Annotated in this window: 56 protein-coding genes (2 of these 56 cut by a window edge); 27 read left to right on the plus strand and 29 right to left on the minus strand. The window is 34.0% G+C overall.

The features are described from left to right. The 11 genes from IPM51_06235 to IPM51_06285 form a co-directional block, all read right to left on the minus strand. Positions 1-551, minus strand: the 5' portion of a protein-coding gene (locus IPM51_06235) for a flavin reductase family protein (GenBank protein ID MBK9283904.1). The gene continues 292 nt to the left of window position 1, outside the view; the window shows 551 of its 843 coding nt (coding positions 1-551); it begins with the start codon at positions 549-551; its stop codon lies beyond the left edge, outside the window. A gap of 242 nt (positions 552-793) precedes the next feature. Continuing rightward, entirely contained in the window at positions 794-1,594 is an 801-nt protein-coding gene (locus tag IPM51_06240; protein ID MBK9283905.1) for an inositol monophosphatase, read from the minus strand. Then, on the minus strand, positions 1,591-2,928 hold the full coding sequence (locus IPM51_06245) for a dihydroorotase (GenBank protein ID MBK9283906.1): 1,338 nt from the start codon (positions 2,926-2,928) through the stop codon (positions 1,591-1,593). Before IPM51_06245 ends, IPM51_06240 begins: the two co-directional genes overlap by 4 nt. Positions 2,929-2,939: 11 nt before the next feature. Beyond that, positions 2,940-4,421: a D-alanyl-D-alanine carboxypeptidase/D-alanyl-D-alanine-endopeptidase gene (gene dacB, locus IPM51_06250; protein ID MBK9283907.1), complete on the minus strand. Its 1,482-nt coding sequence runs from the start codon at positions 4,419-4,421 to the stop codon at positions 2,940-2,942. Then, entirely contained in the window at positions 4,421-6,427 is a 2,007-nt protein-coding gene (locus IPM51_06255) for a M13 family metallopeptidase (protein MBK9283908.1), read from the minus strand. The genes dacB and IPM51_06255 overlap by 1 nt, the downstream gene beginning before the upstream one ends. 100 nt (positions 6,428-6,527) lie before the next feature. Beyond that, the gene (locus IPM51_06260; protein ID MBK9283909.1) at positions 6,528-9,635 is read right to left on the minus strand and encodes a UvrD-helicase domain-containing protein; all 3,108 of its coding nucleotides are present in this window, start codon (positions 9,633-9,635) and stop codon (positions 6,528-6,530) included. A gap of 60 nt (positions 9,636-9,695) precedes the next feature. Next, positions 9,696-10,601 (minus strand): alpha/beta fold hydrolase, encoded by a 906-nt coding sequence (locus tag IPM51_06265; GenBank protein ID MBK9283910.1) that lies wholly within the window; start codon positions 10,599-10,601, stop codon positions 9,696-9,698. A gap of 39 nt (positions 10,602-10,640) precedes the next feature. After that, positions 10,641-11,411: a 3-hydroxybutyrate dehydrogenase gene (locus IPM51_06270; GenBank protein ID MBK9283911.1), complete on the minus strand. Its 771-nt coding sequence runs from the start codon at positions 11,409-11,411 to the stop codon at positions 10,641-10,643. 18 nt (positions 11,412-11,429) lie between these two features. Continuing rightward, the gene (locus IPM51_06275; GenBank protein ID MBK9283912.1) at positions 11,430-12,083 is read right to left on the minus strand and encodes a carbonic anhydrase; all 654 of its coding nucleotides are present in this window, start codon (positions 12,081-12,083) and stop codon (positions 11,430-11,432) included. Between the two features lie 12 nt (positions 12,084-12,095). Further along, on the minus strand, positions 12,096-13,643 hold the full coding sequence (locus IPM51_06280) for a SulP family inorganic anion transporter (GenBank protein ID MBK9283913.1): 1,548 nt from the start codon (positions 13,641-13,643) through the stop codon (positions 12,096-12,098). A gap of 58 nt (positions 13,644-13,701) precedes the next feature. Then, positions 13,702-14,001, minus strand: coding sequence for a hypothetical protein (locus tag IPM51_06285; GenBank protein MBK9283914.1), 300 nt, complete (start codon positions 13,999-14,001; stop codon positions 13,702-13,704). Between the two features lie 130 nt (positions 14,002-14,131). Here IPM51_06285 and IPM51_06290 point away from each other — a divergent pair, with 130 nt between their 5' ends. Beyond that, complete coding sequence (locus tag IPM51_06290; GenBank protein MBK9283915.1) at positions 14,132-15,355, plus strand: M20/M25/M40 family metallo-hydrolase; 1,224 nt, start codon at positions 14,132-14,134, stop codon at positions 15,353-15,355. Between the two features lie 12 nt (positions 15,356-15,367). Here the strand turns inward: IPM51_06290 and IPM51_06295 are convergent, their stop codons facing one another. Further along, complete coding sequence (locus tag IPM51_06295) at positions 15,368-15,625, minus strand: hypothetical protein (GenBank protein ID MBK9283916.1); 258 nt, start codon at positions 15,623-15,625, stop codon at positions 15,368-15,370. Positions 15,626-15,859: 234 nt separating this feature from the next. Between IPM51_06295 and IPM51_06300 the strand changes: the two genes are divergently transcribed. Both IPM51_06300 and IPM51_06305 read left to right on the plus strand, forming a co-directional pair. After that, positions 15,860-16,387, plus strand: a complete 528-nt coding sequence (locus IPM51_06300) for an adenine phosphoribosyltransferase (GenBank protein MBK9283917.1) — start codon at positions 15,860-15,862, stop codon at positions 16,385-16,387. Positions 16,388-16,398: 11 nt separating this feature from the next. Beyond that, complete coding sequence (locus IPM51_06305; protein ID MBK9283918.1) at positions 16,399-17,538, plus strand: acyl-CoA dehydrogenase family protein; 1,140 nt, start codon at positions 16,399-16,401, stop codon at positions 17,536-17,538. Positions 17,539-17,594: 56 nt separating this feature from the next. Here IPM51_06305 and IPM51_06310 read toward each other — a convergent pair whose 3' ends face one another. Both IPM51_06310 and clpP read right to left on the minus strand, forming a co-directional pair. Further along, positions 17,595-18,215: a hypothetical protein gene (locus IPM51_06310; GenBank protein ID MBK9283919.1), complete on the minus strand. Its 621-nt coding sequence runs from the start codon at positions 18,213-18,215 to the stop codon at positions 17,595-17,597. A 133-nt stretch (positions 18,216-18,348) separates the two neighbouring features. Beyond that, complete coding sequence (gene clpP, locus IPM51_06315) at positions 18,349-19,020, minus strand: ATP-dependent Clp endopeptidase proteolytic subunit ClpP (protein ID MBK9283920.1); 672 nt, start codon at positions 19,018-19,020, stop codon at positions 18,349-18,351. A gap of 179 nt (positions 19,021-19,199) precedes the next feature. Between clpP and IPM51_06320 the strand changes: the two genes are divergently transcribed. Genes IPM51_06320 through IPM51_06345 form a run of 6 tightly spaced genes read left to right on the plus strand, consistent with a single transcriptional unit; the run spans position 19,200 to position 23,445 of the window. After that, on the plus strand, positions 19,200-20,042 hold the full coding sequence (locus tag IPM51_06320) for an aminotransferase class IV (GenBank protein ID MBK9283921.1): 843 nt from the start codon (positions 19,200-19,202) through the stop codon (positions 20,040-20,042). Next, positions 20,043-20,435: a hypothetical protein gene (locus IPM51_06325; GenBank protein MBK9283922.1), complete on the plus strand. Its 393-nt coding sequence runs from the start codon at positions 20,043-20,045 to the stop codon at positions 20,433-20,435. Between the two features lie 32 nt (positions 20,436-20,467). Beyond that, on the plus strand, positions 20,468-21,793 hold the full coding sequence (locus IPM51_06330) for a YihY/virulence factor BrkB family protein (protein MBK9283923.1): 1,326 nt from the start codon (positions 20,468-20,470) through the stop codon (positions 21,791-21,793). Position 21,794: 1 nt separating this feature from the next. Next, positions 21,795-22,376 carry a hypothetical protein gene (locus IPM51_06335; protein MBK9283924.1) on the plus strand — a complete coding sequence of 194 codons (582 nt, stop codon included), beginning with the start codon at positions 21,795-21,797 and terminating at the stop codon, positions 22,374-22,376. A 6-nt stretch (positions 22,377-22,382) separates the two neighbouring features. After that, entirely contained in the window at positions 22,383-23,090 is a 708-nt protein-coding gene (dapB, locus tag IPM51_06340; GenBank protein MBK9283925.1) for a 4-hydroxy-tetrahydrodipicolinate reductase, read from the plus strand. Between the two features lie 7 nt (positions 23,091-23,097). Beyond that, the gene (locus tag IPM51_06345; GenBank protein ID MBK9283926.1) at positions 23,098-23,445 is read left to right on the plus strand and encodes a Rieske (2Fe-2S) protein; all 348 of its coding nucleotides are present in this window, start codon (positions 23,098-23,100) and stop codon (positions 23,443-23,445) included. Between the two features lie 3 nt (positions 23,446-23,448). On the opposite strand, the gene IPM51_06350 is transcribed toward IPM51_06345, so the two are convergent. The 5 genes from IPM51_06350 to IPM51_06370 form a co-directional block, all read right to left on the minus strand. Then, the gene (locus tag IPM51_06350) at positions 23,449-23,922 is read right to left on the minus strand and encodes a GAF domain-containing protein (GenBank protein MBK9283927.1); all 474 of its coding nucleotides are present in this window, start codon (positions 23,920-23,922) and stop codon (positions 23,449-23,451) included. Between the two features lies 1 nt (position 23,923). Then, entirely contained in the window at positions 23,924-24,685 is a 762-nt protein-coding gene (locus IPM51_06355; GenBank protein ID MBK9283928.1) for an MBL fold metallo-hydrolase, read from the minus strand. Between the two features lie 8 nt (positions 24,686-24,693). Beyond that, complete coding sequence (locus tag IPM51_06360; protein MBK9283929.1) at positions 24,694-25,059, minus strand: hypothetical protein; 366 nt, start codon at positions 25,057-25,059, stop codon at positions 24,694-24,696. 3 nt (positions 25,060-25,062) lie between these two features. Beyond that, positions 25,063-26,109, minus strand: a complete 1,047-nt coding sequence (locus IPM51_06365; protein MBK9283930.1) for a cytochrome-c peroxidase — start codon at positions 26,107-26,109, stop codon at positions 25,063-25,065. 99 nt (positions 26,110-26,208) lie between these two features. Continuing rightward, complete coding sequence (locus tag IPM51_06370) at positions 26,209-27,537, minus strand: citrate (Si)-synthase, eukaryotic (protein MBK9283931.1); 1,329 nt, start codon at positions 27,535-27,537, stop codon at positions 26,209-26,211. Between the two features lie 252 nt (positions 27,538-27,789). Here IPM51_06370 and IPM51_06375 point away from each other — a divergent pair, with 252 nt between their 5' ends. Next, positions 27,790-29,949, plus strand: a complete 2,160-nt coding sequence (locus IPM51_06375) for a T9SS type A sorting domain-containing protein (GenBank protein ID MBK9283932.1) — start codon at positions 27,790-27,792, stop codon at positions 29,947-29,949. A gap of 40 nt (positions 29,950-29,989) precedes the next feature. Here IPM51_06375 and eno read toward each other — a convergent pair whose 3' ends face one another. Then, positions 29,990-31,279, minus strand: a complete 1,290-nt coding sequence (gene eno, locus IPM51_06380) for a phosphopyruvate hydratase (GenBank protein ID MBK9283933.1) — start codon at positions 31,277-31,279, stop codon at positions 29,990-29,992. Positions 31,280-31,452: 173 nt separating this feature from the next. On the opposite strand from eno, the gene IPM51_06385 reads away from it, so the two are divergent. From IPM51_06385 to IPM51_06420, 8 genes are all read left to right on the plus strand, one after another. Further along, a complete protein-coding gene (locus IPM51_06385; GenBank protein ID MBK9283934.1) occupies positions 31,453-32,904 on the plus strand; it encodes a hypothetical protein in 1,452 nt (483 codons plus the stop codon). 175 nt (positions 32,905-33,079) lie between these two features. Next, positions 33,080-34,048, plus strand: a complete 969-nt coding sequence (locus IPM51_06390; GenBank protein MBK9283935.1) for a hypothetical protein — start codon at positions 33,080-33,082, stop codon at positions 34,046-34,048. Then, positions 34,032-34,538 carry a hypothetical protein gene (locus tag IPM51_06395; protein MBK9283936.1) on the plus strand — a complete coding sequence of 169 codons (507 nt, stop codon included), beginning with the start codon at positions 34,032-34,034 and terminating at the stop codon, positions 34,536-34,538. Before IPM51_06390 ends, IPM51_06395 begins: the two co-directional genes overlap by 17 nt. A 21-nt stretch (positions 34,539-34,559) precedes the next feature. Continuing rightward, positions 34,560-35,942 carry a hypothetical protein gene (locus IPM51_06400; protein MBK9283937.1) on the plus strand — a complete coding sequence of 461 codons (1,383 nt, stop codon included), beginning with the start codon at positions 34,560-34,562 and terminating at the stop codon, positions 35,940-35,942. A 15-nt stretch (positions 35,943-35,957) separates the two neighbouring features. Next, on the plus strand, positions 35,958-36,926 hold the full coding sequence (locus IPM51_06405; protein MBK9283938.1) for a hypothetical protein: 969 nt from the start codon (positions 35,958-35,960) through the stop codon (positions 36,924-36,926). A 2-nt stretch (positions 36,927-36,928) separates the two neighbouring features. Next, positions 36,929-37,387, plus strand: a complete 459-nt coding sequence (locus IPM51_06410) for a hypothetical protein (protein MBK9283939.1) — start codon at positions 36,929-36,931, stop codon at positions 37,385-37,387. Continuing rightward, positions 37,388-40,987: a gliding motility-associated C-terminal domain-containing protein gene (locus IPM51_06415; protein ID MBK9283940.1), complete on the plus strand. Its 3,600-nt coding sequence runs from the start codon at positions 37,388-37,390 to the stop codon at positions 40,985-40,987. Further along, positions 40,987-42,033 (plus strand): PorP/SprF family type IX secretion system membrane protein, encoded by a 1,047-nt coding sequence (locus IPM51_06420; GenBank protein ID MBK9283941.1) that lies wholly within the window; start codon positions 40,987-40,989, stop codon positions 42,031-42,033. Before IPM51_06415 ends, IPM51_06420 begins: the two co-directional genes overlap by 1 nt. Before the next feature lie 3 nt (positions 42,034-42,036). Here IPM51_06420 and IPM51_06425 read toward each other — a convergent pair whose 3' ends face one another. Together IPM51_06425 and pdhA are read right to left on the minus strand one after the other, a co-directional pair. Then, a complete protein-coding gene (locus IPM51_06425) occupies positions 42,037-43,638 on the minus strand; it encodes a pyruvate dehydrogenase complex dihydrolipoamide acetyltransferase (protein ID MBK9283942.1) in 1,602 nt (533 codons plus the stop codon). Between the two features lie 67 nt (positions 43,639-43,705). Beyond that, the gene (gene pdhA / locus IPM51_06430; GenBank protein MBK9283943.1) at positions 43,706-44,719 is read right to left on the minus strand and encodes a pyruvate dehydrogenase (acetyl-transferring) E1 component subunit alpha; all 1,014 of its coding nucleotides are present in this window, start codon (positions 44,717-44,719) and stop codon (positions 43,706-43,708) included. A gap of 111 nt (positions 44,720-44,830) precedes the next feature. Between pdhA and IPM51_06435 the strand changes: the two genes are divergently transcribed. Beyond that, on the plus strand, positions 44,831-45,880 hold the full coding sequence (locus IPM51_06435; protein ID MBK9283944.1) for a dipeptide epimerase: 1,050 nt from the start codon (positions 44,831-44,833) through the stop codon (positions 45,878-45,880). A gap of 5 nt (positions 45,881-45,885) precedes the next feature. Here the strand turns inward: IPM51_06435 and ftsH are convergent, their stop codons facing one another. Together ftsH and rsfS are read right to left on the minus strand one after the other, a co-directional pair. Beyond that, complete coding sequence (gene ftsH, locus IPM51_06440; protein MBK9283945.1) at positions 45,886-48,000, minus strand: ATP-dependent zinc metalloprotease FtsH; 2,115 nt, start codon at positions 47,998-48,000, stop codon at positions 45,886-45,888. A 20-nt stretch (positions 48,001-48,020) separates the two neighbouring features. Continuing rightward, a complete protein-coding gene (gene rsfS, locus IPM51_06445; protein ID MBK9283946.1) occupies positions 48,021-48,608 on the minus strand; it encodes a ribosome silencing factor in 588 nt (195 codons plus the stop codon). A gap of 75 nt (positions 48,609-48,683) precedes the next feature. Between rsfS and IPM51_06450 the strand changes: the two genes are divergently transcribed. Further along, positions 48,684-49,439, plus strand: a complete 756-nt coding sequence (locus IPM51_06450; GenBank protein MBK9283947.1) for a biotin--[acetyl-CoA-carboxylase] ligase — start codon at positions 48,684-48,686, stop codon at positions 49,437-49,439. Here the strand turns inward: IPM51_06450 and IPM51_06455 are convergent. Continuing rightward, on the minus strand, positions 49,436-50,335 hold the full coding sequence (locus tag IPM51_06455) for a TIGR01777 family protein (protein ID MBK9283948.1): 900 nt from the start codon (positions 50,333-50,335) through the stop codon (positions 49,436-49,438). The two genes, IPM51_06450 and IPM51_06455, sit on opposite strands and share 4 nt — an antisense overlap. 19 nt (positions 50,336-50,354) lie before the next feature. Between IPM51_06455 and IPM51_06460 the strand changes: the two genes are divergently transcribed. The 3 genes from IPM51_06460 to IPM51_06470 are packed head-to-tail and all read left to right on the plus strand — an operon-like array spanning position 50,355 to position 51,480. After that, positions 50,355-50,666 carry a (2Fe-2S) ferredoxin domain-containing protein gene (locus IPM51_06460; protein ID MBK9283949.1) on the plus strand — a complete coding sequence of 104 codons (312 nt, stop codon included), beginning with the start codon at positions 50,355-50,357 and terminating at the stop codon, positions 50,664-50,666. Further along, a complete protein-coding gene (locus IPM51_06465; GenBank protein MBK9283950.1) occupies positions 50,663-51,016 on the plus strand; it encodes a hypothetical protein in 354 nt (117 codons plus the stop codon). The genes IPM51_06460 and IPM51_06465 overlap by 4 nt, the downstream gene beginning before the upstream one ends. Then, on the plus strand, positions 51,013-51,480 hold the full coding sequence (locus tag IPM51_06470; protein MBK9283951.1) for a GNAT family N-acetyltransferase: 468 nt from the start codon (positions 51,013-51,015) through the stop codon (positions 51,478-51,480). The genes IPM51_06465 and IPM51_06470 overlap by 4 nt, the downstream gene beginning before the upstream one ends. Here the strand turns inward: IPM51_06470 and IPM51_06475 are convergent. Together IPM51_06475 and rbfA are read right to left on the minus strand one after the other, a co-directional pair. Then, complete coding sequence (locus IPM51_06475; protein ID MBK9283952.1) at positions 51,477-52,655, minus strand: ABC transporter permease; 1,179 nt, start codon at positions 52,653-52,655, stop codon at positions 51,477-51,479. The genes IPM51_06470 and IPM51_06475 overlap by 4 nt on opposite strands. A gap of 36 nt (positions 52,656-52,691) precedes the next feature. After that, positions 52,692-53,030: a 30S ribosome-binding factor RbfA gene (gene rbfA, locus IPM51_06480; GenBank protein MBK9283953.1), complete on the minus strand. Its 339-nt coding sequence runs from the start codon at positions 53,028-53,030 to the stop codon at positions 52,692-52,694. 75 nt (positions 53,031-53,105) lie between these two features. Between rbfA and IPM51_06485 the strand changes: the two genes are divergently transcribed. The 4 genes from IPM51_06485 to corA all read left to right on the plus strand — a co-directional run bounded on the left by IPM51_06485 (position 53,106) and on the right by corA (position 57,177). Then, complete coding sequence (locus IPM51_06485; protein MBK9283954.1) at positions 53,106-54,947, plus strand: ABC transporter ATP-binding protein; 1,842 nt, start codon at positions 53,106-53,108, stop codon at positions 54,945-54,947. A gap of 19 nt (positions 54,948-54,966) precedes the next feature. After that, the gene (locus IPM51_06490; GenBank protein MBK9283955.1) at positions 54,967-55,347 is read left to right on the plus strand and encodes a hypothetical protein; all 381 of its coding nucleotides are present in this window, start codon (positions 54,967-54,969) and stop codon (positions 55,345-55,347) included. A gap of 101 nt (positions 55,348-55,448) precedes the next feature. Further along, positions 55,449-56,150 (plus strand): 16S rRNA (cytidine(1402)-2'-O)-methyltransferase, encoded by a 702-nt coding sequence (gene rsmI / locus IPM51_06495; protein ID MBK9283956.1) that lies wholly within the window; start codon positions 55,449-55,451, stop codon positions 56,148-56,150. After that, entirely contained in the window at positions 56,137-57,177 is a 1,041-nt protein-coding gene (gene corA / locus IPM51_06500; GenBank protein ID MBK9283957.1) for a magnesium/cobalt transporter CorA, read from the plus strand. The genes rsmI and corA overlap by 14 nt, the downstream gene beginning before the upstream one ends. A 9-nt stretch (positions 57,178-57,186) precedes the next feature. Here corA and IPM51_06505 read toward each other — a convergent pair whose 3' ends face one another. After that, entirely contained in the window at positions 57,187-57,342 is a 156-nt protein-coding gene (locus tag IPM51_06505; protein MBK9283958.1) for a hypothetical protein, read from the minus strand. Between the two features lie 172 nt (positions 57,343-57,514). Next, a protein-coding gene (gene rplT / locus IPM51_06510; GenBank protein ID MBK9283959.1) for a 50S ribosomal protein L20 crosses the window boundary here: on the minus strand, positions 57,515-57,671 show its end. 188 nt of this gene lie beyond the right edge of the window; only the last 157 of its 345 coding nucleotides appear in the window; the start codon falls outside the window, past its right edge; its stop codon occupies positions 57,515-57,517.

Here is a 57,671-nt window from a genome sequence, read left to right on the forward strand (position 1 = left end):
GCTACCAAATCAAGCTTTCGAACATCTATATTATTTTCAGCATTCAATACAGATTCACTGATATGAATTTTGATGATTTCACAAATTACCAAATTACCGGCCCCACCGGATTTGCCCAGTTCTTTTATTTCCAAAACTCTACACTCCATTTGAATGGGGCTTTCAGCTACCCGAAAAGGCTTAATTAGTTCAGATGGAAGAGGAGTAAAACCTGCCTTAACAAATTCGTTAATTCCTTTGGGAAATGGGCTGCTAGCTAAACTGGATTGTTGAACAATATTATAAGTTACCACATTAATTACTACCTCAGGAACTTCCCTTAAGTTGAGCAATGTGTCTTTAGCTGCACCTGTTCTTCCGCTATATGCCGGTGAAAAAACAGCAATTGGAGGGTTAGAAGAGAAAATATTAAAAAAGCTGAATGGAGCCAAATTAGGTTCTCCAATTTCACTGATGGTACTTGCAAAACAAATAGGGCGGGGAGCAATGGCATTTTGTAAATATTTTTGCAAAACCGGAACGGTTAACTCTTTCGGATTCAGACTCAACATAGGAAGGACTAATTTACTAAAAATGAAGGTTTTTTTGCCTGATTGTTAATAAATGCTCTTATTGTGAATTTATACAATGCTAATTCAGCGTAATCAATTGTATAAAAAAATCAAAATATTCACATAAATATAGTAGCAAGAGCTCAAATATATCTTCTATCAAATTAATTGCAATACAGTTAGTTGAGTCTAATTAATTAAATTACTGGTGTAATTTTATAATTTTAAGCTAATTCTAGATTTTATAGCCCTGAGAAATTAAGAGACTTTAAAAACTCGCTGTATATTATATCGTTTGATGCAATGATTTCTTTATCAAAAAGCCAATTATTTCCCGCCTTAAAATCACTAACAATACCACCGGCTTCTTTTACAATTAATGCACCGGCTGCCACATCCCATGCATTCAAATTGTATTCATAAAATCCATCAAATCTTCCACAAGCCACGTAACATAAATCAACGGCGGCCGATCCCATTCTTCGGATTCCATGCGTATTTTCCATAAAATATTTTAAACTTTTTAAATAGGATTCCATTCTTGAAAAATTAAAAATGGGAAAACCGGTGGCAATTAAAGAGTTTTTTAAGTTGATATTTTCAGAAACCCGAATTTGAATTGAATTTAAAAAACTACCTCCGTCTTTAGTCGCGTAAAAACATTCGTCTTTATTTATTTCATAAACAACTCCTAAAATAATTTCGCCCTTAAATTCCAACGCAATACTTACTGCGTAGCAAGGAATGCCGTGAATGAAATTGGTAGTTCCATCCAGCGGATCAACTATCCAATTGTAATCCTGACGTGACGAAATGGAATTTTCTTCCACAATAAATCCTGCAGGAAAATGATCATTCAGTTCTTTAACAATTTTACTTTCAGCCCCTTTGTCGACGTAACTCACCAAATCGTTTAAACCTTTTATTTCAATATCTTCCTGCCTGAAGTTTTCATTGCGCTCATTTAAAATCCAATGTCCGGTATCTTTACAAGTGGCAATAACTTTGGCAAGTAATAGATTTAATTTTACCGAATCCATCATTTTGAATTAAATAATAAACGTTGTCCTATAAACTGATCGTTAATTTTATTATTGAACCAAGCCGGATGTCCGTTTACAAAAGTAGCATGTATACTGCTTTTAAATGTGTGGCCCTCAAAAGGACTCCATTTACATTTGTATAAAATATTATCTTTAGTTACACTGGTGTTTTTATTTAAATCAACTAAAGTTAAATCTGCGGCATAACCTTCACGAATGAATCCTCGGTTTTGAATGCGGAATAATACAGCCGGGTCGTGGCACATTTTTTTTGCAATATGTGTTAGACTTATTTTTTTCATATGATAAAAATCAAGCATGGCTAATAAACTGTGTTGAATCAAAGGACCGCCACTTGGAGCTTTAAGGTATGATTGCGATTTTTCTTCCACTGTATGAGGAGCATGGTCGGTAGCAACTACATCAATGGTATCGTTAAGCACTGCCTCAAATAATTTAGCTCTGTCCATTTCAGTTTTTACCGAAGGATTCCATTTTATAAAATTACCTTTAGTCTGATAATCCTCATCATTAAACCAAAGATGGTGTATACAAGCTTCCGCTGTTATTAATTTATCTTTTAATGGAATTTTATTCGTAAACAAACTCAATTCTTTAGCAGTTGAAATATGAAAGACATGCAAACGAGCATTGAATTTTTTGGCCAGTGATACCGCTAGTGAAGAAGATTTGTGACAAGCTTCTTCGCTTCGAATTACAGAATGAAAATAAGCCGGAATATCTTCGCCATATTTCTCAATAATTTCAGCATGTTTTAATTTAATCATCGGGTCATCTTCGCAATGTGTAACCAATAAAGCATTTACATTTTGAAAAATATTTTCAAGTGTTTGTATATTGTCCACCAACATGTTTCCGGTGGAAGAGCCCATGAATATTTTAACTCCTGCAATTTTAGAATAATCCGCTTTTTGCAGTTCATTAATATTGTCGTTTGTTGTACCTAATAAGAATGAATAATTAGCTACAGAACATTGCGAGGCGCGTAAATACTTTTTTTCAAGTTCTTCAACACTTGTGGCCGGTGGATTAGTATTGGGCTGTTCCATAAAACTAGTTACTCCGCCCGCAACGGCTGCCCTAGATTCGCTATGAATATCACCTTTATGTGTTAGGCCGGGCTCTCTGAAGTGTACCTGATCATCTATTACCCCAGGAAATAAATGTAAACCCTGCGCATCCACTTCAATAACTTTTTCTTTCAAGGAAATATTTCTGTCTATTTTGGAAATAAAACCATCTTTAATTAAAACATCGGAGTTGTAAATTTCTCCTTCGTTTACAATCGTTGCGTTTTTAATTAGCATGCTCATTTGCAGTAAAGTTACAACTCTGCCAACGCAATTAAAAACTTTTCGAGTTTTAATTTGGCTTCTTTAGCCGTACAATTATAATTATTGAATAAAACGGAGAATGCCAGCTCTTTTCCTGATTTTGAAGTTACATAACCGCAATAACCACGAGCGCGATTTATATATCCCGTTTTAGCTTTCATATTGTTTTCTATAAAGTTACCTTTTCCTAAACTGTGCATGCTTCCGCTTTTTCCGGCTACCGGAAGTGAATTAATGAAATATTTATAATTAACACTATCCTTTTTAATTTTTGTTAATGCTGCCGCTTGAAAATGGGTAGTAATATTATCAGCTCTAGATAAACCACTCCCATCGGTCATGAATAATTCGTCGGTATTCAAACCTTTGTCTTTCCAGTATTTTTTTACCAAATCCAAGCCGTTAGATAAACTGCCTTTTCCAATTGCTCTTAATAATGTTTCGCAATAATGATTGTTACTTCTCAGGTTTGTGAAAAATATTAACTTATCTAACGAGGGTGAAAAATGGGTATGTAATAATGCTCGTTTTGGGATGATGGTGTCGTTATTTTTATAAACCGATTCAATTTTATGTATATCACATTTAATTCCTGATCGGGTTAAAGAGGTAAATAACATTTCCGCACATAAAAGTGCTGGATCGGGGAGTGCAGCTTCCACATCATAATTTGCTTTTTTAGGTGGTATTTTTCCATTCACTTCTTTAATAAAGGAAAAGGGATCGCCCTGCACATAAGCCTCGTCATCATTGCCTTTAGCAATTACGTTGGAATTAATGGTGACCGTATTATTTAAATAGGCCGGAATGGTTTTTACGACATCAGCTTTACAACCCGATTCTTTTGTACAATAAATTATTTTGAATTTATTATCGGCATAAGATAATGCACAGGGTACAACACCAAAATAATTACTAATATCGGCCCAAATCCAATTGGAAGGGATAGAGCGATCAAAATAAGTAGCATCCCCAATAATCTTTCCTTTTACTTCTTTAACACCTTTATCAACTAATATTTTGGCCCATTTATCAGTTATCTGTGTTGTGTCTTTAGTAAAGTATTCAGATTGCAAACTTGGGTCTCCATGACCATAAATGATCAAATCACCGTGAATTACACCGGTTTTTTGGTCAAAATTTCCGGTATGATATATTTTGGTTGTAAATTTGTAATTATTACCTAATATACCAAGTGCCGCGCCGGTGGTAATTACTTTTAAAGTAGATGCGGGAATCAAAAACTGATGTGCGTTATGTTCAGCTACTACAGATTCATCTGCAGTATTTAATACGCAATATCCTATAGAAGCGTGTTTCAGACTTGCATCGCTATTCCAATCGTTTAAAACTTTGTCGATTTGACAAAATGAATGGACATGAGAAATTAAGTTAAGCGAAATAAAAAATAGAATATGTCTGCTCAGGACATTTTTTTTAAAATCAAATAATTTAATTGTTGTAAAATTCATTACCAGATTTCTACTCGGTCTTTTTCAGGCCTGTACATTTTATCTCCTTCTTTAACATTGAAGGCTTTGTAAAACTCACTCATGTTGGATAAAGGTGCAAAGGCTCTGAAAAATGCAGGAGAATGATAATCAACCGTAATTAAACGCTTTAGTTCTTCATCTCTACAAATTTGTTTCCAGCCTTGTGCCCAGGCAATAAAAAAGCGTTGCTCGCCGGTAAAGCCATCCATTACTTTAGATGGTTTTCCGTTTAATGATTTTTGATAAGCATGATAAGCCATAGTTAATCCGCCCAAATCCGCAATATTTTCTCCTTGGGTCATACTGCCATTAACATGAAGTGTATCAATAGCTATATACGAATCAAATTGTGTTATTATACCTTGTTTCTTATTTTTAAAGTTTTCAAAATCTTGCTCAGTCCACCACATTTTCATATTTCCATCTGCATCAAACTGTGATCCCTGATCATCAAATCCGTGAGATAATTCATGACCGATAATTGATCCCATTGTACCATAGTTAGCTGCATCTTCAGCCTCGGCATCAAAAAAGGGTGGCTGAAGTATGGCTGCCGGGAAAGTGATTTCATTTGTGGTAGGATTATAATAGGCATTAACCGTAACTGGTGTCATTTGCCATTTATAACGATCTACCGGTTTATTTAAATCGCTTATGTTGTCGATTGTCTTAAATTTATTTGCAGCACATACATTTTCCCAATAATTATTTGTGCCTATAGTTAAACTCGAATAATCATCCCATTTATCCGGATATCCGATTTTGCGAATCAGCAAATCCAGCTTTTTATGAGCCGCCTTTTTTGTTTCTGCACTCATCCAGGTTCTGGTGTCAATTCTGTCTCTATATGCTAAAATTAAGTTATCAATTAATTTATCCAATTTAGCTTTTGACGCAGGGGGGAAGTATTTTTTTACAAATTCACGAGATAAGGCATGACCAATTGAACGATCAACAACAGATTCTGCTCTTTCCCATCTTGGTTTCATTGCTTTTGCTCCACTTAAAACTTTACCATAAAAATTAAAATGGGTTTCTTCAAACTTAGAACTTAGAAAGGGAGCGGCGGCATTTAATAAATGAGCTTTGCTGTAATTTTTTAAATCTTCAATGGAAGTTGAACTTAATAATTCGTTCATCGCCTTCATATAATCAATCATGCCTACCAAACAAGTGTCGGGTTGTTTTGTTCCTAATGCCTTAAAATAATCTGTCCAATTAATGTTACCGGCTAATTCATTCATCATATTAGGAGTGTAAATGTTGTACATCCGCTCCACATTTCTCATTTCTAAACTAGTGAAAGCCTTTTCTGTTAGCTTTTTTTCAAAATCAAAAACACCTTGCGCCATTTTATTGGCTTGTTCACTATTTGTTCCGCTTAAAACAAAAAGTTCAGAGAGATAATTGATATACGCTTTTTGAATTTTTTCGAATTGAGGGTTATAATAAAAATCGCGATTATGTAATCCAAAACCATCTTGTCCTATTTCATATATATTTCGCTTACTATTTTTAGCATCTACACCAACTCCTCCGTTGAAAAACAAATTAATACCAATTAAGCCAAATGAATTTTTTAAGTTTACAATTCCTTTTAAATCTTTTATTTTTTCAATTTCATCTAATTGTGCTTGGATAGGAGTAATACCTAATTTTTCAGCTTTAACAGAATCCATAGCGGTACTATAAAAATCGTGAAGTTTTTGTTCGTCAGAATTAGCTTTTGCCGTTTTATTTAACAAAGCTGCATCCAGAATTTTCTTAATATTTTTTAGATTGTTATTATGAATTTCATTGAAACTTCCATATCTGGAGTCTGACTCGGGAAGTTTAAACGATTTTTGCCAACTGCCATTACAATACATGTAAAAATCATTTCCGGGATTTTCTTTTTTATCCATGTTCGATAATACAATTCCGGATTTTTGACCAAAACCGGACAATAATACAGAAGAAAGAAGAAAGGTTGCAATTTTTTTCATAATACAATTTAGCTATACTATAAAAATAAGAATAATGCGTAAGCTAAAAAACCTAAACTATATTAATTATCAATTATCACTAAAAATCACGTAAAATGGGTTAATCCAGACGAATTACTTGTCCGGTGTCAACAAAAGCAATAAGCTTTTTTATCTCTTGAAATCCCATTTTTAATAAGGCTTTTTCATAATTATTCATTTGTTCACGATGAATTTCAGCTTTAGAGTAACCCGATTTATAATCAATAATAACGGCACTTTTATTGTTAATTACAATTTTATCGGGACGTAAAATTTCACCGTTTTCCGAAAGAATCTCCTTTTCTACTTTATTTGTAAAAGGGGTATTGTAGTATTCAATTAAATCAGGGTGATTAATAATGGAGGTTATTTTTGTTATAATAGAATTTTGGTCTTTAGCACTTATTAAGCCTTTTGTTACCGCAAGTTGCACTTCAGTTTCGATTGCCTCAATAGATTGAATATTAGAAAGTATTTCATGAATTGCAATGCCGTATTGAATAAAGTCTTTTTCATAAAGAAAATCTCCACCGGTGCTTGATTTGATCTGAATGGTTTTTGAATCTGCATTAAAACGAATATTATTTAATTTAAATTCGGGTAAATTTGCTTTCTTTTTTGAGTTATACTTTAGGGATTGGCCGAATGTGCTAATATTTAAATCAGTCAGTTTTTCATCTTTAAACAAAAATTGTGATAACCATTGATCAACCGATTTGTGATTAACTTTCTCTTTTCTATAGGCCAAAATATGCAAACGATGAATGGCTCTGGTAAAAGCTACGTAGAGTAAATTTAAGTTATCCAAAATTTCTTCTTGTATTTCGTGTTCAAATGCGGCTGATAATCCGGCAGCCTCCATCTGTGTATTAACCTGCAAGATAGAAACCGGTAATTTAGAATTGGTATGACTTAGATCTACCCATACATCATCCTGCTCGTGAATTCTCCAGTTACAAAAAGGTATGATGACAACAGGAAATTCGAGTCCTTTCGCAGCATGTATGGTCATAATTTTAACCGCATTGCTACTTTCAGGAATAATAACCGAAGCCTTTTTTTGACGCACTTCCCACCAGGTTAAAAATGCAGATAAACTGTTTTTTCCATTTATTGTAAATTCTGTAACCTGATCAAGAAAAAAACGAATGTAAATGGAATTATCTTTAGAAAGTTGAAGTAATTCATTAATATAAATGCAGAGATCTAATAGATTGCTCAGTTCTAATTTTTCTTCCTGAAATTGAATGCCGATTTTATTTAATACTTTAAACAGATCTTTAGACTTGGCTAAATCTTCATATGAAAGGAAAAGGGTGTTTGCATCAATAATTTGTTCATCAAAAAGATATTGTAAAACAACTCCGGCACTAATTTTATCAGATTTGTCAATAAGATAGGAAAGAAAGCTTGTTAAAACATTAACTTGTCTGTTGTTTTTTAAAAGAAGAGATTCAGAAGAAACTACCGGAATTTGGTTTTCTGACAACACTTGCGCTACCCAACTTCCTGTTTCTTTTTTTCGGGTAATAATACAAATGTCTTTGGGTTGAAAGCCGTCAGCTAAAGCAGCCCTAACATTTTCGAGCACCTGCTTTAAATTTATTTCCTTGTGTTCAGCTGAGGCTAAAACTCCGGAATGAATTTGCACCAGGCCTGTCTCATTTGAATGGGTGATTTGGCTTTGTTTATAGTAAATACTTTTTGTATCCTCACCCCCTAAATTTTCTGATAAATCAGAAAATAAATTATTATTGAATTCGACAATAGTGCTGGTGCTTCGTCGGTTTGTATCCAAAAATGCAACCTGATAATTTCGAGATAAACTGTCTAGTCGTTCTTTTTCTGTTTTATTTTCATTTCCCTTTATTTTACCGGGCAAATCGATAAATTGTTTTACATTGGCGTTTCGCCATCTGTAAATACTTTGCTTACCATCACCTACCACTAAATTGTAATAACCTGATGCTAATGAATGATCGAGCAGGGGTAAGATGTTTTGCCATTGCAAAGAACTGGTGTCTTGAAATTCATCTAAAAGATAATGATGATACTTCTCTCCTAAACGTTCATAAATAAAAGGCGTTGGTTCATTTTTAATCAGTTCAAAAATCTTTTGATTAAATTCACTTATAAACACAATTTGTTCTTCCTCTTTTTTGGCACTGCTTAATTCTTCAATTTTTTTAATTAACCGAATTAGATGCATGTGCTTGTGCAACAAAATATTTAATTGATAACCGGTACAATTTTGAAGATAATAAGTTCGAAGTTCAACCACGGTTTGGGTAAACTGATCATTTAACTTGCCGGTTTGAATTAACCATTTTCCGGTTTCTATGGCTTCCAATAATGTTTTTTGCTGAAAGTCACTTTCACTTTCCTTTCCTTTTAAACATTTTTCAAAAATATTTAGTGGGGACTTGGATTTCCCTTTTAAATCATTTACAGTTAGATTATTTGTTTTAATTATTTGTTGCCCGGTAATTGCCATTTCTTTGATGTTTTTTCTAAACGCACCAATGGCTGTTTTAATTTGCTGATTAATACTGTTTAACTCATCATCACTTAGTGTATTTAGTTTTTCAATAAATTCTGATGCGTTTTCTTTGCCCAGTAATTTTACAAATTGTTTAAGACTTCTTTCCGGGTCCCAGGAAGCGTTATCATCTGCTTTTGCGAGTGCATATTCTTTTAATAAGGCGGTAACATTTTTGTCTTCACCAACTGTTGCAAATAAGTTTGAAATAATTTGATTGTAAAAAGAAGTTAGGTCGGTTTCAATATTGAAATTAATCGGTAAATCTAATTCATAGGCAAAGGTTTTCACAATTTTATGCGTAAAACTGTCTATTGTTCCAATAGATAATTCGGAATAGTTGTGAATAATTTGAGTGAGTAATAATTTGGCTCTTTCTCGCAGTTGTTCCTCTTTAATATTTAAATCGATAAGTAAACTTTGTCCGATATCGGGAAGTATGGCGTTTTTACTAATTTCAGTGAGGTAGTGAATAACGCGTTCTTTCATTTCTGCAGCTGCCTTGTTTGTAAATGTAACAGCAAGTATTCTTTTGAAATTATAGTTTATTTTTTTTTCATCAAGCATGGCCAGTCTTAGAAATTCTTTAACTAACGTAAATGTTTTTCCGCTACCGGCCCCTGATTTATAAACCAAAAAATTTTTCACAATAAAAAAACAAGTTAAGTTTTTTTAAAGAATTGTAAAAACTAATTATAAACAAGCGGATTAAATTCCTTTAACAAAATTAACCAATTCGGTAGCGAGGTTAGGATGGAGTGGATGCTCAGGATTGGTATAAAATGTCTTTTGCGCCTCTTTGTCCATGGTATCACATTGTTTTAAGGTGTGATTCATGTCTTTAATTATTTTTAACGACGCTTTTTTATTGGCATTTGAAAGTAATATAGCTTCTTGTTCGCCAACCTGTGTATCATTGCCTCCCTGGAGTATAAGTAGTGGAACCTTTATTTTTTTAATTTCTTCACTGGGATTATATTTAAACCAGGAGCGCATATAAGGTTGGATGCTGGGATTTAAAAACATGTAAAAAATAGGTGGTACGTTTTCAATGGTATCTCCTTTTTTTACACGATCTATCATATCAAAGGCATTTTTTTTAATGGCATCCGGCGCTGCTTTCAATTGATCTTTAATAATTTCATCAGCGGCTCTACCCGGACCAGCAATAGAAACGTATCCGTTTACTTTTTTATTATTTATGGCAGCTAGCATACCAATTAAAGAGCCCTCGCTATGTCCGACAATAATAATTTTTTTAAATCGTTTGTCTTTGGCTGCAAGATTAATCCAACTTTTTAAATCATTGATATAAGTTTCAAAAGTGATGTCGGAAATATCCGACATAGCCTCTTTACTTTCGGCTATGCCTCTCTTATCGTATCGTAAACTGGCTATTCCATGTATAGCCAATACGTCAGCGATATATTTTAATGAATTATTTTCCATATCATCCTGATTTCCGTTTCTATCCGTTGGCCCGGAACCTTGATGAATAATAACCAATGTTAGATTTTTCTTTTCCTGTGGTAATTTATAGGTGCCAAATATTTTTCCAGTAGATGTTTCTAAAACAATCTCTTCTTCTTGAGCGTGAAGATGAAAAGAAAGTATAAAAGGAGAAAGAGAGGAATTAGTTTCATTATTGATTTGTTATTGTGCATTCCAGCCTCCGTCAACCGGTAAAGCCACTCCTGTAATTGTACTGGCATGTTCAGAAGCCAGTAACAAAGCTGTTTGACCTAAAGTTTCCATAGAAATAAACTCTTTAACAGCTTGTTTATGCAACATAATTTTTTGCACTACTTCAGATTCAGGTATGCCATGTGTTTTTGCCTGATCGGCAATTTGTTTTTCAACCAAAGGAGTTTTTACATAACCCGGACAAATTGCGTTTGCAGTAATATTATAAGGCGCTCCTTCCAAAGCAATAGTTTTTGTAAATCCCACTATACCGTGTTTACTGGCAATGTATGCGCTCTTAAATTCGCTAGCTACCAAACCATGAGCGGAAGCTATATTTATAATTCGTCCGAATTTTTTTTCCTTCATGCTTTTCCAAACGGCTTTAGTTAAATGAAAGGCAGAAGTTAAGTTAATTCCAATAATTGCATCCCATTTTTCTTCCGGAAAATCTTCAACCGCTGAAACATGTTGTATGCCGGCATTATTAATTAAAATATCCACCGAGCCAAAATGCCGAATCGCTTCTTTCACCATATTTCTTAACTGCTCGGGTTGCAGCATGTTGGCATTGTTAAAAATAGTTTTAATACCAAATTCATTAGCTAAGGAAGCGGCAATTTCAGGTCCGTTAGTTTCCAAACCATTTAATACCAAATTATATTTTTTTGTTTTAGCAAATTCGCGGGCTATTCCCAAACCTATACCACTGCTACTGCCTGTTATTAAAACTGTTTTCATAAAGTACTATTAAACAAATTATTTAGTCACGTTTCTATTTGAAATATCATAACGATAAATAGGATCAATACTTTCTTTATTGTCGTGAATAACACATAAGTCTGTAATCATACCACTATTTATTCCATAAACCCATCCATGTAAGTGCACTTCTCTTTCTTCCCATTCTTTTTGAATGATGGATGTTTTGGCCAGATTTCTCACTTGCCTAATCACATTTAATTCAGTTAAACGATCAGCGCGGGCATCTAAATCTGCTATAGCCTCCAATTCGGCGGTGTTAGCAAAATATACATCTTTTATATTGGTTAACCATTGATCCACAATACCGTGTATATTTCCAGTCATAGATGCTTTAATACCCCCGCAACCATAATGACCACATACGATAATGTGTTTTACTTTTAAAAATTTAACGGCATATTCTAAAACACTCAGCATATTTAAATCGGTAAAGAGTGCAAGATTAGCAATATTTCTATGCACAAAAATTTCGCCGCTTTCGGTATTGGTGATTTCATTAGCAGGTACGCGACTGTCACTACAACCAATCCAAAGATATTCAGGTTTTTGCCCCAATGACAAATTTTTAAAGTATTTGGGGTCTTCAAACTTTTTTGTAACGGCAAATTTTTTGTTGCCTTCAATTAATTTTAAATATGAATCTTTCATTTTTTATAATTTTTAATGATGACTAATAACTTTTACTTCTTCAATTTCTTCTAAAACCACATCAATTCCATGAATATGGGCACTTTGTTTAAAAGAACTAATTAATTCCAATACATCTTTATCCACAAATGTTGCTCTGCCTCCGTCAATATTTACGTATGCTCCCGGAGGTATGTTTTTAAAGGTGTCAATAAATTTTCCTTTGTTTATAAACGTTACGTTTTGTGAAAGTTTAATAAATACATGTACCCTTCCATCAATAGTGTCTTTTATCATTTTAAAAGGTGATCTGTAATTTTGACGAAGTATAAAAATTACCGAAATAAAAATACCGGTAATAACCCCCTTTAATAAATCAGTGCTAAGCATCACAACTATAGTAATGATAAAAGGCAAAAACTGATCGTAGCCTTGCTTAAAAATATTGATGTACATAGAAGGTTTTGTTAAATTAAACCCAACATAAATTAACACTGCTGCCAAGCTAGATAAAGGAATCATGCCCAAAATTTTTGGAAGGAATAAAATGGCAACTAAAAAGAAAAGTCCATGAACAATTGCAGATAATTTTGATTTAGCACCCGAGGTAAGATTTACTGAACTTCTTACTATTACCGAAGTTACCGGAATTCCACCTATTAAACCACATACAATATTTCCTATTCCCTGAGCTATCAATTCTCGGTTGGGTGGAGAAATGCTATTTTCAGGGTCTAATTTATCCACGGCTTCTAGTGATAATAAACTTTCTAAACTGGCAATTAAAGCAATTACAAAAGCAATTTCATAAACTTTTGGATTATTTAGGGCCGTCCAATCCGGAAAAGTTAAGGTACCATAAAGCCCGGATAAACTTTCAATTTGAGGTAAAACAACAAGGTGTTCATCTTTTACTTCATATTGCTGCATATAAAGAGAAAAGAATAAATCCATGAGAACACTTATGACAACAGCTACCAAAGCGGCCGGTAAATGTTTTAAAATTGGGTTGTTTTGAATCCATTTTGATTTCCAAATAATTAGTATGACCAAGGAAATTATTCCTATTACTGTTGAGCCGGTTCCAATGTTGTCGGAAAGTTTTGTGAATTCTTCAAAAATATGGGAATCACTTCCTGCGGTAAACGCTTCATCACCTTCCGCTTCTACATCATACCCAAAAAAATGTGGTATTTGCTTTAGAATTAATATTATCCCAATAGCAGCTAACATTCCTTTGATTACAGCAGAAGGAAAATAATAACCTATAAACCCAGCTCTACTAATTCCTAAAATAACTTGCATTAAGCCTGCTAAGCAAACGGAAACTAAAAACAGCTCTAATGATCCTAATGTAGCAATACTTGCTATTATTATACTGGTTAAACCGGCAGCGGGACCCGAAACGGAAAGCCTGGAACCACTAATAATACCAACAATAACTCCTCCAACAATTCCTGAAATAATTCCAGAAAAAAGCGGTACGCCCTGTGCTAAAGCAATTCCCAAACACAGTGGAAGTGCGACTAGAAAAACCACTAGTCCGGCCTTGAGATCTGCTGCAATATTTTTTGAGTTCATATAATTTAATTAAACGTAAATAATTATTCCAGAAAAAGGAAATAAATCATGTGTTTAATTAAACTTCCGGAGGCGGTGTGACAATTTGAAAATAAATGTTTTGATTTTTGTATTCATCAAAAAAATTCAAATGTTGCTTTATTGAAATCAGATCTTGAAATTGAATTAAATTTCTACAGGTACTGTCAAATAATTTTAGAAAGTCATAATCCTCCACGTCAGAATCGCTTTTTTCTTCACTATCTTTTTCCGTTTTGAAGGACTCCACTTTTTCTTCCAAATCATAAAAATCGGGTATAAACTGCGCTACTGATAATAATATGCCGAAAACTGATAATATGATTAATATATTTTTCACCCTAGAAAAGAATTCTAAAAATACGGAAATTATCAATGCTTGTTATTATTTTGTTTAACTAATAGGGTATACTTGTAAATAGAATGTTAATATTGCATAAATAATGTTAATATTGCATAAATATAATTTTATGATAAAATACCTTTTATTAATACTGGTAATTACTAACAGTTATTTCGGCTATTCTCAAAAAGTAAATATAGATTTAGTTAAAAAGCACATTAGTTTTTTAGCGTCTGATGAATTAAATGGTAGGGGAACTGGGACACCCGATGAAAAAAAAGCCGCCAATTATATAGCCAGTTATTTTAAAGAAGTAGGAATAAAACCATTAAAAAACTCCTATTACAAAAATTTTACATTTAAAACTGCAAAAAGTTCGCACGATACATCAACGGCTAACAGTCCCTTACGAGAAGGAATGAATGTAGTAGGGTATTTAGATAATAAAGCCCCTTTAACTGTTGTTATAGGCGCTCATTACGATCACTTAGGAACAGGATTAGATCATAATAGTTTAGAGGCCAATCCGGAAGGAAAAATACATAACGGAGCTGATGATAACGCCAGCGGAACAGCCGGCGTATTAGAATTAGCCAGATATTTCAGTACGAACAAAAGTACCGAACCATTTAATTTTTTATTCATATGTTTTAGTGGTGAAGAATTGGGATTAATTGGTTCGAAAAGATATTTGGATAATCCGGATCTAGCACTTGCTTCTTTTAATTATATGATAAACATGGATATGATAGGCCGCTTAAACGAAGAAAATAAATTAATTGTTTATGGTGTTGGAACTTCACCGGTTTGGGTGAATTTATTGGATTCAATTCAGTCGGGTTTACATATTAAAAAGGATAGCGCAGGTATGGGACCTAGCGATCACGCCAGTTTCTATTTAAAAGAAATTCCGGCATTAGCCTTTTTTACCGGACAGCATTCCGATTACCATAAGCCCGGGGATGACATCAGCAAAATAAATTTTAAAGGGGAAGAGGAAGTATTAAACGTGGTGATTCAGGTTATTGAAAAAACCTATAACTACCCTAAAATGCAGTTCTTGAAAACACGGAATCCGGATATGGGTAAAAAATCTTTTAAAGTCACTATGGGTGTAATGCCTGATTACACTTTTGAAGGAGAAGGAATGCGTTTAGACGGCGTTTCTGATGGCAAACCAGCTCAAAAAGCAGGAATTCAGAAGGGAGATATCATCATTCAAATTGGAGAATACCCCATTAAAGATGTAATGGCCTATATGAAGGTATTGGGGAATTTTAATAAGGAAGATTTGGTAGATGTTATATTAATCAGAGATAATAAAAAGCAAACAGTTAAAGTTAAACTTTAACAAAATCCGGATCTATTGGGTTTTACGGATTATTTTTCTGCCTTCCAGAATTAAACTTTTATTCACATTTGACTTAAATGGCTCTTTCGCTTTTTCTATTTTACTTGGATAAAAGATCAATATCCATAAGGCTGTTAAACCTAAGAATACATAAATTAAATCAAGGGTATTGGCATGAAGACTAATAAAATTCACCAAGGGATTGGCATAAGCCCCAAAGCTGCACAATACGATAATGGTGAGCGTTAAAATGGTTTTAAAGTTTTTCATAAGCATTTAATTAATTGTTCTTAAAAGTATTCCATTACAAAGTTATTGAGCAAGGTTCTTAATTCATTATTTTTCGCTCATTTTTGCTCATGTACTACTAAGCCAATTTTATTTCACTCATTTAAATAGCAATTTTACTTGCTGAATTACAAAGCTGCAGCAAATACTAGAAATAAAGAGTCCGTAAAAATTTATGCACCATTCACTTAAAATAATTATGTTTGTAGCCCACAAATGGCATTAAAAGAAGATATTATTAAAACGATACGTGATGTGCCTGATTTTCCAAAACCCGGAATTTTATTTAAAGACATAACGCCATTATTTTATGATCAAAATCTTTGCAACGAAATTATTGCAGGAATTCAAAAAGAGCTAAAAGTGGTACCCGATGCAATAGCAGGTATAGAAAGCCGTGGTTTCTTATTTGGGATGTTATTGGCAAATAAATTAAATATTCCTTTTGTATTAATCCGAAAATCAGGTAAATTGCCGTATAAAACACTAAGTTTTGAATACAACCTTGAGTATGGTAGTAGTAAAATTGAAATGCATGAAGACGCTTTACAAAAAGATTGGAAAGTGCTTATACATGATGATTTGCTAGCCACCGGAGGCACTGCTGAAGCTGCAGCCAATTTGGTGAAAATGGCCGGAGCGCAAGTAGCAGGATTTAATTTTATTGTAGAACTTGGATTTTTAAATGGAATAGAAAAACTTAAAAAACACTCAAATAATATAACATGTCTAGTACAGTATTAGAAAATACAGGAATGAGTTTTCAGTTAAATGAAAATCAACAAATGATTGCCGAAATGATTCGCAAATTTGGTAAAGATCACATTTTACCTAAAATGATGGAATGGGATGAAAGTCAAGAATTCCCTATTGAAGTTTTTAAAAAATTGGGCGAATTAGGTTTAATGGGAGTTTTAGTTCCTACAGAATACGGAGGTTCAGGATTTAGTTATACTGAATACGTAACCGCAATCACAGAGTTAGGCAGCATTTGTGGTTCAATTGCCCTCTCAATGGCTGCGCATAATAGTTTGTGTACCGGACATATTTTACAATTTGGTAATGAAGAACAAAAAAAGAAGTATTTACCCAAATTGGCTACAGCCGAATATATTGGTGCTTGGGGTTTAACCGAAGCAGGTACCGGAAGCGATGCCATGCGCATGAAGTGTGTAGCCAAACAAGATGGAGATTATTGGGTAATAAATGGTACGAAGAACTGGATAACACATGGAATCAGTAGCAATGTGGCCGTGGTTTTAATCAGAACCGGAGAATTATTGGATAGTCATGGTATTACTGCTTTTATAATTGACCGTGATACGCCCGGATTTAAAGGTGGGAAAAAAGAAAATAAATTAGGTATGCGTGCCAGTGAAACCGCAGAATTAATTTTTGAAAATTGCAGAGTTCACAAATCACAAGTATTAGGAAAAGTAGGTGATGGATTTGTTCAAGCCATGAAAGTATTAGATGGTGGAAGAATTAGTATTGCTGCACTCAGTTTAGGAATTGCCAAGGGTGCACTTAATGCGAGTATAAAATATGCACAAGAGAGACAGCAGTTTGGACAACCTATATCTAAATTTCAAGCCATTGCATTTAAACTGGCTGATATGGCTACTGAATTTGAAGCAGCAGAATTATTGACATTTAAAGCAGCTGACTTAAAAAATAAGGGTCAGAAAATGACCAAAGAAAGTGCATTTGCTAAATATTATGCGAGCGAAGTAGCCGTAAGAGTAAGTACAGAAGCCGTACAAATTTTTGGCGGTTACGGATACACGAAAGATTTTCCGGTAGAGAAATTTTATCGTGATAGTAAACTCTGTACTATCGGTGAGGGTACAAGTGAAATTCAAAAACTGGTAATTGCCCGTGAATTATTAAAATAAAAAAAATCCTCTGAAAATTCAGAGGATTTTTTTTTTAAATCTTATTTTGATACAGCTTAATCTTCAGCAGCCGGAGCAGTAGTTTCGTAAAACTTATTGAATTCTTTAATTGCATTAACTACTTGTGCACGAACAAAAGTAAATTTATCCAAATCATTCCAGGTCATTGGTTGCGCTTTCATGTAAGGTTTTAACTCCTTTTTGTAAAAGTTGTTGTTTAAAGGTTTTAATTCTCTTAATTCCGCTTCTTTATCATCAGCCCCGGAATCTTGTACATAGTAAGAAGCTGAAATAATTTCTTCTCCATTTTTTTTATCCGGATATCTGAATTCATAAAATTTTAAACGTCCATCTACCAATCTTTCAATGTATACATTTGATTCGGAATCGTAAGGAACCATTGTGAAATGTCTGCCACTAAATCCGTATCCTTTTGCCTTACGACTATCCACTACGGCTAATTTACCCGGACCTTTTTTCTTAAACATAATAGACTTATATAAATCTAGTTCGTCATCGGGATTCGTCTGGATTTCTCCTTTAACTGTGTCGCCTTTATTACCAATATAATAACCATCAGCTAAAATTGGGGCCATCACAGGTTTTTTTCCACGAGGTTGAGCATATGAAGATATTGCCGTGGCAACAATCAAAAATGCTAAAATACTTTTTCTCATAATTCTGGGTTTTATAAGGTGATTAACAAAGATATAAAATATACACACAAAATCAGTGCCAATAATCAATTCAATGCGCTATAAAAAGAAAATCTCCCAATTATTTAGGAGATTTTAACTTTTTAATATTTTATTATTTTCTTTCTAGTACTTCATCAATCATTCCGTATGCCTTAGCTTCTGCTGCAGTCATCCAGTAATCTCTATCGCTATCTGCCCACACTTTGTCATAGGTTTGCCCACTATGTGTTGCAATTATTTCATACAATTCTTTTTTCAATTTTTGAATTTCTCTAGCTGTAATTTCAATATCGCTGGCTTGTCCTTCAGCACCACCTAAAGGTTGATGAATCATAACACGGGCATGTTTCAAAGCTGTTCTTTTTCCTTTAGCTCCCGCACACTGCAAAACGGCACCCATACTGGCTGCCATTCCGGTACATATAGTAGCAACATCCGGTTTTACAATTTGCATAGTATCATAAATACCTAATCCTGCATAAACACTTCCGCCCGGAGAATTTACATATATCTGAATATCCTTTTTAGCATCAACACTTTCTAAAAATAATAATTGAGCCTGCACAATATTAGCAACTTGGTCATTTATTCCGGTTCCTAAAAAAATGATTCTGTCCATCATCAATCGAGAGAACACATCCATTTGCGCAACATTGAGTTGACGCTCCTCTATAATGTAAGGTGTTAAGGAAGATGTTATTCGGTTTGCATAAGAATCAAAAGTTAAACTATTAATACCCGCATGCATGGTTGCGTATTTTCTGAATTCGTTGTTATCAAACATAATTTTAATTTTAAGTTAGTAGCCAAAAGTACACTTTGCAATTCCAAAACCGTAATTAATAATAAATATTTTATTAACGTTTCAATCTTACTATTTTTAAGTCATCAACCTTTAATTGTTATTAAATATCTTGATTATTAAATCTTTAGCGCTTCTTTTTAAGCAATTTTGTTTTCGGATTGAAAGATAAATACTGCATACTCAACGGCCACCTCATTAGTATTTATGAGCCTGCGGTTGCATTTAGCAACAGGGCTTTTCGTTATGGCGATTCCTTGTTCGAAACTATTCGCTTATGTAATAATAGAATTATGTTTTTGAGGGATCATATTTTACGACTTCGATTAGGTATGACTGTTTTGAGAATGAACGTTCCGGCTGAATTTAATTATGAAAATGTAAATGAATTAATTATTCAATTACTAAAACATAATTCGCATGCGCCAAACGCAAGAATTCGACTAACTATATTTAGAAATGAGGGTGGTTATTATACGCCTGAATCAAATGATATTTCTTTTTTAATTGAAAGTGAAGAATTGGATCAGGTTTATACTTTAAATTCAAAAGGCTTGTGGATGGATATTTACGGCGATACTAAAAAACCCATTAATAAATTAGCCAATATTAAAAGTGGTAACGCTTTACTATTTGTATTAGCCGGTTTGGCAAAGCAAAGTATGAAATTAGACGATTGCTTTATTATTAATGAGTTAGGAAATGTTTGTGAAAGTATTAGTGCAAATGTGTTTGTGGTTAAAAACGGAACTTTATATACAGCACCTTTAAGTGAAGGTTGTGTGGCCGGCATTATGCGCAAACAAATTATGAATCTGGCAACCGAAAACAAAATATTAACTTTTGAAAGTCCGATTACCATGAATACCTTGATGAATGGTGACGAAGTTTTTTTAACTAGTAGTATTAAAGGAGTGGAATGGGTTGGGCAGTTTAAACAGAAGTTTTACACCAATCACATGGCCCAGTTATTTATAGAAAAGCTTAATAAACTAACACATTAAATGATTAATCAGGCGATTCTTAAAGTTGAATCTTCATTAAAAAATCTGGGTGTAAATCCGGAAGAAGCAAAAACGGACGAAGGACAATATTCCATTCGAAAAGATAATTCTACTGAAGTTTTGATTGATGTTTGGGCGCAAAATGAACTTGTTTTTATACAAGTTATGAGTCCGATAACAATAAATCCAAATGCTGCCGTATTAACTAATCTCGAATTATTACTGGAAGAAAATCATAATTTGGTTGAAGCTTCTTTTACTTTTTTAAATAAAACTCTTTTTGTTAAAGAAACTTACGAGTTTAATGCCTTATTCACCTTAGATAGAATTATGCAGGCCATTAATCGCATTGCTTTTTACAGCCAAGCTTATACAAATAAATGGCGTCCTTAATTCTGCTCGCTATTATTTATTAAATTTGTTTTATGAATCTAAACCCCATATTGGCTTTTAAAAAAGCAAAAGATTTTATTACGCATCAAATTTGGAGTGTGAGGTTAGATAAACTGGATTCAAGACAAGCTTTTATAATTAAACAATTACGTGTTATTACCTTAGCTTTTAAGGGATTTAAAGAAAATAATTGTATAACATCAGCAACCGCACTTACTTTTTACACCTTGTTTTCCATTGTACCTGTTTTAGCTTTGGTTTTTGCCATTGCAAAGGGTTTTGGTGTTGATCATTCTTTGCAAGTAATGATTTTAAAGAAATACAGTACATACGAGGAAGTACTAAGCAATGCCTTTTTGTACGCCAATAAAATGCTTTCTGAAACAAAAGGTGGTGTTATTGCCGGTTTTGGTATTGTGCTTCTCTTGTGGAGTGTTTTGAAATTATTAGTGAATATTGAAGAAATTTTTAATCAGGTTTGGGAAATAAAAAGGGGTAGAAGCTGGATTCGTAAGATGACAGATTACCTTACCATTATGCTTGTTGGTCCGGTTTTATTTATGTTATCGGGCGGATTAACTGTTGCAGTACAAACTAAAATGGGAAATTTTTTCGATTTAGGAATTGTGAGTGTGTTTTTAGTAAAATTACTGGCCTACACTTTGGTTGCCGGAGTTTTTACTTTTATATATATGGCCTTACCAAATACTAAGGTGAAATTTAAATCGGCTTTTGCCGCAGCTGTTTTAGCTACAGTTTTATTTGAATTACTAGGATGGGGATATGTTAAGTTTCAAATTGGAGCTAGTCGTTTAAGCGCCATTTACGGAGGTTTTGCAGCCTTGCCTCTATTTTTAATTTGGATACAATATACCTGGTACATTGTATTGTTTGGAGCACAATTAGCTTTTGCAAATCAAAATGCAGAAAAATATGAGTTAGCCGAGGATATTAATAATTTAAGTACAAGATACCGACGTTTAATTGCTTTGCTTATATCAAATTTAGTCGCCAAAAGATTTTATGAAGGTAAAAAGGCATTAACCATTAATGAAATTGCCCATGAATTGGATTTACCGAATAAGTTAGCCCGTAATATGGTGAATGAGTTTGTAGCTTGTAATATTTTTGTTGAAGTGCGTGCTGACGAAGAAGAAGAAATTGTCTATCAGCCGGGTGTTACTGAGAGTAAATTCAATGTAAAGTATTTATTTGAAATGTTGGATAAGAATGGAGTGAACACAATACCAATTGACGAATCGGAAAGTATGGTAAAGATGAATGGATTTATGTTGAAAATGGAAACTTTGATGGACTCTGAAATCGGGCAAACCAAAATTAAAGACCTTATAGTTTAATATGGATAAATTGAAAATTGTATTCTTATTTTGCCTGCTTTTTTCTTTTTTTATGAAAGGCCAGAATAATGATACACTTATTCAAACTAAAAACATCCAAATTAGAAAAGAAAATTCAAAGCAAAAATCAAAGGTTCGAACTGCAACTATTTTAAGTGCTATCATACCGGGAGCCGGACAAGCCTACAATAAAAAATACTGGAAAATGCCAATCATTTATGCAGGATTAGGTGGATTTGGATACATGTTTGGTTTTTATAATCAACAATATAATGTAGCCAGGAAGTATTTAAAGGCGGAATATGATGGTGACTCAACTACCGTAAATAATACCGGATTAAGCGGCGATCAACTGTTAACCTGGAAAACCACTTATAGAAAAAGAAGAGATATGGGGGCAATTGGATTAATTGCAGTTTATCTTTTAAATATTATTGATGCAAATGTAGATGCACATTTAAAAACTTTTGATGTGAGTGATGATTTAAGTTTAAAAATTAGCCCGTGGCAAGATTTATATATAACAAGCAACACAAATTATAAGTTTGCAGCGGGTGTAACCCTGCGATTAAGTTTAAAATAGAAAATTATGAAAATAGCATTATTGGGCTACGGCAAAATGGGCAAAGAGATAGAAGCTATTGCCCTTCAAAGAGGTCACCAGATTAATTTAAAAATTGATAAAGATAATTTACATGATTTAACGATTGAAAATTTGAAAAAATCAGATGTGGCTATAGAATTTAGCACGCCACATACTGTTACTGAAAACATCTATAAATGTTTAAATGCAAAAGTTCCGGTGGTAGTTGGAACAACGGGATGGTATGATAAATTTTCGGAAATTGTTACGCATTGTGAAAATAATTCCGGCTCACTTTTTCATGCCACCAATTTTAGTGTAGGCGTAAATTTATTTTTTAAGGTTAATACGTATTTGGCGGAATTAATGGATAAATATCAGGAGTATGATGTGAGCATGGAAGAAATTCACCATATCCATAAATTGGATAAACCAAGTGGCACGGCATTAACTTTAGCTACTCAAATATTAGATAAAATCAAACGTAAAGAAGATTGGAGTTTGGATAAAAAACAAGCTAATGTGCTACACATCACAGATAAAAGAGAAGGGGAGGTGCCGGGAACACATATTATTAAATATAGCTCTCCTATTGATGATATCGAAATTATGCACAAAGCGCATAACCGGAAAGGTTTTGCAACGGGCTCTGTTTTAGCAGCTGAATTTTTAATTGGAAAAACAGGGGTGTATTCAATGAATGATTTAATTTAAATATTGAATGGCTTATCACTGGAAAAAAATATTTGATAAGGAGGAAAACAGTGAGAATTATATGGACACTGGCGCTCTTATTAATATTTTTTTTAAAGGAGAAAAAATTTGTATTACTAAAACGGAAAAAGGAATTTTTGCTTTTTCTGATCGTTGTCCGCACAACGGCGCAAGTTTAAGTCAAGGTTTTTGTACCTCTAAAAATGAAATTGTTTGTCCGGTTCATCGTTATTCTTTCGATATTTCTTCCGGTAAAGCTACTTCAGGTTCGGCATTTGCATTAAAAATTTTTCCGATTGAAATAAGAAATGATGGAGTTTATGTAGGTGTTAAGGCTTCGTGGTGGGAAATGTGAAAATTAAAAATTGATACTTTTAATTAACTCACTTAGATATTTTTCATCTGTTTCATCAAAAGCATTTAAATATTCGCTATCAATATCCAGTACAGCAACTACTTCATTATTTTTTAATACCGGAATTACAATTTCACTTTTACTTAAAGCGCTACAAGTTATATGGCCTTCAAAGGTATTTACATCTCTTACCAACATGGTCTTTTTTAGTTTCCAGGCAGTACCGCACACGCCACGTCCTAATTGAATTCGCGTGCAAGCTATTGGTCCCTGAAAAGGACCAAGAACCAATTCATTATTTTTCACTATATAAAACCCAACCCAAAGATGGTTGAATACTTCCTTGTAGGCTGCTGTAAAATTAGCCAGATTAGCCGTTAAATCGCTTTCTCCGCTTAATAAAAGTTTCATTTGCGGAACTAGTTCTTTGTATTTTGATTCCTTGTCTTTTGCTAGTATAATTATTTGTTCCGCCATATTAAACGATGATTTGAAGTCCGTCAAATGCTAATTCAATATTTTCAGGTAGTTCATTGTCAACATGAGCGTGTTTGCCCAATTGATGTGACATGTGTACAAAGTAAGCCTTGTTTGGTTTAAGTTCTTTTACTAATTCTTGTGCTTCTTGAAAAGTGAAATGCGAAACATGGGCTTCTCTTCTTAAGGCATTCAAAATCAAAACATCCAAATTCATAAGTTTCTTTTTTTCACCTTCACTTATAAAATTAGCATCAGTTATAAAAGCCAAATTATTTACTTTAAATCCTTTCACGGGAAGTTTATAATGTAATACATTAATTGGCTCTATAAACAAATTCCCAATGGTAAATGGAATATCGCTAATTGTGTTTATTTCTATTTCCGGAATGCCCGGGTACTTTTCATCAGAAAAAATGTAAGCATATTCTCTTTTTAATGCAGTTTGAACTCGTTCACTGGCGTACACCGGAATCTTTTTTTTATTGATATAATTAAATGCTCTTACATCATCTAATCCTGCAATATGATCTTTATGTTCATGTGTGAAAATAACGGCATCCAGTTTGTTTATTTTTTCACGGAGCATTTGTGTTCTGAAATCAGGTCCGGTATCAATTACAACCCTTGTGTTATTTGATTCAATTAAAACGGAGGTTCGTAAACGTTTATCTTTTAAGTCTGCACTTGTACACACATCACAATTGCATCCAATTAAGGGTATTCCTTGCGAAGTACCGGTTCCTAAAAAAGTTAGTTTCAAATTCATTTCTAATCTTCGGTTACGGCTATGTTTGCTTTCACTGATTCGTTTTTTCTGATTTTAACGGATAAACCGCCAACAACAAGAGGAGGCGATATGGCATAATCATTTCCTACACCATATAAATAATATTCTCCTTTAAAACATTTTATCGAATAATTGCCATTTGAATCCGCAATTACCTTTTCATCATATTTAGTCGTATCGTTTCCGGGAAAATCCGCGGTATTGAATTTTATAAACACACGTGCGCCTGGAATTTCTTTAGAATGATGAACAACTTTTCCTTCAATAGTTGAAGTTCCTCCCAATTGATTCTTTTTGCAAGCAAGTAAAATAAGTGTAAAAACCAATAAAATCAAACGTTTATTCATTTTTTAAAAATTTGGATCTGCGAAACGCTTATCGTTTATAAATTTATAATCAGTTAAGGTATGTAAAAAATTAATGATATCTGTTTTGTCTTGGTTCGACAAAGATATTATGCCGGTTTGTAATAAGGGGTCAAGGTTAACGGTATTTGTAAATGGAGTGTTATAATGATTTAAACATTGTTGTAAAGTGGTGAATCTTCCATCGTGCATGTAAGGACCTGTAATTGCAATATTTCTTAAAGAGGGTGTTTTGAATTTATATTTATCAGTTGGAATTCCCGTAATATGCGCTCTACCGGAATCATTAATTGATGGGATAACTGCAATGCCATTATTCCGCATTTGAAAATCGGAAAATAAAGGTTCGGTATGACAGTTATTGCATTTGGAAAGAAATAATTGATAGCCTCTGGCTTCGGAATCATCAAAGGATGATCCTTCATTTCTTCGAACTCTATCATATTTACTATTATAAGAATACATCATCCCCATAAATAAACTCATGGCTCTGAACATACGTTGGCTTGTTACTTCATCATCACCATAAGCATCATTAAAAAGCTTGCGGTATTTTGCGCTGGCAGATAATTTAGTAAGTACATTAGAAATGTTTTCATCCATTTCAATTGGATTTTGAATAGGAGCGAGGGGTTGAACTTCAATATGATTCACACCTCCGTCGTGCATAAAACTAGTATGCCAGGTAAGATTAAAAAGTGCAGGAGAATTTCGCGTTCCTAGTAATCCATTTATTCCATGGCTTACATCATGATCTGCATGCGCAAATGCAACAAACTGTTGGTGGCAGGAGCCACATGAAATGGTATTATCTTTAGATAATAATGTTTCATAAAATAAGGACCTGCCCAATATGAATTTCTCTTCAGTAATTGCATTGGTGCTAAACGTGTAAACCGGTTGAGGCCATCCGTCAGGGATTATTTCCTTTAATTCGTCAGAAGGTAATTCTTCTATAATACGAGGATCAACTTTACATGAAAAAGTACACGTTACAAAAAAAATGAATAGTATTTTATTCCATATCCTCAACGGCTTTAGTTAAAAGATTATAGCGAAGATAATAAATAATTAACAGCATTGTTCGAAACAATTGCTAATTTTTGAGAAGAGAAAAGCCGATAATACAAATTATTTGCTCGTAGCAGCTTCTTTTGCAGCTTTAATTTTTGCCTTAATATTATCTGTAGTTAATGAACCTGGTCTTTCTATTGGTGAGCCGGTTGCTCTATCCCAAATTAAACTAGCCAATACACCTAAGGAACGGCTAACGCCGAATAACACTGTATAGAAATCAAATTCATACATACCATAATGTACTAACAAAGCTCCGGAGTGTGCATCCACATTTGGCCAAGGATTTTTAATTTTTCCGGTACTTTCCAAAATTGGGGGCGCAACTTCATAAATCATTTGAACGATTTCGCAAATATCATCGTGTTTAATATGCGTTTTGTAAAAATCTTGTTGAGCTGTAAATCTAGGGTCTGTTTTACGGAGAACAGCATGCCCATATCCCGGCACTACTTTTCCTTCGGTTAAAGTTTTTTTGATGTATTCAGCTATTTGATCCTTACTGGGTAATCCTCCGCCTAAAGTTTCCTTTAATTCCATAATCCAGCTTAATACTTCCTGATTAGCTAAACCGTGTAAAGGACCGGCAAGCCCATTCATTCCGGCAGCAAAAGCCAAATAAGGATCAGCTAATGCTGAACCCACTAAATGCGTTGTATGAGCAGATACATTTCCTCCTTCATGGTCAACATGAATAGTAAGATATAAGCGCATCAAACGTTTCATATCAAACTCTTCATATCCTAACATGTGAGCAAAATTTGCTGCCCAATCTAAATTATGATCCGGTTCAATATGAATACCCCCTTTGTATTTTCTTCTATAAATGTATGCAGCAATACGAGGCAAACGTGCAATTAAATTCATGCTGTCTTCGTAAACATAATCCCAGTAATCTTTTTTGTTTATTCCCTTTGCGTATGCCTTGGCAAACACACTTTCACGTTGCATAGCCATTACACCAATTACAAATTGAGTCATAGGATGTGTATCAACCGGTAATTGTTCTATTACGTCAAACACATGTTTAGGAACATTATTTCTCTTTGTCCATTCGGTAGTAATAAAAGTTACATCGTCTTGTGAAGGTAATTCACCAACTAACATTAAATAAAATATCCCTTCAGGTAACGGTTCTGTGCCTCCCGGTGCTTTTGGAAGTTGTTTTCTTAATTCAGGAATTGAATATCCTCTGAATCGAATTCCTTCTTCAGGATCAAGTCTGGATGTTTCGGTAACCATACCAACCATACCACGCATACCTTGATAAACTTGTGCAACAGTAATTTCGCCTAGCTTAACATCGCCATTCGTTTTAATTATGTCTTTTATCTCAGCTGCAAGAACTTCTGCCTTTGCTTTGAATTTTTCTTTCAATGGATCCATGAATAAGTAATTTAAGGTTACTAATTTACAATCTGCTCTATAATAATCAAAGTAAAATGCGTTTATTTTACAATATTTTATGTTTGTGCCAAAAAAGGCCTGATTTAATAAAATGAATTAAAGGGGATTTGATTAATGATAATAAAAAATCTAAATTTAATTTAAAAACAGGTAATACATGTATTAGGAATTGTTTTAATATTGTTATAGTTTATAAATTCGGTAAATATTACGAATAGGCGCATAAAATGTATGATGAAAAAAAACAACTTACTTAGAAATACTATTGGGATATTTTTTCTTTCGATTTTTTTTAATCTTCGTTCTCAAAATCTGGTTTGGGCTCGTGCTTGTGGCGGCAATGTAGCCGACTTAGCCAGGAGCCTTGCCGTAGATGCTTCCGGTAATGTGTTTTATACCGGCGTTTTTGAAGGTATTGTAGATTTTGATCCGGGGCCTGGAACCTTTACCTTGAGTTCTTTAGGAACGGTTGATGTTTTTGTCGCAAAATTAGATGCAGCCGGAAATTTTGTTTGGGCGAAAGCAATTGGTGGAGTTTCAACTGACGCTGCTTTTTCTATAGCCTTAGATGCTAACGCTAATGTTTATATATCCGGTTCATTTTCAGGTTCTGTAGATTTTGATCCGGGACCCGGCACATATAATATGACTTCCGCAGCTTCAAGTTACGATGCTTTTTTATTAAAACTGGATGCGGCCGGAAATTTTGTTTGGTCACATCGTTTTGGAAGTAATGATAGCGACCATGGCTTTGCTTTAACGGCAGATGCAAGCGGTAATGTTTTTATGACCGGATATTTTAATCAAACGGTAGATTTTGATCCCGGTTTAGGAACATACAATTTGGTTTCGGGTGTTATTGACGATATTTATGTGGTTAAACTGGATGCAACCGGAAATTTTGTTTGGGCCAGAGCTGTTGGGGGGAATGATGTTGATGCGGGTTACGGAATAACACTAGATGGCGCCGGTAATGTTTTGGTAACCGGAGCTTTTAATGCAAGTGTTGATTTTGATCCCGGTATAGGAATTTTTAATCTCACTTCTGCAGGGTCAACTGATGCTTTTGTTTTAAAATTGAATAGTTCAGGTGATTTTGTTTGGGCAAGATCTTTTGGAGGCTCTAGTAGTGATGAAGCCCGGTCTATAGCCACTGATGCGGCTAATAATGTGGTTACAACCGGTTTTTTTGAGTTGAATGTTGACTTTGATCCGGGTCTTGGTTTATATGTATTAGGTTCTAATGGTGTTTTAGATGCTTTTGTTTCAAAGTTAGATGCCGGCGGAAATTTTATATGGGCTAACAATATAGGCGGAAGCGGTAATGATGCGGGCTATGGGGTTTGTATTGATGCAGGAAGTAATATTTATACTTGTGGATACTTTAGTTCTACAGTGGATTTTGATATAGGCTTAAACACGTATACTTTGTCATCTGCCGGTGCCGGGGATGTTTATCTTAACCGCTTTGATGCATCCGGTAGTTTTGTGTGGGCAAAATCATTTGGTGATGTAGGAAATGATCAGGGTTATGCAATAGCAACAAACACCAGTAACAATATTTACAGTTGTGGTAATTTTCAAGGGTCGGTTGATTTTGACCCGAATGCAGGTGTTACCACTTTAGCAAGTGTTGGAGGTGAAGATTTGTTTGTGCATAAAATGTGTCAAATTCCAATGAATATAGGTGCTATAAATGGAACTACCCTTTTGTGTTCGGGTCAAACTAATATTTATAGTGTAACTGCAGTTTCAGGAGCCACTACTTATTCATGGAATTTAGCAGGAGGATGGAGTGGAAGCAGTACAAGCACATCCATTAGTGCCACTTCCGGATCCAGCGGCATATTTACAGTAAGCGCTGGTAATAGCTGTGGATTTTCCTTGCCTCAAAATATTACCGTGAGCGTGAATCCAACACCAAGCGTTAATATTTCCGGTAGTAATACATTATGTTTGGGCGCATCTATTTCATTAACTGCTTCCGGGGCGAACACTTATTCCTGGAGTAATGGGGCAACTACTGCAATTGTAGCTTTAAATCCCATTGTAACATCAACTTATAGTGTTATTGGCACATCTTCAATAAGTAATTGCAGTAATACGGCTCAAACCACTTTAACTGTTGTTACTTGTGTTGGATTGATTGATCGGAATGGGTTGTTAGGTCAATTAAGGGTATTTCCCAACCCTTCCGGTGGAGAATTTCAAATTGAATATATGGATTTGATGGATGTTAAAGTGGAAATTCAAAATATAATGGGTAAGATTGTGTATTGCACCGACTTAAAAACTTCATATATGAGTATTAAACACCTCGGAAAAGGTGTTTACTTCTGTAAATTTTTTCGAGAGAATGAATCCAGAACTATAAAAATCCTTATTGAATAATACTTTTTCTTTAAAAGAAATTTAATATTCCTCAATACAATTAAGGTACAAAACGTAATGCGGTACCTAAGTATCTGGCCGAATTACCAAGCATCTCTTCAATTCTTAATAATTGATTGTATTTCGCAATCCGATCACTTCTGCTGGCTGAACCGGTTTTTATTTGTCCGCAACTCAACGCTACAGCTAAATCAGCTATTGTTGTATCTTCTGTTTCGCCGCTTCGATGACTCATTACTGACGTATATGAATTAGTGTGTGCTGTTTGGACTGCGTTAATAGTTTCAGTTAAAGTTCCTATTTGATTTACTTTAACTAAAATAGAATTAGCAACACCTTTAGAAATTCCATCAATTAAACGATTTTCATTAGTTACAAATAAATCATCGCCTACTAATTGTATTTTATCTCCTAATTTTTGAGTTAATTTAAACCAACCGTCCCAATCATCTTCTGCCAAACCATCTTCAATAGAAAGTATGGGATATTTTTTACACCAGTCGGCCCAAAAATCTACTAATTGATCGGAAGTTAATTTATCTCCTGTTGATTTTTTTAAATCGTACACTTTTTCTTTAGCGTTATAAAATTCAGAGGAAGCTGCATCCATGGCAATAAACATATTTTCACCCGGTTTGTATCCTGCTTTTTCTATGGCCTGAATAACTGCTTTTATAGCGTCTTCGTTATTTTTAAAATTTGGCGCAAAACCTCCTTCGTCGCCTACATTAGTTCCCATATTTTTACTCTTCAGCACTGCTTTTAAGTGATGGAAAACTTCGGTTCCCATTCTCAATCCATCCGCAAAACTTTCAGCACCAACAGGCATTATCATAAACTCCTGAAAATCTATTCCATTGTCGGCATGTGAACCTCCGTTTAAAATGTTCATCATCGGTATCGGTAATAAATTAGCATTTACTCCGCCAACATATTTAAACAAGGGTAATCCAGCCTCTGCAGCCGCTGCTTTTGCAACGGCTAATGATACACCTAATATTGCATTAGCGCCTAAATTCGATTTATTTTCTGTACCGTCTAAGCCTATTAATGTTGCATCAATCTGAGTTTGATCCATAACATACATGCCTTTCAAATTCTCTTGAATAATGGTATTTACATTGTTAACCGCTTTAAAAACACCTTTTCCTAAATATTGCGTTTTATCGTTATCTCTTAATTCTACGGCTTCATGCGTTCCAGTAGACGCTCCGGATGGAACAGCAGCGCGTCCGGTTGCACCATTTTCTGTAACTACATCTACTTCAATAGTAGGATTTCCTCTTGAATCTAAAATTTGTCGGGCATTAATAGCACTAATAAAAGTCATATACTTGTTTTTTATTGAGCAACAAAATTAACCAAATTATATTGTTTGATTTCACATCTTTTTAACACAACAATTGCAGATTTTAATACTATTTAAACTTTTCTTACGTTTACAGTCAGAGAATCATGCTTTTAAATCTAATAACCAGATATTTTTTCATATTTGCATCCCTCATGCTTTTTTTGTTATCCTGCAAAAAAGATAAGTTTATTACCGATTCTGCCGCTAAAGTTCATTTTTCTCAAGATTCTGTATTATTTGATACCGTGTTTACAACCATTGGCTCGGCAACAAAAAATATCCGGGTTATCAACAAGAATAAACAGAAAATTAAAATTACCCAAATCAGATTAGCTAAAGGTAATTCTTCGCAATTTATTATTAATGTAGACGGCTTAAAAGGCACAGTATTCAATGATTTAGAAATTGCAGCAAATGATAGCATGTATATTTTTATTCAGGTTAATGTAAATCCAACAAATATAAATTCCCCGGCCATTGTAACTGATAATATTGAGTTTAATGTAAACGGAAATCAGCAAATAGTTGTATTGGAAGCCTGGGGACAAGACGCTTATTATCATAAAACAACAAATGCTTTATACTTTAAAGACGGGAATTATATACCTTATTCAACGGTAGATACGCTACAAGCTTCTTATGACAAAATTGGAAATGATTATGTTTGGAAAAATGATAAGCCGCACATTGTTTATGGATATTTAGTAGTTGATGAAGGTCAAAAATTGGTTATTAACGCGGGTACAAGAGTTTATTTTAATTACAAAGCCGGATTGTGGGTATATAGGTATGGAGAATTAAGAGTGTACGGTCAAAAAGGAAATGAAGTAATTTTTCAGGGAGTAAGAAGAGAAGCAGATTATGCAGATGAACCCGGACAATGGGATAGAATTTGGATAAACGAAGGAAGTACAAATAATACAATAGATTATGCTATTATAAAAAATGGATTTATTGGCATTCAGGCTGAATTACTAGGTGATACATTAGGAGTTAAAAACCGCTTAAGACTTACCAATACTAAAATTCAAAACATGAGTATGTGGGGATTATATTGTTTGGCATATAATGTGTATGCCGCCAATAACTCCATTAATAATTGTCAGGAGCATAGTTTGAATGTTTTGTTGGGCGGAAACTATAATTTCATTCACAATACCTTTGCTAATTTTTGGGAAAAAGAAGGGGCACGTGAAAAACCGGCCGTATTTTTAAATAATCATGCCGGTACCCAAGTACTACCATTGGATACGTTTAATTTTATTAATTGTATAATAGATGGGAAATTGAGTAATGAATTTCAATTAGACTTTGATTACAGTGACGTTAATCGACAACCTAAACATAAATTTAATAGCTGCTGGATGAAGACAACTTTGGATGTAAGTGATGTAAGCCATTATAATGAAATAAGAGTAGGGAGTACTTCAATTGAGTATGAGGACAAAGCCAATTATTTATTTCAACCCAAAAGCGGACAAAATCAGGTTAAGAATTTCAATAGTACAGTAGCACAAAATAATGCCACAATATTTCCTTTGGATATTAAAATGAATGCCAGAAATACAAGCAGTGTAACTGCTGGCGCGTATGAGTTCAATTAATTATTCGTCGAACTATTTTTACTATTAATCTTTTTTAATAACACATTAATCTATAAACTCCTTCATTCATCAGTTTCTAAACCGTATTAGCATAACTCATTCGTTTGTTGTACTATTTTTTAAAAATTTGGGCTTTTAAAATTGTATTTTGCATAACTATTTAAAGCCTTTATTAATGAAACCAATTTTATCACCCTTTAAATTTTCAACTCAAACTTTTATTTTTTTCTCCTTTTTTATTTCAATCATTTTTTTCTCAGGTTGTAAAAAGAAAGATCCTAAAATTGAATTGGTAGCAAATAATAATGCACCTTACTATGATAAAGTGCCCAGAGTGAAAATTGAAAATTATGTAAATCGTTTATTTATTGATATTATTGGAAGAGAGCCTTTTGATGCGGAAATGCAGGCTGAAACGGATAACTTAATTGCTAATAATTTAGCTATCTCCACAAGAGAATCTTTAATTTACAAACTTCAATTAGACACAACACATAGGGCCGGCGATTCTTCATTTGCCATTGCTGCTAATACTCGTATTTATGATTTACTTACTGTAAGATTATGCGAAGGATTTTCTACACCAGATTTTTTATTTTATAAAGGATTGCAGGACTTTGGTAATATACAGGATTCCATTTTAGGTAATTGGGCAGAATTTTACGCAGGTAAGAAAAATTCTTATGATTTAGCCAGAGCCGCCAATGCCAAATGGCTTTATTTACACGACTCTATTGAGATTGAAGAATACTGTGCCATTTTGATTAATAATACGCTCACTTTTACAAAAACAGATTCATACATGGGTAATGAAGATAATACCATTAAATATACATTCAACGATTTATTGTTTAGGCAATATACTTTAAATGAATTTGAAATTTCCAGAGAAATGATTTTATTCGGTAAGTCAGGAATATTATTTGGTCGATCAGGCCACAGTAAAGGAGACTACTTTGAAATACTAACGCACAGTAACGAGTTTTATGAAGGCACTGTAAGGTGGTTATATAAAACTTTTTTGGCTAGATTTCCAAATACGCAAGAGGTAATTGAAGGTATGACTTCATTGCCAAACGATAAAGACATATTTAAAATTCAAAGAAACATTTTAAAATCCGACGAGTATGCAAATTTTTTCTAAACAACGATTATTGGTAGTACTGATAGCATCAGTATTATTTTCCATAACATCTTGTAAAAAACCAAAAACAGAATACCAATACGGTGTGAACAATGAAAATTTGTTACCTCCTAACGTAAACAAAACGAGGTTAAAAACAACAGATCAGTACATTTCAATTTTGTATGCCAATTTGTTTCAAAAAGCCTTATCATCAAATAATATTTTTGCTATTTCACAAGCATTCGATTCAGTTGGCGATCAAATTCTGGCCCGTCAGCTTTTAATTGCCAACTTGATGAAAAAACCTGGAGTGAAAATTCCAACTGTGACCGAAATGAATGCCGATTTGAATACGTTCATTACTGACACATACGTTCGCTTTTATGTTAGAAAACCATCGGAGGCAGAAAAAGAATATTTAAAACAATTCATTACAGCAGATCCTAATGTTACACCGGAATTGGTGTATATGTCCTTTGCACTTTCTGATGAATACATGTATTATTAATAAGTAATTATATTTCAATAAATGAAAAGAAGAGAATTTATTAAAAAAGTAGGGTTAACCACCGCAGGTACGCTGGTATCTCCTTATATTTTACCTACCGGAACTTTATTTCCGCGTACAAATGTGCAGAGAGCGCAACACGTGGTTTTAGTTATGTTTGCCGGTGGTGTTCGTCATCAGGAATCTGCTTTGCAAGGTTATTTGCAATTGGGACAAGGATTAAAAATTCCTTCTTTAAATAATCCCGATAACGCCGGTAACATAATGCCGAACATTTTTAATGGATCAGCCCCGGATTCTAATAAAACTCCAATTGTATATGGTTCCGGATTAACCGGAGCAAATCCAATTCCAGCCATATTAAATCCGGCTAACTCCATTCAATCCAAAGGCACTTCATTTAAAGAAGTTCGTTGCATAACAGCAGGACATTATGACGGATGGACAGCATTATTGCAGGGTAATAGAGTAGCTTCTCAAGGGTTAAAACAAAAACCATTATATCCTACAATTTTTGAATATGTAAGAAGAGAAATGGGGTTACCCGCAACTAAAGTTTGGTTTGTTGGTAATGGTATTGGTGCTTCAGTTCCTTTATTAAATTACAGTGAGCATCCAAATTTCGGTGCTAAATATGGAGCTAATTTCTTTGCTCCAAGTGTAACATTTGGTAATCAAGGACAAGCTTGGTATTCTGATGCAAAAGTGTATCATCCGGATGATGAATTATCTCCAATGTATAAAATGAAAGCTTTTTTAGATAATAATTTCTCCAACATTGGAAAATCATTACCTGATTTAAAAAATACAGAAGCAGAAAAGTATGACATTCATAATTTCATGAAGTCAATGTTCACTAAAACCCAAACAAATTCTGTTGTTATGCCTCCGGGCGCAAGTAATGGTGATGCAAGAACCATTGGATATACAGCAGAATTACTAAAGTATTTTAAACCTACTTTAACCGTTGTGAATTTAGGTGCAGTTGATACATGTCATCAAAATTATACCAGTTATTTACAAAATTTACATATTGCAGATCACTCTGTAGGATTTTTATGGAATTATATCCAGACTCAAATTCCGGAAATGTCGAATAATACAATCATGTTAATTGCTCCTGAATGCGGTCGTGACTTAAATCCAAATCCGATAAAAGACGATAATAACTATTTCGCGTATGATCATTCCGACGCTAATTCATTGCGTTCTTTCACTTCATTAATCGGAGCAGACGTTCCTCAAGATTTAGTAAAGGGCGATGCTAATAACCCATTAGGTTTAAATACGAATGTTGTACCTACCATAGCTGATATTTTAGGAATTAAACAAAATGTACAAGATTATGGATTCTTGTACAATGGATCCTTAGGACAAACCAAATCATTTTATGAATTAATGTAATCCTGCAATTAAAAAATGAAAAAGAATATTTTATTTTTACTGTTTTCTCTCACGTTTGTTTTTTTGGCGTGTAAAAAAGATGAAGAAGTACCGGCTAATCCCTTTGATGATCCTTCCTTAGCGGCCCCGGAAGTTCCGCCTTCTACTTACAATCCAAGCGCAACTTCATTCGAATATATTTATAAAAATGTATTTAATGTAACCTGTAACAATTCTAATTGCCATGATGGTAATTTTGAACCGGATTTCAGAAATATAAGTAGTGCTTACAATACTTTGGTGTATGCGCCGGCAATTATTAAACCTGTTGGGGGTAGTTATCAATATAGAGTAGTTCCGGGTAATTCTGCGCTCTCTATTCTTCGTCATCGATTAACACAAACGCCCGGATCAGGTATTGGTACCTTAGGGCAGGGTAGAATGCCCTGGAATGATACCAGTTGGATGTTTGTTGCGCAACATGCAACTTATATTCAAAATATCACCGACTGGATTAATGCCGGCGCTAAAGATGTTTTCGGAAATACTGCAATTATAGGCAATAAACAACCTAATACTTTGGGATTACAAGTTTGTAACACCGGAAATTCTACTCCAATATTGCGTCCAAAATATATTAATATTTCAAAAAATAATGGCCCCGTTGATATTTGGTTATATATAAAAGATTTTGAAACGGCAGATCAAAATTTAACCAATGCTGAAATTAAATTTAGTACAAACAGATACGATTTCTCAAATGCTATATCTGCACCAATAAACTATGTGGCCGCTGGTAATACATATTTAGATATGACCTTAACAGATAACGTACAGTACAATTATAAGCTTACAAATTTTAATTTAAATACCGTATTGCCTGATACCGGATATATATTTATGCGCACCTATATTAAGGATCCGGATCATGCAACACCTTCTGAAACACCTAATGATGGTTCTAAATATTATACAAATTATTTTATCATTCATATTATTCCTTAGTAATGAAAAAGACAAATTTTAAATTAGTAGCCGGAATAATTATTATGGGTAGTTTTCTTCAATCTTGTAAAAAGAAGGAAGAACCGGCTCCGGCACCTGAACCTGAAATTGAATTAATTTCTGTAACGCCCACAACGCTCACACAATATTCTCAGTTTATTGACGTGAAAATAAAATACAAAGATAATAACGGCGATTTAGGAGACGCTTCTCCTGAAGTACATTCCGTAGAAGTTAAAGATTCCAGATTGCAAAATCCGGATACTTACCATTTAAAACCACTTGCTCCCAGTTCTGATAAAAACATTCCGATTGAAGGAGAAGTAACTATTAAATTAAATACGCTTTTTCTTTTAGGTCAGGGTAATTCAGAAATTACCACATTAAAAATTAAAATAAAAGACAGAGCCGGAAATTGGAGTAATGAAATTAGCTCACCCAGCATTACCATTAATAAATAATTGAAAAAAAATAGAAATACAGTTTTTACTAAAAAATTGAATATTTCAATTCTGTTTTTATTTTTTGCTTTTTTAGTAAAAGGTCAGGTTCCTAATCACAATATCGGAACTTATACAGTTACCGATTGTCGGGCCAAATTTTACGATGATGGTGGACCAACTCAACCGTATTTATCTGTATTAAATACTACCACAACACATACATTTTGCATATTTATTGGTAGTCAAATTACTATGACATTTAATCCTTCACCTGCTCAAACTCAAATACAGGCAGGAGATTTTATTTCATTTTATAATGGAGCCACTACAGGAGCTCCATTAATTGCCGGACCTTTTACTGCAACTAACGCAATACCTCCGATTGTTGCACCTTCAGGAAGTTTAACGGTTTACTGGACTGAAAATGGAAACACGGTTGGTCACGGTTGGGATGCAGGTTGGTATTCTTTATCTATCCCACCAGCCCCACCTTTAGCATCTTTAGCCGCAATTCCATTATGTAATGCAACTCAGTTTACTTTAAATACAAGTAACGGAATCGCCTGCGACTCGGTTAAAAACAATTATTTTTTGGTGAATGGTCCAATTACTCCGGGAATCGCAACGGTAATTCCTGTTGGATGTAATAATGGTACAACAAACGTAATACAAGTTGTTTTACAGAATCCACTAAGTCAAAATTGTACTTACACAGTCAATTCAACTTTATTCCGCCATGATAATTGCGATAGTGCCTATAAATTTTTGAATATTGTGAATACTTTTTCTATTTCTGATTGTCCTATACAGGCCAGTATTACAGCTTTACCAACCAATACGGTTTGTTCTTACAATTGCAGCGCCACACTCACCGCCGTTAGTCCCGCCACTAATTGTCTAAATTTTTCTTATCAATGGAATCAGGGATTACCACCTACTGCTGGTCCACATGCAGTTTGTCCAACAGTAACTACTGTTTATTCTTGTACGATGACAGAGCTTTCTTCATTAGTACAAACTGTAATTACTAGAACAATTTACGCCATTGATCCGCAAATAAATCCGGTACCAAATCCTACAGTTTGTCAATCTAATCCGAATTTTAATTTAACTGGAACTCCTATTGGCGGAACCTGGTCAGGTCCCGGAATTACCAATACTGTAAATGGAACTTTTTGTCCCGCTTGTACAGGGGCGGGAGTTAAGAATATTATTTACACGGTAGGGAATTGTACCACATCCATTCAATTAACAGTAATCCAAATTAGCGCGGGTAGTTCTGATGCCGCTTGCTTAGGAGCACCACCCTTCACGGTTTCAGGCGGATCGCCAGGTGGTGGAATTTGGTATGGCAATCCCAATATTAGTTCTGCCGGTGTTTTTACTCCATCTTCTGTTGGTGCTTTCACAGTACTATACACAGTTGGTCCATGTACATCAACTCCAAAAACAATAAATGTTACTAATGCAATTGTTGTACCAACTGTTGCAATTGATTTGTGCAAATCACAATGGTGGACAAGATTTTATTTAGGATATGGTATAACTCCATTTGGTGGCCGATATTCAAAAGCTGGCCCAGGTATTACTAATAATGTGCTTGGACAATTTAGTCCTTCCTTAGCCGGAGTTGGGTCACATATTATAACTTACTCCTTATTGAGTGGTTGTTCAGCAACATTTGAAGTTAATGTATTAGATATTGATGTCAGTCCTTCAAGCGCCACAACTTGTCCAAATGCACCACCTTTTATTCCTACTTCAACAGCAACACCTGCCGGAGGAACCTGGAGTTGTATCACTGCCGGTTCTATTCAAAATCCTACAACCGGATTATATAATCCTTCTTTTAGCAGTACAAGTTCACATACTGATATTTTAGTTTATACAGCTACTAACGGTTGTCGAGATACCTTATCCATGAAAGCTATACAAACCGCAATTACTGCTGATAGTCTTTTCTTTTGTGAAAGCAGCAGTCAATTACAATTAAGCAACAACTTAGTTAATTTTACATATACCCCACCTGGTGGAGTTTATAACGGGCCGGGTGTAAGTTTATCAGGTCCAAATTATTTCTTTAATCCAACTACAGCAGGTCCCGGAGTGCACACCGTTTATTACGATAATAACAGCTGTATAGACTCGGTTAAAATGGTTGTTTATCCATCAATATTAAGCAATGCCGATCGAACTATATGTTCTACGCATCCTACATTTGTAATTGCTCCGTTACCCCCGGGTTTAAATTGGACAGGATTAGGTGTAACCAATCCAACCTTGGGTATATTTGATCCGAGTTCAGTATTGGCCGGCAATTCGTACACCGTTAGTTATTCGCCTAAGTCGCCTTTAACCTGCAGTAATTCAGCCGTTATCAATGTTTATCAATTTATTCCGGCTGATATTAATGGATTAAATGCGAATTATTGTTTTACTGACAATAACATTACATTCACAACAAATCCGCCGAACGGAACATTAACAGCTCCAGCCACAATTACTAATAATATTATGAATCCATCAGTTGTAGGAACAGGTTCTTTTTATGTGTTATATACTTTTGGTGAAGGGCAATGTCATACCCGCGATTCAATTAAAGTAAACGTTTATCCACAACTTACAGCAACACTTAATTCCACAAAATCTTCCATGTGTTTAGGTGAATCATCTCAGCTTACTATACAAGCTTCAGGTGGATTACCTACAGTAACTAATTATACGTATACTTGGAGTCATGGATTAATTCCGATTAATAATCACAATGTTATTCCGAATACGACTACAACCTATACCGTATTAGCAGAAGATGGTTGTTCTGACCCTGTAACTTTGAGCGTGACCATAAATGTATTTCCTAATTATTATGCGAGCTTTGTTACAACACCCAAGGTTTGTTATGGATTAAATGGCCAAGCAACGGTTAATATAACGCCAAGTGATAATTATTCATACACTTGGAATACGAATCCTGTTCAAACCGGAAGTATATTAACCGGAACATCCGGTAAAAGTTATCAATTAAGTATTGTAAATACAGCATCAGGATGCAAGAAAGATACGTCCATAAAAATTCCGGGTTACGATGCTATTAAAGCCTTATTTTCTCCAAACCCTAATTTAAGTTGTATACCGTTTGATGAGAATACAGTTTCATTTATTGATCTTTCAAATGGTGGGTCAAGTGGGATGTGGACTTTTGATGGAACCACAAAAACCTATTCTCCCGGAGTTGGATTTAGTCATGAATTTAAAAATCCGGGCAATTATACCGTTAAATTATTAGTTAGTAATGAAGGGAATTGTACCGACGAATTTACTTTACCGATTTGTATACTTGAAAATACGGATATTTTCATTCCTGATATTTTTTCACCGAATAATGATGGGGCAAACGATGTGTTATTTGTAAGAGGAAATGGAATTAAAGAATTACAATTTGCAATTTATGACCGCTGGGGCAGTAAAGTATTTGAATCAAAAGATAAATTAATGGGGTGGGATGGGACCATAAATGGAAAACCTGCAGAACCCGGAACTTATGCATATTTCCTGATAGTTAAAATGAATAACGACAAGGAGATAAAACAAAAAGGAGATGTAACCTTAATTCGATAATGAAATTTAAAAGTAAAATAATTTGCCTTGTTTTTTACTTATTAAGTATCCAGTTTTTAAACGGCCAAGATATTCACTTTTCGCAATTTTCAGAATCACCGTTGCTCATTAATCCGGCTACTGCAGGCGCTATTCGTCATCCCATACGATTAGTGGTTAATTACAAAAATCAATGGAAAAGTGTTATTAATCCATATCAAACCATTGCCATAGCGTTTGATTCCAAATTATATTTAAACAGAAAGAAAAAAGGTGTTTATGTAGGTTATGGCGTTTCTCTTTTTAATGATAAATCGGGTTTAGCCAAAATTACAACCAATCAGGCCAATGTTGATTTAGCAGCTCATGTTCCGTTAAACAGACATCATCAAATAACCTTAGGTATTAAAACAGGGTTTTATGAAAAACATTTAAATCCGGCCGGTTTAAAATGGGACAATCAATACGATGGCAAAGCATATAATTCCGCATTATCTTCCGGAGAAGGATTTGCTTTAACCAGCATCGGTAAATTTGATTTAGGATCAGGATTGTTATATACCCTTGATCAACATGAAAGTGGAATAATTTTTCAAGGTGGGTTTGCAATGGCACATCTTACCAAACCAAAAAATGCATTTTTGTTAAGTAAAAATTCTTTACAATATAAATATACAGGGCATTTGAATTTACAATACCATCCCAGTGGCAGTAGTTATGTATTAATGCCTGCTGTTTTGTATTCACGGCAAGGTGCACATCAAGAAATAATTGCAGGAAGTAAAATTAAATTACTGCTTGGAGATCAAACCAGGGAAAAAGTTTTATTAAATACTTTTACTTTAATTTCGTCTGCTGTTCAATTTGGTGTGTTTTACCGTTTGAAAGATGCTGTAATATTTAGCACAGCCATAGAATACAGGAAAAATTTAACTATTGGAGTTAGTTACGACGTAAACGTTTCGAAATTTACCGCTGCTTCAAAATTCAGAGGTGGATTAGAGTTTTCGTTGGTATGTACGGGATTTGATTTTAGCGGGACTAAAGGCAGCAAAAATGACCGTTAGTGTCTAAATAAAAATCGTAACCGGATTTTCCAAATACATTTTCAAAGTCTGTAAAAATGCAGCTCCTGTAGCGCCATCTACGCTTCTGTGATCGCAAGCCAGTGTTAACATCATTACATTTCCGGGAACAACCTGATTATTTTTTACAACCGGTACTTGTTTAATAGTTCCTACAGATAGAATACAGGATTCGGGAGAATTAATAATTGAAGTGAAAGATTCAATTCCAAACATACCCAAGTTAGAAACCGTAAAGGTATTTCCTTCCCAATCGTTTGGTTGCAATTTCTTCTCTTTTGCTCTTTTTCCGAAATCTTTTATTTCCAGGCTGATTTGATCTAAACTTTTGTAATCGGTAAATCGAACTACAGGTACTAACAATCCGTCTTCAACAGCAATAGCTATCCCAACATGTATGTGATGATTAATTCGAATTTTATCGCCCATCCAGCTACTATTTACACGCGGATGTTTTTTTAATGCCGATGCAACAGCTTTAACCACCAAGTCATTGAATGAAATTTTAACTTCTCCAACTTTATTAATGGCCTCCCTTGCTGAAATGGCATTATCCATATCCACCTCAATATTCAAATAAAAATGAGGTGCTCCGTTTTTACTTTCTAATAAACGACGTGCAATGGTCTTACGCATTTGCGATGCAGGCTCGTCTGTAAAACTTTCTTGTGCACTGGCTAACGAATATTGTTTACCTGAACCACTGCCGCCTTTATAATTTTCTATATCGGCTTTAGTAATCCTGCCATTCTCAGCAGAACCTTTAACTTCTCTAATATCAATTCCTTTTTCTTTTGCTAATGCCTTTGCTAATGGTGATGCTTTTACACGGCCGCCATTGAGTATTGATGTCGCCGAATTTTTAACGGGGTTTTGAATTGGTTTTTTATTTTCGGGTATTGCAGTTGTTTTTGTATTTTCTGAAGCAACAGTTTCCTGAGTTTTGGTATTACCCATTGCTGCAACTGCGGCAATAATTTCTTTCACATTTTCATCACCTTTACCTAAGATGGCTATTACCGCGTCAACGGCTATACTTTTTCCTTCCTCAATACCTTTGTGTAATAAAACTCCATCTTGGAAACTTTCAAATTCCATAGTTGCTTTATCTGTTTCTATATCTGCTAAAAGTTCTCCGCTCTTTACTTTATCACCTTCTTTTTTATGCCATTTTGCAATTACTCCTTCTGTCATTGTATCGCTTAATTTTGGCATACGAACTATTTGTACTGTAGCAGGTAATGCGCTCACTTTTGGTGAAGCAGTAACAACGTTTGTCTTTTCTTCTTTTTGAGCAACCCCATTGCTTACTTTGTTAGTTTCCTTTAAAAGGGCTGTAATATCTTCACCTTCTTTTCCTAAAATAGCCAAAAGAGAATCTACCGGAGCAGTGCCTTTTTCAGGAATGCCAATGTGTAATAAAACCCCATCCTGATAACTTTCAAATTCCATGGTAGCTTTATCGGTTTCTATATCCGCCAATAAATCTCCACTTTTTACTTTATCACCAACCTTTTTATGCCATTTTGCAACAACACCTTCGGTCATGGTATCACTAAGTTTGGGCATTTTAACTATTTCAGCCATTTCTTTATTTAAGATTTTTGATTATTGGATTAAAGATTTTTTATCTAAAATCTAACACTAAAATATTTTATAATTCGATAAAAGGATAATTTTCATCAGCATAAACATCCTTATACAATTCTTCCGGTTCCGGATATGGACTTTCTTCCGCAAATTTTATACTTTCATCAACTATATCTTTTACCTTATTTTCAATTTCTTCAATCTGTTTATCGGTAATCCATTTATTTGTTTTTAAAGTATCCAAAACTTTTTCAATGGGATCTTGTTTCTGAAATTCTTTAACCTCGTCTTTTGTCCGGTACGTTTGAGCATCGCTCATACTGTGACCTTTGTAACGATAAGTTTTCATCTCTAAAAAAGTAGGGCCGTCACCTCTACGGGCTCTAGCCACCGCTTCTTCAATAGCATCATGAACGGCTTCTACCGTTAAACCATCAACCGGTTTACTAGGCATGTCGTATGCTAAACCCAACTTCCATAAATCATGTACATTACTGGTTCTTTCTACTGAAGTTCCCATGGCATACATGTTATTTTCAACAATAAATACTACAGGTAATTTCCAGGTCATGGCCATGTTAAATGCTTCGTGAAGTGCACCTTGGCGAACAGCTCCATCACCCATGCTACAGATACAAACATTGTTAGTACCTAAATATTTTTCTGCAAATGCAATACCAGCACCTAAAGGAATTTGTCCACCAACTATTCCATGTCCGCCAACAAAATTATGTTCTTTGCTGAAAATATGCATACTTCCACCTTTTCCTTTACTGCATCCCGTAATTTTAGCATACATTTCAGCCATTACATACTTGGGATGTAATCCTAAGCCAATAGGATGTGCATGATCTCTATAGGCAGTAATATGTTTATCTTCTTTTTTGGTAGCACTAACAGTTCCGGCAACAATAGCTTCTTGTCCAATATATAAGTGGCAAAAACCTTTAATTTTTTGTTGAACATAAACTTGTCCAGTTTTTTCTTCAAATTTTCTCATCAAAAGCATCGACTCATACCATTTAAGGTATTGCTCTTTGGTGAATTTTAGTTTTTTATCGGTTAAGGTTTTGCCCATACGAATTATTAATGTTACAAAAATAACAGAAAATTGATAAAAACTAAGACCTGTCATTATATAAAATGCCTTTAAAAATGACTTTATTTGTAAAATCTATTGATTTTTAGCATGCGGCTCCATTTCGTCTCCTTTTTACTCGAGTTTAAACATGCTTTTGGCGTTTCGGGTAATAAAAGAACCCACACTCCAACCGTTTTTGTTAGCTTACAAATGGGAGAATTTATTGGGTATGGTGAAGCGTGTATGCCTGTTTATTTGGGTGAAACAGTAGAAAATACCTTAGCTTTTTACCAAAGTATACATAGTGACATTAACTCAATTAAATCTTTAGTTGAACTTGATATCTACTTAAAAACTAAACTGAAGGCTGTATCAGGTTTACAAGCAGCTAAGGCCGCGTTAAGTATTGCTTTTTATGATTTGAAAGGGAAAACGGAAGGAAAAAGCTTGCGACAATTATTGAATATTGAAGCCAAAACTTGCATTGTTACCAGTGCAACGATTGGATTGGACGATTATAAAAAGTTAGAAATAAAATTAAACGAGGCTAGGGATTTTAAAATTTTGAAAGTGAAAATTGGCGGGGAAAATGATAAAGAATTGATAACTTTTATTCGCAGCTTAACCGATAAACCATTATACGTTGATGCTAACCAAGGTTGGAATAACTTGGATAACGCAATAGAAATGACACATTGGTTAAAGGAAAGAAATGTTTTATTGGTTGAACAACCTTTACCTAAAAATAACCTGGAGCAAATGGCTATACTTAAAGAAAAAAGTGCTTTGCCTATTATAGCCGACGAAAGTATTCGAAATTTGGAAGATTGCAAAAATCAATATTTTGCTTTTCATGGCATCAATATTAAATTAATGAAATGTGGAGGAATTCAAGAAGCAATTGACCTAATTAATTTTGCTAAAACAAAAAACTTAAAAATTATGTTGGGTTGTATGGCAGAGAGTTCATGTGCTACCGCTGCTATGGCACAGTTAGCGTCATTTGCAGATTATATTGACTTAGACGCACCACATTTAATAAACAATGACCCATTTAATGGTATCACTTATATAAATGGAGAACTGATATTGGAAAACAAAATCGGAATTGGTGTTTGGCCAAAAAAAAACTCCGATCTTTTTATTAATCGGAGTTAAATTTATTACTCTAAAGTTGGTGGAGTAGGGTTATCCTCCGGTTTTATTTCTTCCTTTTTAAAATTTTCTTCGGGTTTTTCGAACGGACGTTTACCAAATATATCCTCTAAATCTTCTTTAAAAATAACTTCTTTTTCCAATAATTTTTCAGCAAGTAAAGTTAATTTATCTTTGTTCACCGTTAAAATTTGTTTGGTTCGGGCATAAGCAATATCAACCATCTTTTTCACCTCTTCATCAATAGATTTTGCAGTATTCTCACTGTATGGTTTACCAAATGAATATTCACTTTGTCCGGAACTGTCGTAATAACTGATGTTTCCAATTTTATCATTTAAGCCATAATAAACAATGGAAGCGTAGGCTTGCTTGGTGATTTTTTCCAAATCACTTAAAGCACCTGTACTAACTTGACCAAAGGCAATTTCTTCAGCTACTCTTCCTCCAAGTGCGGCACACATTTCATCCATGATTTGTGCAGCTGTGGTTATTTGTCTTTCTTCGGGCAAATACCAGGCTGCTCCTAATGAACGACCGCGCGGTACAATAGTCACTTTAACAAGTGGGCTTGCGTGCTCCAACATCCAACTTACTGTTGCATGTCCGGCTTCATGGAAAGCAATTACTCGTTTTTCATTCTTAGTTATGATTTTATTTTTCTTTTCTAATCCGGCAATAATTCTATCCACAGCATCTAAAAAATCTTGTTTGGTAACCGTTTTTTTGTTAGATCGGGCTGCTATTAAAGCAGCTTCATTACAAATATTGGCAATATCAGCTCCACTGAAACCGGGTGTTTGTCGGGCTAAAAATTCAATATTAACGGTATCATCAATTTTAATTTTTTTCAAATGAACCTGGAAAATTTCTTTACGCTCATTTAAATCCGGCATATCTACATAAATCTGTCGATCAAATCTTCCGGCTCTTAATAAAGCTCTATCTAAAATATCGGCTCGATTGGTTGCCGCTAAAATAATTACACCACTATTGGTGCCAAAACCATCCATTTCAGTTAAGAGTTGGTTTAAAGTATTCTCACGTTCATCATTTGAACCTGCGGATATACTTTTACCCCTTGCTCTACCGATGGCATCAATTTCATCAATAAAAATAATACAAGGTGCTTTTTCCTTAGCCTGACGAAATAAATCTCTTACACGACTGGCACCAACACCCACAAACATCTCAACAAAGTCAGATCCACTTAAAGAAAAGAACGGAACTTTTGCTTCTCCGGCTACTGCTTTTGCTAATAAAGTTTTACCTGTACCCGGAGGTCCTACAAGTAATGCTCCTTTAGGAATCTTAGCACCTAAATCGGTATATTTTTTTGGGTTTTTAAGGAAATCTACAATTTCCATAATTTCCATTTTGGCCCCATCTAATCCGGCTACATCATTAAATGTGGTGGTAACATGTGTATCCTTATCAAATAATTGTGCTTTTGATTTTCCAATGTTGAATATTGCACCCGGGCCGCCACTTCCGCTCCCGCCACTCATTCTACGCATCATCACAATCCAAAGCACTACCATAATTAAAATAGGTAATAACCAAGGTAATTGATCACTCATCCAATTTGTTTCTTCGATGCTATCGGCAAAAACCTGTTTGTTTTTCGGAATTCCGGCTTCATTTTGCACTTTCTCCATACCCGTTAAAAAATTATCAATAGAAGGGATGGTAACTACATAATGCGGGCCTTTATAATTTCTATTTGGGAAATAAGCCTGACCATTACCTGATTTGTTTTTATAACGATCAGAAATAGCTGCTGAATCAGGATCAATTGAAATTCGGGCAAAACTTTTATTCACAATAACAACTGCTCTAACATCGCCTTTCGCAAGCATATTTTGATAAAATTCACCTTGCGTTGTTGGAATTAATTTAGAATTGAAATTGTTTCCGTAAAAAACTATAAATAGTAAAACGGCGATAACGATACCATAAATCCAATAAAAATTATTTCCACTGTTTCCTTTATTACCACCCCCAAAAGGACTATTCTGTTTCCCGAATTTCTCCTTCATTCTTTCGAATTGTTTTTTTCTCTCCTCTTCCTGCGAATTTCCTTTTTGATCGTTTGAAGGTTCTTTATATTTATCTTCACTCATAATTGAATCTACTCTTAATTTTAATTAATTAGTTCCATTTCTGCATCGCCCCACAAAGCTTCCAAGTTGTAATGTTCACGTGCTTCGCGCAGAAATACATGTACAACAATATTGACATAATCGATTAATATCCATTCACTGTTTCCTTGGCCTTCGCTGTGGTAAGCTCTTTCACCGGTAAGTTTTTCTACAATTTCTTCTACACTATCGGCAATCGATTCAACATGTATTTTACTATCGGCGTCGCATATCACAAAAAAGTCACTTACCCGACTTTCAATTTTTGATAAATTAAGTACGGCTATGTTCTTAGCCTTCTTCTCTTTCATTCCCTCAATAATGGCACTGAGTAAGCCTTGCGACTGCGCATTGGTTAAAGTACGTTTTGGTCTTTTCGTTGCAGTTTTTGTCTTTTTCTTTTCAGAATTAGCAATAAGATTTGCAGCTCTTATCTCTCGTTCTTTCTCTGTTATTACCTTTTTAACCGTTGCTTTCTTTTTAACCGAAGATTTTTTGACTGCACTTTTTTTTGCTTTTGCTTTGGGCGCCGCCTTAGTGATTTTTGTCTTTTTTAAAGAAGCCGATTTTTTTATTGCTTTTTTGGCCATATTTGTTTTTAATGCGCTCTTTTAGTTAAATTTAGTACGTAAAAGTAAACAACAAATTTAACCTTTTTGTCAAATATGGATACTTTATTTGTTGGAAGAAATGTCATTTATTTACCTAAGGTAGAGAGTACCAATTCTTATGCCATTAACCTGTTAAAGAACGTTAAGGTATCAGAGGGAACTGTGATTCACACAAACCATCAAACAAATGGAAAGGGACAAAGAGGGAATGCTTGGCACAGTGAAAAAGATAGCAATTTAATTCTTTCGGTAATCTTTAAACCAAGCTTTTTAAGTATTCAAAATCAATATTATTTATATCAATTTGTAGCCTTGGCTTTGCATGACTTTATGTCGCAAATTGTAGTTAATCGTCAAATTGACATTAAAATCAAGTGGCCGAATGATATTTACATCAATTCCAAAAAAATTGCCGGAATATTGATTGAAAATATTGTGGCGAATAAACGTATTGAACAAAGTGTAATTGGGATAGGAATTAATGTTAATCAAACACAATTTGATGAACGTTTAAATGCAACTTCACTTTCCAATCTTTGCAATCAATCTTTTGATTTAAAAGTATTAATGCCACTTTTGTTCGCCCAAATAGAAAAATACTATTTATTGTTGCGCAATGGAAAACAGCAAGTTATTAACGGAAAATATCATCATGCACTTTATAAAATAAATGAGTTCTCCAACTTCGAAATAAATGGTTTGCTGAAAAACTATAAAATAACAGGGGTAAGTGAAAGCGGCTTATTGAATTTGACAGATGAAAACGGAGAAATGAAAAGCTTTGATGTGAAAGAAATTAAATGGCATTAATTATTTAGCAACTGATTAATTGCGGCATACAAAGATTCGTATTTAAACTTGAAACCATAATTCTTAATTTTCCGGTTATCTATTTTCGGCCCTTGTAAAAGTAAGTTTGACTTTTCGCCAAGTAAAATTTTAATCAAAAATTTAGGTACGTTAATTTTAACCTGTAAACCGCCTTTTCCAGCCAACAAATTATTAGTTAATTCAGCATAAGTAACATTTTCCGCTGTGGCATTAAATATAGAATTGGTTTTATCATTCAATAAAAACAAAAACATTTCGCATAAATCATCTACATGAATCCATGATAAGGACTGACCATTTTCAAAATAAATTCCAAGCCCAAATTTTCCGGATTTTTGGAGTTGAGGAAAAATTCCCCCATTCTTATCTAAAACAACTCCGACCCTAAGAATACTTGTTGGAATACCTGCAGCCATATATTTCTGATACACCTTTTCCCATTTTAAGCAAGTTTGAGCTAAAAAATCATCACCAACCGGAGCTTCTTCATTCAATACTAATTTACTGTTATTTATTCCATATATTCCTACTGCCGAAATTCCAATAAATTTCTCAACTTTTATGCCCGACTTTACTATTTCATCCAGAAGTAATTCCGCTGCATTTATTCGGGATTCAAGAATTTCTGATTTAAATGAACGGGTCCATCTTTTAGCAGCAATTGAAGTGCCCGCAAGGTTTATTACATGAGTTATATCGCTTAAACTATCGGTATCTATAAAACTTTTTTTGGGGTCCCATTTAAAAATATCAATACCCTTCCATTTACCGGGTGTTCTGCTTAACCACACCACCTGATGCCCATTTATTAAAAGTTTAGCACTTAGGGCTCTTCCTATTAGTCCACTTCCGCCTGTAATTAATATCTTTGCCATTACACAAAGCTATAAAAGAATGATATACGATAAACATGTATTTATTTGTACAAACGAAAGAAAAAATAATGAACGTTTAAGCTGTGGCGAAAAACACGGACTTGAACTAACAGCTGCATTTAAGAAAAAAATTAAAGATCAGTTATTAAATACCAATATAAGAACCAGCAGGTGCGGATGTTTGGGTATTTGTGATTTTGGTCCAACTGTGGCCATTTATCCCGAAGGAATTTTTTATGTTGGTGTTACTTTAGCGGATGTAGATGAAATTATTCAGTCACATCTTGTAAACAATGTACCTGTTGAGCGATTGCTATTGAAAAAGAAATGAGTCTTGATTTAGAAATAAATAAAGCTGTACAGCAAGGGATTAATAAAGATTTACTCTTAACTAATTTTATTATTCAGTTAAAAAAAGATTTGGCTATGAGCCGAATAGAATTGGAAAATAATTTGAATGAACAAGCAAACCTCAATGATGTTTTTGATGCTGTAAGAGTACTAATAAATAAACTTAGTTTTTCTCAATTACAAGAGTTGCTGTATAGAATTGATATACCTGAAATATCAACTAAACAAACAAATTTTGAAATCGAGCAAATAAAAGGGGAACACCTTACTCAACTAATTTTTAAAAGAATACTTCAAAAAGTGGTATTAAAAATAAAATTCTCCAAATGAAAATAAGAAAAGGCAATAACAATGATTTACCTCAAGTATTAGAGTTAGTAAAAGAATTAGCCCGTTTTGAAAAAGAGCCAAATGAAGTAGAGGTTACTGTAAATGAAATGGAAAAGTGGGGACCCGAACAGGAAAATATTTATGATTTTTTTGTATTAGAAACAGATCATCGAATTGTTGGATTAGCGCTCTATTACTTTAAATACTCTACCTGGAAAGGTAAATGCTTATTTTTAGAAGATATCATTGTCACCGAAAAAGAAAGGGGAAAGGGTTATGGTCAATTATTATTTAATGAAGTAGCAAAAGTTGCCAAGGAACTCAAGGTAAGAAGAATGGAGTGGCAGGTTTTAGATTGGAATGAACCGGCCATAGTTTTCTATAAAAAATACAACACCAATTTGGATGGAGAATGGATAAATTGTAAACTTACCTTTGATCAATTACAAAATTTTACTGCTTAATGAAGTAAATCCTTTTTAGTGAAAATTCGAACGGGGTATAAAGCCGCAAAAAAACCAATGAGCATTATTAATCCGAAAATCCAAACAAAATCCTGTAGCTGAATTTTAATAGGGTAATAAGGGATTACAAACTCATCGCCAAATTTTACCAAATGAAATTCCATTTGGAGCCAGCAAACCAGTAGACCCAATAATAACCCCAGCGCTGTACCTATTCCTGTGATTAAAAAACCTTCGCGCATAAAAATATTCCGAATTAACGACAAGGAAGCGCCCATGCTAAATAGAGTTTTAATATCTTTTTGTTTTTCGATTATTAGCATGGTTAACGCACCAATGATATTAAAAGTTGCAATAATCATTATGAAGGCCAATATTAAAAAAGTGGCCATTTTTTCTGTTTCTAAAGTCTTAAATAAAATATCATTTAACTCATATCTGTTCTTAACTACAAAATTTTCACCCAGCAATTGTTTTAATTTTTCTTGTACATCGGCAACTTTAGCCTGCTCACATTTCAATTCTATAAATGAAATTTTATCCGATATTTCAAATAACTTACGTGCAGTTTGCATACCTACAAAAACAAATTGATAATCAAATTCATCATTGAGCGAGAAAATGCCGCTAGGTTCTAAATAAACTTGTGTGAGATTATCTTCCGGATTTAAACTTTCATTTTTTCCTTTAGTCGGACTAATTAAGCTCAAATCATTATTATATTCACGTAAATTTATTTGTAATTGTGTAGCAATGCCATTACCCACTAAAACATTATTTTTGGATGTGCTGTTTAAATTATAAATCCCATCAACAATTGCGTTTTTAATATTTGTGACATGAGCAAAATTAGAATCTACTCCTTTCACTGTAACTAAAACTTGATTTTCACTTGATTTCAATAACGCTTTGTCATTTATTGTAAATGAAACAAATTGAACGCCATTAATCGATTTAATCTTTTCCAACAGGGAAGTTGAAGGCGAAAAGTTTTTTCCCTTATTAACTCCAATTTTTATATCCGGCTCAAAAGCATTGTATAGGTCGGCTACAGTACCGGTTAATCCATTCATAGCCGAAAGAATAACAACTAAGGATGCAGTTGTAACTGCAATGGCCACAATGCTTATCCAGCTAATTAAATTAATCGCATTATTCGATTTCTTGGAAATCAAATATCTTTTAGCTATGTATAATGAGAAATTCAGACCTTACTTTTTAAGAAGCGCATCTATTTTTAGGGCATAATCTAAGGAGTCATCAATGAAAAAACTTAATTCAGGTACAATCCTCAACTGTTTTCCAACAATATTCCCTAATTTTTTTCTAATCACAGCGCTTTGTGCCTCTACTAACTTAAAAATTGCGTCTTTATCTTTGGTAGCCATTATACTCAAATAAACTTTAGCGTGACCTAAATCCGGACTAATTCTTACTACCGTTACGGTAATAAAAGACCCACCAAACATACTTTTGGCATTTCCTCTGAAAATTTCAGCCAATTCCTTTTGAATGAGCTTATTTACTTTTTGCTGACGTACACTTTCCATTTTTTAAAGATAATCAACCTGGATTGTTTAATAAAATAAATTATTACTTATTCCGTTATTAGTATCTTCGTTTCGATGAAAAAGCTGTTTTCAGTATTAAAATATACGGGTAATTACAAGGGATATACCTTACTAAACATTTTATTTAATATACTGTTTTCACTTTTTTCAGCAGCAACTTTGGCTTTAATAGCGCCTTTTTTAGAATTATTATTTAAAACTGATTTAATTGATATTGGATTCATGGTGCTTAAGGGTCCGCCTGAATTTTCTCTTTCATCAGAGTACTTAAAAACAGCGCCAAATTATTATTTAGCCTTATTAATAATTGGGTATTCTAAAGGTGGTGCATTGCTGGTTATATGTTTAGCCGTGGTAATACTAACGTTTTTAAAAAATATATGCCGCTACTTTGCCATGTATTTTATAGCGCCAATCCGAAATGGAGTAGTGCGCGACCTCAGAAATAAATTGTACGCCAAAATTATAGATTTGCCACTAAGTTATTTTAGCGAAGAAAAGAAAGGTGATATCATGAGCAGAATGACCAGTGATGTTCAAGAAATTGAATGGAGCATCATGCAAACGCTGGAAATGATTTTTAGAGAACCCTTAACTGTGGTCATCTTATTTACATTGATGTTAATCATCAGTATAAAACTTACAATTTACATTATAGTTTTATTACCCATTGCAGCCTTGGTAATTGCTATTTTAGGTAAAAGCTTAAAGAACGCAGCGAGAAAGACAAAAGAAACATTAGGTAGTTTAATTAGTATAATTGAAGAAACTTTGGGTGCGCTTAAAGTAATTAAGGCATTTAATTCTGAAAAAAATATGCGCAATAAATTCGGAGAACAAAATGATCAGTATTTCAGGCAATCAGTGAAAGTTTATCGCAAAACAGATTTAGCTTCACCCTTAACAGAAGTGATAGTTACTGGCATCCTAATGCTGATTTTATTTATCGGCGGTAAAATGGTATTTACTGGAGAATTAACAGCAGCCTTGTTTATTACCTATTTCGGTTTGGCATCTCAATTAATTCCACCCATTAAACAAATTACCACTTCGTACAACAATATTCAAAAAGGAGTAGCCAGTGAAGAGCGCATTGATAAAATATTAAAAGCAGATTTAATCATTCACGAAACACAGAATGCTGTAATTAAAAAGAATTTTGATATTAATATCGAATACAAAAATGTAAGTTTTAAATACACCAAAGGGGATACCGGTTATGTTTTAAAAAACATCAACCTGAACATTCCAAAAGGAAAAACAATAGCATTGGTAGGGCAGAGCGGAAGCGGTAAAACAACGATGGCAGATATGTTACCTCGCTTTTACGATTGTGATAGTGGTGAAATTTGTATAGATGGCCAAAATATTAAAAACCTGCAACTCGCTTCATTACGCAATTTAATTGGCGTGGTAACACAAGAAAGTATGCTTTTTAATGATACAGTTGCCGCCAATATTTCTTTTGGATTACAAAATGTAACACCGGAAAAAATCGAAAATGCAGCCAAAATAGCCAACGCCCATGAATTTATTTCGCAATTATCAGGCGGTTACCAAACCAATATAGGTGACCGAGGAGGAAAACTAAGTGGAGGGCAACGCCAAAGAATTAGTATTGCACGAGCGGTTTTAAAAGATCCTCAGATATTAATATTAGATGAGGCTACCTCGGCACTAGATACAGAAAGCGAAAAATTGGTGCAGGAAGCTTTAAGTAACTTAATGAAAAACCGAACCAGCATCGTTATTGCACATAGATTATCTACAATCATGAATGCCGATGAAATAATTGTTTTAAATAAAGGTGAAATAATTGAAAGAGGTACACACAATCAATTATTACAAGCGAAAGGAACTTATAGTAAATTGTGTGAGATGCAAAGTTTTAAATAATTTTTATTAAATTAGTTAGATGAATTCTAAAACAGCATCATTCAAAATACTAAACGATTCAATATTAGAGGTGACTCTTTTGGAAAATGATGAACTTATAGATTTAGAAGAGGCTAAAGCTCAATTTAATGAAATAACAACTCTTACTGATGGTAAACCCATGGCTGTGTTGTTAGATGCCAGTAAGAGTTTACATCAAATTACACCGCAAGCTAAAAAGTTTTTAGCTGAAAACGATAAAAAATTAGCAGAAGCCATTGTTGTTAAAGCACTACATCAAAGAATTATAGCCACATTTTACATCAATTTAGTATCCAAAAAACAAAAGCATCCCACAAAAATTTTCAGTAACCGAGTTGAAGCATTAGCTTGGTTGAAAGAACGATTAAAGAACGATTAAAGAACTAAACTTTGTGTAAAAAAGTAATTAACCCAATTTATTGAATAACTCTTTCATACAATCTTCAAGCCTTTCTTTACAAGCCTTAACTTGTAACAGGTATGGAAGGACATTTGTTTATAGTACCAACACCAATTGGTAATTTAGAAGATATCACATTCAGAGCTATTCAAGTTCTTAAATCCTGTGATGTTATTTTAGCTGAAGATACCCGCAATAGTTCTTTTTTATTGAAACATTATGAAATTACAACACCATATCGATCTTATCATCAACATAACGAACATAAAATTTTAGAAGAACTCATATCCGAAATACAGAGCGGTAAACAAATTGCATTAATTTCCGATGCAGGCACACCCGGAATTTCGGATCCCGGCTTTTTATTAATTAGAGCCTGTTTAAACAATAATTTACCGGTTACCACATTGCCTGGGGCAACCGCCTTTGTACCTGCTTTAGTAAATAGTGGATTTCCCTGTAATGAATTTTCGTTTTACGGATTTCTTCCTCAAAAAAAAGGCAGGTTAACGCAATTAAAAAGATTAGAGACAGAAGAAAAAACTTTTATTTTATATGAATCTCCTTATCGGCTTCTAAAATTACTAGAGGAACTTAAATTGCATTTAGGAGATGATAGATTAGTTAATGTGAGTAGAGAAATTTCAAAAAAGTTTGAAGAAAATATACGAGGGAATGCTTCTTCATTAATTAAACACTTCGAATCAAAAACTATAAAAGGAGAAATTGTAGTTGTTGTTCAGGCAAAAAATATAATAAATAAAGAGGATGATACAGAGTAAGCATGGTGCTCCTCCGGGCTCATTAATTTATTTGGGACCGGAAAGAAAAGCGCAACCTAAAATCACTTTGATTGAGTATAACGAAAAAGATATCATTCAAAAAGAATTCTCCGGGATCAATGACTGTTTAAACGCAACAAAAGACGGATATATAAAGTGGATTAATGTTGAAGGGGTACATCATACAGAGATTATTGAGCGGATCGGGGATTATCACAATTTACATGCTTTGACGCTTGAGGATATAGTGCATGTTAATCAAAGACCGAAATGCGAAGACTACGATGATTATTTATTTTGCATTGTAAAAATGATAACATACAATGATGATGTTCAATCGGAACAATTATCACTAATTTTAAAGGGCGATACCATCATATCATTTCAAGAGCCTACCGGGATTGATGCTTTTGATATTATTCGGAATCGATTAAATCAATCCAAGGGAAGAATTCGGAAATTAGGCGCCGATTATTTATTTTATGCTTTAATGGATGCGGTGGTTGATTGGTATTTTATTGTTATTGAAAGAGTGGGCGACGATCTTGAACTTATTGAGGAAGAAATTATAAGTGATCCCCAAAAGCATTCTATTCAAGAGTTATATGAACTCAAGCGGCAAATCATTCATATAAGAAGACAGGTTTGGCCATTAAGAGATATGTTGAATAACCTGAACAGGAGCGAAAATGAATTGATTACAGAAAATACTCATTTATTTTTCAGAGATTTAAATGATCATACTATACGAATTATAGATACAGTTGAAACTTACAGAGATTTACTCACCGGAATGATGGATGTTTATATTAGCAGCAATTCCAATAAAATGAACGAAATCATGAAAGTGTTGACTATTATGTCGAGTATTTTTATCCCAATTACTTTTATTTCAGGACTTTATGGAATGAATTTTGAAAAAATGCCTGGATTAAAAACCGAATATGGTTTTTTAATTACCTGCCTAACCATGTTACTGGTTGTTTCCGGATTGCTTCTGTTTTTTAGAAAAAGAAAATGGCTATAAACTTCTGATTTAAATTACTTCTACCGCATCCGGGTATTTAGCTTTCCAGTTTTTTAAACTTTCTTTATTTCTAACTGTAATAACCGTTCTGCGGTCAATACGTAATTTAACTAAGTAGGTACTCCCTTTAATCTCTTCCTTCTTGGGTGCTGATTTCGACCTCATGATTACTAATATTTAATTGTTCTTACTATTCTAATACAAAATAACAAAAAAAGCGACACGATTAACGTTAAATAATGCCAAGTGATTCCTTTAATACCAACAGGCTTTTGTTATTAATAAAAAAAGCACCCGGTTATGGGTGCTTTCACTCATTATTAGATTCTCTTTTAAATTATTTTACCTGATTTACTACAGCTGCAAATGCTTCAGGATGATTTAATGCTAAATCAGCCAAAACTTTACGGTTTAATTGTAAACCTTTAGAGTTTAATTTACCCATAAACTCTGAGTAACTTAATCCGTGCTCACGCACACCGGCGTTAATTCTT

The sequence above is a fragment of the Sphingobacteriaceae bacterium genome (assembly GCA_016715905.1).
Taxonomy (GTDB): domain Bacteria; phylum Bacteroidota; class Bacteroidia; order B-17B0; family Aurantibacillaceae; genus Aurantibacillus.

What these genes read in the sequence shown, in the direction of transcription:
- IPM51_06240 (MBK9283905.1), bottom strand. Translation starts at nt 1,594, where the DNA reads ATGATGGATTCGGTAAAATTAAATCTATTACTTGCCAAAGTTATTGCC.
- IPM51_06245 (MBK9283906.1), bottom strand. Translation starts at nt 2,928, where the DNA reads ATGAGCATGCTAATTAAAAACGCAACGATTGTAAACGAAGGAGAAATT.
- dacB (MBK9283907.1), bottom strand. Translation starts at nt 4,421, where the DNA reads ATGAATTTTACAACAATTAAATTATTTGATTTTAAAAAAAATGTCCTG.
- IPM51_06255 (MBK9283908.1), bottom strand. Translation starts at nt 6,427, where the DNA reads ATGAAAAAAATTGCAACCTTTCTTCTTTCTTCTGTATTATTGTCCGGT.
- IPM51_06270 (MBK9283911.1), bottom strand. Translation starts at nt 11,411, where the DNA reads ATGAAAACAGTTTTAATAACAGGCAGTAGCAGTGGTATAGGTTTGGGA.
- IPM51_06275 (MBK9283912.1), bottom strand. Translation starts at nt 12,083, where the DNA reads ATGAAAGATTCATATTTAAAATTAATTGAAGGCAACAAAAAATTTGCC.
- IPM51_06280 (MBK9283913.1), bottom strand. Translation starts at nt 13,643, where the DNA reads ATGAACTCAAAAAATATTGCAGCAGATCTCAAGGCCGGACTAGTGGTT.
- IPM51_06290 (MBK9283915.1), top strand. Translation starts at nt 14,132, where the DNA reads ATGATAAAATACCTTTTATTAATACTGGTAATTACTAACAGTTATTTC.
- IPM51_06295 (MBK9283916.1), bottom strand. Translation starts at nt 15,625, where the DNA reads ATGAAAAACTTTAAAACCATTTTAACGCTCACCATTATCGTATTGTGC.
- IPM51_06300 (MBK9283917.1), top strand. Translation starts at nt 15,860, where the DNA reads ATGGCATTAAAAGAAGATATTATTAAAACGATACGTGATGTGCCTGAT.
- IPM51_06305 (MBK9283918.1), top strand. Translation starts at nt 16,399, where the DNA reads ATGAGTTTTCAGTTAAATGAAAATCAACAAATGATTGCCGAAATGATT.
- IPM51_06310 (MBK9283919.1), bottom strand. Translation starts at nt 18,215, where the DNA reads ATGAGAAAAAGTATTTTAGCATTTTTGATTGTTGCCACGGCAATATCT.
- clpP (MBK9283920.1), bottom strand. Translation starts at nt 19,020, where the DNA reads ATGTTTGATAACAACGAATTCAGAAAATACGCAACCATGCATGCGGGT.
- IPM51_06325 (MBK9283922.1), top strand. Translation starts at nt 20,043, where the DNA reads ATGATTAATCAGGCGATTCTTAAAGTTGAATCTTCATTAAAAAATCTG.
- IPM51_06330 (MBK9283923.1), top strand. Translation starts at nt 20,468, where the DNA reads ATGAATCTAAACCCCATATTGGCTTTTAAAAAAGCAAAAGATTTTATT.
- IPM51_06335 (MBK9283924.1), top strand. Translation starts at nt 21,795, where the DNA reads ATGGATAAATTGAAAATTGTATTCTTATTTTGCCTGCTTTTTTCTTTT.
- dapB (MBK9283925.1), top strand. Translation starts at nt 22,383, where the DNA reads ATGAAAATAGCATTATTGGGCTACGGCAAAATGGGCAAAGAGATAGAA.
- IPM51_06345 (MBK9283926.1), top strand. Translation starts at nt 23,098, where the DNA reads ATGGCTTATCACTGGAAAAAAATATTTGATAAGGAGGAAAACAGTGAG.
- IPM51_06350 (MBK9283927.1), bottom strand. Translation starts at nt 23,922, where the DNA reads ATGGCGGAACAAATAATTATACTAGCAAAAGACAAGGAATCAAAATAC.
- IPM51_06360 (MBK9283929.1), bottom strand. Translation starts at nt 25,059, where the DNA reads ATGAATAAACGTTTGATTTTATTGGTTTTTACACTTATTTTACTTGCT.
- IPM51_06370 (MBK9283931.1), bottom strand. Translation starts at nt 27,537, where the DNA reads ATGGATCCATTGAAAGAAAAATTCAAAGCAAAGGCAGAAGTTCTTGCA.
- IPM51_06375 (MBK9283932.1), top strand. Translation starts at nt 27,790, where the DNA reads ATGATGAAAAAAAACAACTTACTTAGAAATACTATTGGGATATTTTTT.
- eno (MBK9283933.1), bottom strand. Translation starts at nt 31,279, where the DNA reads ATGACTTTTATTAGTGCTATTAATGCCCGACAAATTTTAGATTCAAGA.
- IPM51_06385 (MBK9283934.1), top strand. Translation starts at nt 31,453, where the DNA reads ATGCTTTTTTTGTTATCCTGCAAAAAAGATAAGTTTATTACCGATTCT.
- IPM51_06390 (MBK9283935.1), top strand. Translation starts at nt 33,080, where the DNA reads ATGAAACCAATTTTATCACCCTTTAAATTTTCAACTCAAACTTTTATT.
- IPM51_06395 (MBK9283936.1), top strand. Translation starts at nt 34,032, where the DNA reads ATGCAAATTTTTTCTAAACAACGATTATTGGTAGTACTGATAGCATCA.
- IPM51_06400 (MBK9283937.1), top strand. Translation starts at nt 34,560, where the DNA reads ATGAAAAGAAGAGAATTTATTAAAAAAGTAGGGTTAACCACCGCAGGT.
- IPM51_06405 (MBK9283938.1), top strand. Translation starts at nt 35,958, where the DNA reads ATGAAAAAGAATATTTTATTTTTACTGTTTTCTCTCACGTTTGTTTTT.
- IPM51_06410 (MBK9283939.1), top strand. Translation starts at nt 36,929, where the DNA reads ATGAAAAAGACAAATTTTAAATTAGTAGCCGGAATAATTATTATGGGT.
- IPM51_06420 (MBK9283941.1), top strand. Translation starts at nt 40,987, where the DNA reads ATGAAATTTAAAAGTAAAATAATTTGCCTTGTTTTTTACTTATTAAGT.
- IPM51_06425 (MBK9283942.1), bottom strand. Translation starts at nt 43,638, where the DNA reads ATGGCTGAAATAGTTAAAATGCCCAAACTTAGTGATACCATGACCGAA.
- pdhA (MBK9283943.1), bottom strand. Translation starts at nt 44,719, where the DNA reads ATGGGCAAAACCTTAACCGATAAAAAACTAAAATTCACCAAAGAGCAA.
- IPM51_06435 (MBK9283944.1), top strand. Translation starts at nt 44,831, where the DNA reads ATGCGGCTCCATTTCGTCTCCTTTTTACTCGAGTTTAAACATGCTTTT.
- ftsH (MBK9283945.1), bottom strand. Translation starts at nt 48,000, where the DNA reads ATGAGTGAAGATAAATATAAAGAACCTTCAAACGATCAAAAAGGAAAT.
- rsfS (MBK9283946.1), bottom strand. Translation starts at nt 48,608, where the DNA reads ATGGCCAAAAAAGCAATAAAAAAATCGGCTTCTTTAAAAAAGACAAAA.
- IPM51_06450 (MBK9283947.1), top strand. Translation starts at nt 48,684, where the DNA reads ATGGATACTTTATTTGTTGGAAGAAATGTCATTTATTTACCTAAGGTA.
- IPM51_06455 (MBK9283948.1), bottom strand. Translation starts at nt 50,335, where the DNA reads ATGGCAAAGATATTAATTACAGGCGGAAGTGGACTAATAGGAAGAGCC.
- IPM51_06460 (MBK9283949.1), top strand. Translation starts at nt 50,355, where the DNA reads ATGATATACGATAAACATGTATTTATTTGTACAAACGAAAGAAAAAAT.
- IPM51_06465 (MBK9283950.1), top strand. Translation starts at nt 50,663, where the DNA reads ATGAGTCTTGATTTAGAAATAAATAAAGCTGTACAGCAAGGGATTAAT.
- IPM51_06470 (MBK9283951.1), top strand. Translation starts at nt 51,013, where the DNA reads ATGAAAATAAGAAAAGGCAATAACAATGATTTACCTCAAGTATTAGAG.
- rbfA (MBK9283953.1), bottom strand. Translation starts at nt 53,030, where the DNA reads ATGGAAAGTGTACGTCAGCAAAAAGTAAATAAGCTCATTCAAAAGGAA.
- IPM51_06485 (MBK9283954.1), top strand. Translation starts at nt 53,106, where the DNA reads ATGAAAAAGCTGTTTTCAGTATTAAAATATACGGGTAATTACAAGGGA.
- IPM51_06490 (MBK9283955.1), top strand. Translation starts at nt 54,967, where the DNA reads ATGAATTCTAAAACAGCATCATTCAAAATACTAAACGATTCAATATTA.
- rsmI (MBK9283956.1), top strand. Translation starts at nt 55,449, where the DNA reads ATGGAAGGACATTTGTTTATAGTACCAACACCAATTGGTAATTTAGAA.
- corA (MBK9283957.1), top strand. Translation starts at nt 56,137, where the DNA reads ATGATACAGAGTAAGCATGGTGCTCCTCCGGGCTCATTAATTTATTTG.
- IPM51_06505 (MBK9283958.1), bottom strand. Translation starts at nt 57,342, where the DNA reads ATGAGGTCGAAATCAGCACCCAAGAAGGAAGAGATTAAAGGGAGTACC.